This is a genomic window from Salegentibacter tibetensis (assembly GCF_020164485.1).
In the GTDB taxonomy this organism is placed as follows: Bacteria; Bacteroidota; Bacteroidia; order Flavobacteriales; family Flavobacteriaceae; genus Salegentibacter; species Salegentibacter tibetensis.
Genome location: NZ_JAIQZA010000009.1, coordinates 1 through 57,671, shown reverse-complemented (window position 1 = coordinate 57,671; position 57,671 = coordinate 1). Strand labels below are relative to the sequence as shown.

51 protein-coding genes (1 of these 51 running past the window's edge) are annotated in these 57,671 nt (G+C 37.8%); 29 read left to right on the top strand and 22 right to left on the bottom strand.

The features are described 5' to 3' along the window. From LB467_RS06530 to LB467_RS06505, 6 genes are all read right to left on the bottom strand, one after another. A protein-coding gene (locus LB467_RS06530; RefSeq protein WP_224473227.1) for a VCBS repeat-containing protein crosses the window boundary here: on the bottom strand, nt 1-1,761 show its 5' portion. It extends 1,596 nt beyond the left edge of the window; only the first 1,761 of its 3,357 coding nucleotides appear in the window; its start codon is at nt 1,759-1,761; its stop codon lies off the left edge, out of view. 5 nt (nt 1,762-1,766) lie between these two features. After that, nucleotides 1,767-5,078 (bottom strand): VCBS repeat-containing protein, encoded by a 3,312-nt coding sequence (locus tag LB467_RS06525; RefSeq protein WP_224473226.1) that lies wholly within the window; start codon nt 5,076-5,078, stop codon nt 1,767-1,769. Between the two features lie 105 nt (nt 5,079-5,183). Beyond that, a complete protein-coding gene (locus tag LB467_RS06520) occupies nt 5,184-6,842 on the bottom strand; it encodes a RagB/SusD family nutrient uptake outer membrane protein (RefSeq protein WP_224473225.1) in 1,659 nt (552 codons plus the stop codon). A gap of 16 nt (nt 6,843-6,858) precedes the next feature. Then, complete coding sequence (locus tag LB467_RS06515) at nt 6,859-9,984, bottom strand: SusC/RagA family TonB-linked outer membrane protein (RefSeq protein WP_224473224.1); 3,126 nt, start codon at nt 9,982-9,984, stop codon at nt 6,859-6,861. Nucleotides 9,985-10,407: 423 nt separating this feature from the next. Continuing rightward, on the bottom strand, nt 10,408-11,052 hold the full coding sequence (locus LB467_RS06510; protein WP_224473223.1) for a gluconate 2-dehydrogenase subunit 3 family protein: 645 nt from the start codon (nt 11,050-11,052) through the stop codon (nt 10,408-10,410). 10 nt (nt 11,053-11,062) lie between these two features. Further along, nucleotides 11,063-12,766, bottom strand: a complete 1,704-nt coding sequence (locus LB467_RS06505) for a GMC oxidoreductase (RefSeq protein ID WP_224473222.1) — start codon at nt 12,764-12,766, stop codon at nt 11,063-11,065. Between the two features lie 149 nt (nt 12,767-12,915). On the opposite strand from LB467_RS06505, the gene LB467_RS06500 reads away from it, so the two are divergent. From LB467_RS06500 to LB467_RS06460, 9 genes are all read left to right on the top strand, one after another. Continuing rightward, on the top strand, nt 12,916-13,929 hold the full coding sequence (locus LB467_RS06500) for a sugar phosphate isomerase/epimerase family protein (protein ID WP_224473221.1): 1,014 nt from the start codon (nt 12,916-12,918) through the stop codon (nt 13,927-13,929). 18 nt (nt 13,930-13,947) lie between these two features. Further along, a complete protein-coding gene (locus tag LB467_RS06495; RefSeq protein WP_224473220.1) occupies nt 13,948-15,183 on the top strand; it encodes a nucleoside permease in 1,236 nt (411 codons plus the stop codon). A 22-nt stretch (nt 15,184-15,205) separates the two neighbouring features. Next, on the top strand, nt 15,206-16,345 hold the full coding sequence (locus LB467_RS06490) for a Gfo/Idh/MocA family protein (protein WP_224473219.1): 1,140 nt from the start codon (nt 15,206-15,208) through the stop codon (nt 16,343-16,345). A gap of 11 nt (nt 16,346-16,356) precedes the next feature. Continuing rightward, entirely contained in the window at nt 16,357-17,412 is a 1,056-nt protein-coding gene (locus LB467_RS06485; RefSeq protein WP_224473218.1) for a sugar phosphate isomerase/epimerase family protein, read from the top strand. Nucleotides 17,413-17,512: 100 nt separating this feature from the next. Further along, a complete protein-coding gene (locus LB467_RS06480; RefSeq protein WP_224473217.1) occupies nt 17,513-18,280 on the top strand; it encodes a 3-keto-disaccharide hydrolase in 768 nt (255 codons plus the stop codon). Nucleotides 18,281-18,489: 209 nt separating this feature from the next. Then, nucleotides 18,490-19,701 carry a bifunctional alpha/beta hydrolase/OsmC family protein gene (locus LB467_RS06475; protein ID WP_224473216.1) on the top strand — a complete coding sequence of 404 codons (1,212 nt, stop codon included), beginning with the start codon at nt 18,490-18,492 and terminating at the stop codon, nt 19,699-19,701. Between the two features lie 97 nt (nt 19,702-19,798). Further along, complete coding sequence (locus LB467_RS06470) at nt 19,799-20,386, top strand: superoxide dismutase family protein (RefSeq protein ID WP_224473215.1); 588 nt, start codon at nt 19,799-19,801, stop codon at nt 20,384-20,386. A gap of 162 nt (nt 20,387-20,548) precedes the next feature. Continuing rightward, nucleotides 20,549-21,079 (top strand): RNA polymerase sigma factor, encoded by a 531-nt coding sequence (locus tag LB467_RS06465; RefSeq protein ID WP_224473214.1) that lies wholly within the window; start codon nt 20,549-20,551, stop codon nt 21,077-21,079. Next, entirely contained in the window at nt 21,079-21,882 is an 804-nt protein-coding gene (locus LB467_RS06460; protein WP_224473213.1) for an anti-sigma factor, read from the top strand. The genes LB467_RS06465 and LB467_RS06460 overlap by 1 nt, the downstream gene beginning before the upstream one ends. Nucleotides 21,883-22,147: 265 nt before the next feature. Here LB467_RS06460 and LB467_RS06455 read toward each other — a convergent pair whose 3' ends face one another. Genes LB467_RS06455 through LB467_RS19300 form a run of 4 tightly spaced genes read right to left on the bottom strand, consistent with a single transcriptional unit; the run spans nt 22,148 to nt 24,521 of the window. Further along, nucleotides 22,148-22,900 carry a LytR/AlgR family response regulator transcription factor gene (locus LB467_RS06455; protein ID WP_224473212.1) on the bottom strand — a complete coding sequence of 251 codons (753 nt, stop codon included), beginning with the start codon at nt 22,898-22,900 and terminating at the stop codon, nt 22,148-22,150. Beyond that, complete coding sequence (locus LB467_RS06450) at nt 22,900-23,193, bottom strand: 2TM domain-containing protein (RefSeq protein WP_224473211.1); 294 nt, start codon at nt 23,191-23,193, stop codon at nt 22,900-22,902. The genes LB467_RS06455 and LB467_RS06450 overlap by 1 nt, the downstream gene beginning before the upstream one ends. A 2-nt stretch (nt 23,194-23,195) precedes the next feature. Then, nucleotides 23,196-24,182, bottom strand: coding sequence for a 2TM domain-containing protein (locus LB467_RS06445; RefSeq protein ID WP_317196347.1), 987 nt, complete (start codon nt 24,180-24,182; stop codon nt 23,196-23,198). Nucleotides 24,183-24,185: 3 nt separating this feature from the next. After that, nucleotides 24,186-24,521 carry a hypothetical protein gene (locus tag LB467_RS19300; protein WP_317196346.1) on the bottom strand — a complete coding sequence of 112 codons (336 nt, stop codon included), beginning with the start codon at nt 24,519-24,521 and terminating at the stop codon, nt 24,186-24,188. A gap of 289 nt (nt 24,522-24,810) precedes the next feature. Here LB467_RS19300 and LB467_RS06440 point away from each other — a divergent pair, with 289 nt between their 5' ends. Further along, nucleotides 24,811-25,245, top strand: coding sequence for a hemerythrin domain-containing protein (locus LB467_RS06440; RefSeq protein ID WP_224473210.1), 435 nt, complete (start codon nt 24,811-24,813; stop codon nt 25,243-25,245). 97 nt (nt 25,246-25,342) lie between these two features. Here LB467_RS06440 and LB467_RS06435 read toward each other — a convergent pair whose 3' ends face one another. Then, nucleotides 25,343-26,650 carry an NAD(P)/FAD-dependent oxidoreductase gene (locus tag LB467_RS06435; protein WP_224473209.1) on the bottom strand — a complete coding sequence of 436 codons (1,308 nt, stop codon included), beginning with the start codon at nt 26,648-26,650 and terminating at the stop codon, nt 25,343-25,345. Nucleotides 26,651-26,825: 175 nt separating this feature from the next. On the opposite strand from LB467_RS06435, the gene LB467_RS06430 reads away from it, so the two are divergent. Next, a complete protein-coding gene (locus LB467_RS06430; protein WP_224473208.1) occupies nt 26,826-27,320 on the top strand; it encodes an RNA polymerase sigma factor in 495 nt (164 codons plus the stop codon). 6 nt (nt 27,321-27,326) lie between these two features. Beyond that, nucleotides 27,327-27,965: a hypothetical protein gene (locus LB467_RS06425; RefSeq protein WP_224473207.1), complete on the top strand. Its 639-nt coding sequence runs from the start codon at nt 27,327-27,329 to the stop codon at nt 27,963-27,965. Between the two features lie 195 nt (nt 27,966-28,160). Here LB467_RS06425 and lpdA read toward each other — a convergent pair whose 3' ends face one another. The 9 genes from lpdA to LB467_RS06380 all read right to left on the bottom strand — a co-directional run bounded on the left by lpdA (nt 28,161) and on the right by LB467_RS06380 (nt 40,761). Next, nucleotides 28,161-29,567: a dihydrolipoyl dehydrogenase gene (gene lpdA, locus LB467_RS06420; RefSeq protein ID WP_224473206.1), complete on the bottom strand. Its 1,407-nt coding sequence runs from the start codon at nt 29,565-29,567 to the stop codon at nt 28,161-28,163. An 88-nt stretch (nt 29,568-29,655) separates the two neighbouring features. Beyond that, entirely contained in the window at nt 29,656-31,014 is a 1,359-nt protein-coding gene (locus LB467_RS06415; protein WP_224473205.1) for an NAD-dependent succinate-semialdehyde dehydrogenase, read from the bottom strand. Between the two features lie 159 nt (nt 31,015-31,173). Next, nucleotides 31,174-32,424, bottom strand: coding sequence for a C45 family autoproteolytic acyltransferase/hydolase (locus LB467_RS06410; RefSeq protein WP_224473204.1), 1,251 nt, complete (start codon nt 32,422-32,424; stop codon nt 31,174-31,176). A gap of 86 nt (nt 32,425-32,510) precedes the next feature. Beyond that, nucleotides 32,511-34,301, bottom strand: coding sequence for a biotin carboxylase (locus LB467_RS06405; protein ID WP_224473203.1), 1,791 nt, complete (start codon nt 34,299-34,301; stop codon nt 32,511-32,513). 12 nt (nt 34,302-34,313) lie between these two features. Continuing rightward, nucleotides 34,314-37,061 carry an aminotransferase class I/II-fold pyridoxal phosphate-dependent enzyme gene (locus LB467_RS06400; protein ID WP_224473202.1) on the bottom strand — a complete coding sequence of 916 codons (2,748 nt, stop codon included), beginning with the start codon at nt 37,059-37,061 and terminating at the stop codon, nt 34,314-34,316. A gap of 2 nt (nt 37,062-37,063) precedes the next feature. Continuing rightward, a complete protein-coding gene (locus LB467_RS06395; protein WP_224473201.1) occupies nt 37,064-37,480 on the bottom strand; it encodes a VOC family protein in 417 nt (138 codons plus the stop codon). 16 nt (nt 37,481-37,496) lie between these two features. Continuing rightward, a complete protein-coding gene (locus LB467_RS06390; RefSeq protein ID WP_224473200.1) occupies nt 37,497-38,429 on the bottom strand; it encodes a carbon-nitrogen hydrolase family protein in 933 nt (310 codons plus the stop codon). A 168-nt stretch (nt 38,430-38,597) separates the two neighbouring features. Continuing rightward, nucleotides 38,598-39,905, bottom strand: coding sequence for an aspartate aminotransferase family protein (locus tag LB467_RS06385; protein ID WP_224473199.1), 1,308 nt, complete (start codon nt 39,903-39,905; stop codon nt 38,598-38,600). A gap of 397 nt (nt 39,906-40,302) precedes the next feature. Beyond that, on the bottom strand, nt 40,303-40,761 hold the full coding sequence (locus LB467_RS06380; RefSeq protein ID WP_224473198.1) for an Lrp/AsnC family transcriptional regulator: 459 nt from the start codon (nt 40,759-40,761) through the stop codon (nt 40,303-40,305). 158 nt (nt 40,762-40,919) lie between these two features. Between LB467_RS06380 and LB467_RS06375 the strand changes: the two genes are divergently transcribed. The 12 genes from LB467_RS06375 (at nt 40,920) to ribB (ending at nt 52,662) form a co-directional block, all read left to right on the top strand. Then, nucleotides 40,920-42,134 carry an aminotransferase class I/II-fold pyridoxal phosphate-dependent enzyme gene (locus LB467_RS06375; RefSeq protein ID WP_224473197.1) on the top strand — a complete coding sequence of 405 codons (1,215 nt, stop codon included), beginning with the start codon at nt 40,920-40,922 and terminating at the stop codon, nt 42,132-42,134. An 89-nt stretch (nt 42,135-42,223) separates the two neighbouring features. Next, a complete protein-coding gene (locus tag LB467_RS06370) occupies nt 42,224-42,802 on the top strand; it encodes a porin family protein (protein WP_224473196.1) in 579 nt (192 codons plus the stop codon). 137 nt (nt 42,803-42,939) lie between these two features. After that, nucleotides 42,940-44,427 carry a Na+/H+ antiporter NhaC gene (gene nhaC / locus LB467_RS06365; protein ID WP_224473195.1) on the top strand — a complete coding sequence of 496 codons (1,488 nt, stop codon included), beginning with the start codon at nt 42,940-42,942 and terminating at the stop codon, nt 44,425-44,427. A 187-nt stretch (nt 44,428-44,614) separates the two neighbouring features. Next, entirely contained in the window at nt 44,615-45,253 is a 639-nt protein-coding gene (locus LB467_RS06360) for a peroxiredoxin (protein WP_224473194.1), read from the top strand. A 22-nt stretch (nt 45,254-45,275) separates the two neighbouring features. Then, nucleotides 45,276-45,590, top strand: coding sequence for a thioredoxin family protein (locus LB467_RS06355; protein ID WP_224473193.1), 315 nt, complete (start codon nt 45,276-45,278; stop codon nt 45,588-45,590). Continuing rightward, a complete protein-coding gene (locus tag LB467_RS06350) occupies nt 45,571-45,819 on the top strand; it encodes a DUF6952 family protein (RefSeq protein WP_079713624.1) in 249 nt (82 codons plus the stop codon). Before LB467_RS06355 ends, LB467_RS06350 begins: the two co-directional genes overlap by 20 nt. A 130-nt stretch (nt 45,820-45,949) precedes the next feature. Next, a complete protein-coding gene (gene tpx, locus LB467_RS06345; protein ID WP_224473192.1) occupies nt 45,950-46,450 on the top strand; it encodes a thiol peroxidase in 501 nt (166 codons plus the stop codon). Next, nucleotides 46,450-46,818, top strand: a complete 369-nt coding sequence (locus LB467_RS06340) for a diacylglycerol kinase (RefSeq protein WP_224473191.1) — start codon at nt 46,450-46,452, stop codon at nt 46,816-46,818. Before tpx ends, LB467_RS06340 begins: the two co-directional genes overlap by 1 nt. A 188-nt stretch (nt 46,819-47,006) precedes the next feature. Beyond that, nucleotides 47,007-49,376: a DNA translocase FtsK gene (locus LB467_RS06335; RefSeq protein ID WP_224473190.1), complete on the top strand. Its 2,370-nt coding sequence runs from the start codon at nt 47,007-47,009 to the stop codon at nt 49,374-49,376. Nucleotides 49,377-49,391: 15 nt separating this feature from the next. After that, on the top strand, nt 49,392-50,033 hold the full coding sequence (locus LB467_RS06330; protein WP_224473189.1) for a LolA family protein: 642 nt from the start codon (nt 49,392-49,394) through the stop codon (nt 50,031-50,033). Between the two features lie 70 nt (nt 50,034-50,103). Beyond that, entirely contained in the window at nt 50,104-51,483 is a 1,380-nt protein-coding gene (locus tag LB467_RS06325; protein WP_237690405.1) for an LptF/LptG family permease, read from the top strand. Nucleotides 51,484-51,513: 30 nt separating this feature from the next. After that, on the top strand, nt 51,514-52,662 hold the full coding sequence (gene ribB / locus LB467_RS06320) for a 3,4-dihydroxy-2-butanone-4-phosphate synthase (protein ID WP_224473187.1): 1,149 nt from the start codon (nt 51,514-51,516) through the stop codon (nt 52,660-52,662). Here the strand turns inward: ribB and LB467_RS06315 are convergent. Further along, complete coding sequence (locus tag LB467_RS06315; RefSeq protein WP_224473186.1) at nt 52,659-53,291, bottom strand: NAD(P)H-dependent oxidoreductase; 633 nt, start codon at nt 53,289-53,291, stop codon at nt 52,659-52,661. The genes ribB and LB467_RS06315 overlap by 4 nt on opposite strands. 126 nt (nt 53,292-53,417) lie before the next feature. Between LB467_RS06315 and LB467_RS06310 the strand changes: the two genes are divergently transcribed. From LB467_RS06310 to LB467_RS06290, 5 genes are all read left to right on the top strand, one after another. Beyond that, nucleotides 53,418-54,044: a SanA/YdcF family protein gene (locus LB467_RS06310; RefSeq protein ID WP_224473185.1), complete on the top strand. Its 627-nt coding sequence runs from the start codon at nt 53,418-53,420 to the stop codon at nt 54,042-54,044. Nucleotides 54,045-54,106: 62 nt separating this feature from the next. Next, on the top strand, nt 54,107-54,463 hold the full coding sequence (locus tag LB467_RS06305) for a phage holin family protein (protein WP_224473184.1): 357 nt from the start codon (nt 54,107-54,109) through the stop codon (nt 54,461-54,463). A 124-nt stretch (nt 54,464-54,587) separates the two neighbouring features. Next, nucleotides 54,588-55,466, top strand: a complete 879-nt coding sequence (locus LB467_RS06300) for a mechanosensitive ion channel family protein (protein WP_224473183.1) — start codon at nt 54,588-54,590, stop codon at nt 55,464-55,466. Nucleotides 55,467-55,507: 41 nt separating this feature from the next. Then, the gene (locus tag LB467_RS06295) at nt 55,508-55,912 is read left to right on the top strand and encodes a hypothetical protein (RefSeq protein ID WP_224473182.1); all 405 of its coding nucleotides are present in this window, start codon (nt 55,508-55,510) and stop codon (nt 55,910-55,912) included. A gap of 447 nt (nt 55,913-56,359) precedes the next feature. Beyond that, nucleotides 56,360-57,172 carry an HAD family hydrolase gene (locus LB467_RS06290; RefSeq protein ID WP_224473181.1) on the top strand — a complete coding sequence of 271 codons (813 nt, stop codon included), beginning with the start codon at nt 56,360-56,362 and terminating at the stop codon, nt 57,170-57,172. On the opposite strand, the gene LB467_RS06285 is transcribed toward LB467_RS06290, so the two are convergent. Continuing rightward, the gene (locus tag LB467_RS06285) at nt 57,169-57,522 is read right to left on the bottom strand and encodes a VOC family protein (protein ID WP_224473285.1); all 354 of its coding nucleotides are present in this window, start codon (nt 57,520-57,522) and stop codon (nt 57,169-57,171) included. The two genes, LB467_RS06290 and LB467_RS06285, sit on opposite strands and share 4 nt — an antisense overlap. Between the last annotated feature and the right edge of the window lie 149 nt (nt 57,523-57,671).

Below are 57,671 nucleotides of genomic sequence, written 5' to 3'. Positions count from 1 at the left end.
CCTTAAAGAATCTATTTTATTAACTTTTCCCAGACCGATGTTCATCGTATAATCCATGGATGACTGGAAACCTCTTGAGGGATTCTGCTCCTGCATAATAATTTCATCATTATGGTAAAGTCTAATGATACTTCCAATTCCAAAACTATTTTTCTGATTTCCTTTTAGTCTAATTCTCAAATAATTTCTGTCTTTTAGTTTTTCTGTATTATTTCGAAAGATAAAGGATTCCATATTTACGTTATTCACTACAAGATCCAGATCCCCATCGTTATCCAGGTCTCCATAAGCACTGCCATTTGATAAACTTGGAATCCCCAACCCCCACTCTCTCGCTGAATTCTTGAATTTGAGATTCCCCATATTCTGAAAGGCATAATTTGGGAGCGGTGTAACCGGCATCTTATTAATTATGGAGTCTATAGCCTCTTTTTTCCCGGTCAACGCCATTTTCTGAATAATCTCATTCGCAAAAAATTCTACAAAATCAAGATCGGTAAGATCGTGATTGATACCGTTGGTCACATAAATATCGCGATTTCCATCATTATCCATATCGAAGATCAAGCCTGCCCAGCTCCAATCGGTACTTTCCACACCACTGAATTGTGCTATTTCAGAAAAGGTATTATTTCCATTATTTAGCTGAAGCGTATTATGTATATACTGCTGAAAGAAATCTTTACTTTGTTTAAGTTTAAAAACATTATAACTTTCAAATTCCATAACAGATTTTACCCTCTCATCAGTATCGGGTAACATATCGGTTACGAAAATATCACCATAACCATCGTTGTTGATATCTGCTATATCTACTCCCATAGCTGACAGACTTAAGTGCTGAGTCCAGTTCTCAATATCTTCGGTAAAAGTTCCATCCTGATTATTGATATAGAGATAATCCCTTTCATAAAAATCATTGGAAACATAAATATCGGGATACAGGTCATTATTAAAATCACTTATCACTACCCCCAGACCAAATCCGATCAAACTTCCGTAAATATTCGCTTCTTCACTAACATCCACAAATTTACCATCGTCATTGCGTAACAACATATCCCCAACTCCGCGAAAAATTTTTGGAACATTTTCCCAGTCCTGCGCTCTCACTTCTCGCTGTTCAGCATATCCTAAACTGCTCACAGGAATATTACTATTATTTAAAATATATACATCCAAATCGCCGTCCTTATCATAATCGAAGAAGGTAGCGTGAGTACTAAAACCGGTTTCGGCAAGATTATACTCTTCGGCTTTTTCAGTAAATGTAAGATCCCCGTTGTTGATGTAAAGTTCGTTATTATGATTATCCCCCTCCATATTTCCGGCATTGCTAACATATATATCCAATAGCCCGTCGTTATTGATATCTACCATATTAACACCGGTAGACCAGGGTTTATTTCCTTCCACTCCCGCAGATGCCGAAATATCCTCAAACTGAAAATTTCCCTTATTCAGATAGAGTTTATTTGGCTTCATATTGGCTGTTAAATAAATATCGGGCAAACCATCATTATTAATATCGCCAATAGCTACTCCTCCCCCATTATAAAAATTCCGATATTTAAAAATATTGAAATCGGGGCTGTTTTTTACTTCGTTTATAAATTCAATCCCTGTCTCCTCAGATGGCATTAAAGTAAAGAGAGTGTTTTCATTAACCTCTGGTTTTTCATCTGTTTTATCCTCACCTGTACACGAGATAAGCAGTAAAAAAATTAGGCTGAAATATAAAAAATATGATAGGGCTTTCATTATATTTAATTATTAATTTTCAAAATAGTCGGAGTACCGTTATTAAGGGTTACAATTAGATGTAACTCACCATTTATACAGATTTCCTGAATATCCCGGGCAGCCCCGGAAATATCAGGTTTTTCTTTTTTATAAGTTTGGAAGAAACCGTTTTTATCATTAATAAGAACAGTTCCATGGCTGGCGTCTAATCTACCTAATTGAGTGCTAATTTCATAGTTGTTTCCTACTAAAAATAGATCGGGATAACCATCATTATTAAAATCCTGCGTATCAATAGCAAATATTGCGGAAACCTGTGTTTCAAAAGGTAAGATATGCTTTGTAAAGGTATTGTCTCCATTATTTTCAAAATAGCAAGTAGCCAATTCAAAAACCTGTTTCAATTTTGCATTCTTCAATTTTTCCCTGGGTAGAATCTCAGAGAAGTCGGCATCTGCATAATCCTTATAACTGGGGAATTTCTTTTTTAGAAATGGCATTTGGTGGTCAAGTTCGTCCTTAGACGCAAAAGCTGTTTCCTTATTTTCATAAAAATAGCTCAAAACAGGATCTATAGATCCATTTCCATCAAAATCTCCAAGATACAGCTTTAAAGGTTTTTCTAAAGAAGCTTCAAGTCTGGAATTAAGCCCCCAATTTCCTGCTACAATATCTATATCCCCGTCACCATCAAAATCTTCTGCTATTACCGCATTCCACCATCCGTTCGTGTCTTGAAGCCCGCTATCCAGTTTGCTGAGCTTCTTCCCATTATTCAGAAAAATCGTGACAGGCATCCAGTGACCAACCATTATAGCATCCTTAATATTATCATTATTGATGTCTATCCATATAATATCCTGAACATTTCCGACATTCTTAAATTCTTTAGAATATTGATCGGTAACTTCCTTAAAATTACCATTGCCGTCGTTCAAAAATAAATACTGCCGGGGAGTTTTACCGTACTCCCCCGGAACTATATTAGCACTAAAACAAACATCAGGAAAGCCATCTGCATTCAAATCTACCGATGTTATCCTGGAAGCATTAAGATTAATACCTTTAAATTGTTGGTCGTCTAATCTAAATTTCCCATTTTCATTAAGGTATAATCGAGGTTGTAAAGGTTTTCCTTTTGTAAATTCATTACCCCCGCTTACTACTATTAAATCCAAATCCATATCACCATCCACATCCATAAATATTTGATCGGTATCTTCTGAAATGGCGTCTTCTGAAAATACTATTTGCTCAGATTTCTCAAAACTGCCATCAACATTTTGCAACCACAAATTCAGGCCCTGTGTTTTTCCTCCACCTATTACCAGGTCATCTAAACCGTCTTTATTGATATCGGCTACTGCGGCACGTGGACTTTGATTACTATAACCAAATGGGATTAGAGGTTCTCGATTAAATTCCAGCGTAGATTGCTCGACATGTTTGTAATCTATCAAAGAATCCCTTCTCGTAAATATAGAATTGCTTTCAGCTTCATTAACTATAAGGGAAGTGGCATCCTCAATATTAAATTTAATACTTCTATTAGCTTCAATTTTGTACCTGGTTTCAGTCAAAAATCCCGGCCAGATAACTTTTACTGAATCAATTAAAGATTGATTAGCAAGACCAAAATGCAAACCAGGCGCCAGGGAAGAAAGATATCCCCTGCTTAAATAATGTTCCTGCTGTTGAAGTTTATCTCCATAATAAAGTGAAACTTTTGCACCAATACCAAATTTGTTAGAGTTATCGCCATCCAGGTGAACCTTGAGATAATTGTTTTTTATTAATTTTTCTGAATTATTTCTAAAAATACCCACGCTTGCATCAGCATTATTTACGACTAAATCCAGGTCGCCGTCATTATCAAGATCTGCATACACAACCCCATGGCTAAAGGTAGGTTCTGCATTGAGCCACTCCTCTTTTCGATTTACAAAAGTATTATCACCCTGATTTTGAAATATGTAATTGGATAATTTCTTTTTGGGCAGCTCTTTAATAAGATCCTCATAATTTTCAAATATTCCCTGACTCAACTGTTTCTGAATTTTTTCATTTGAAATGTATCTGATAAAATCCATATCGTTGGTAGCACCTTTGATACCATTGGTAATAAAGATATCTTTGTGAGTATCATTATCAAAATCGGCCAAAAGAACTCCCCAGGACCATTCTGTAGCAGCAATCCCGCTTAAATATGCAGTTTCCGAAAAATTTAGATTCCCTGTATTGATGTGTAAGGTATTCTGCATGTATTGTGGTGAAAAGCCTTGCTTCAAATAGTTAGCATAAGTTTGGAATGGATATTCCTGTCCAGAAGTTTTGTAGGTATTCAAATCCTCGGGAAGCATATCCAGAGATATGATATCTGCAAGGCCATCATTATTAATATCAGCGATGTCGTTTCCCATGGAAAAATGGGTAGTATGACCCATTTTTTCAGGTTTATCTGAAATTAACTCTTTAAAACTTCCATTTTTCTGATTAATATATAAATAATCATTTTCAAAGAAATCATTCCCTACATATATATCAGGATACAAATCATTATTAAGGTCCCCCACGGCTACGCCCAAGCCGTACCCAATCACTCCCTGAAAGATTCCAGATTCAGAAGAGACATCTGTAAAAAATCCATCATCGTTTCTGAACAGCCGGTCTCCAGATTTTGGATCGAAACTTTGCCTTTTTTCCCCTCTTCCGTAATTTCTGTTAGGATGTACTGAATGGTTTAATAAGAACATATCAAGATCTCCATCCTGATCGTAATCCAGGAAAACAGCGTGAGTAGAAAAACCTGAGAAATCGAGACCATATTTTGCAGACTGCTCATCGAAAATGGGAATTCCATCTTCATCCGGACCCTGATTCACATAAAGCAGGTTATGCCCATCCATATCCATGAAACTACTTACTTTACAAATGTATAGGTCCAGTAAACCATCTCCGTTAATATCTACATTACTAACTCCTGTAGTCCATCCGCCGGAGTTATCAATCCCGGATGCCGAAGTGATATCTTCAAATTTAAAATCACCTGTATTCAAAAAAAGCTTATCCTCCTTCTCATTGGAGGTGAAATACAAATCTATAAGGCCATCCTGATTATAATCCCCTGCTGCCACTCCTCCACCATTATAATAGTACAGATAATTAAAGATGTTTAGATTTGAATTTGAATCAAGCTCATTTGAAAAATAAATATTAGAATATGAAGCCTCTATTTTTTCAAAAAGACGCTCTTCTTTTTTACAGGCCTGAAAAAACAGGATGGTAAGGAAAAAAATTAAGAATAGTCTTCTGGTTTTTACCATGGAATTCTTCAACTATATTTCGAGGCAATCTATTATAATTTATAATTAAAATAAAATATTTTATAAAAAAAAGAGAGGGCGAATATGCCCTCTCTTTTAAAATTTTAAAACTTTAAATTAATACCCAGGATTCTGAGTAAGATTAGGGTTCAAGATCAATTGATTTGCTGGAATTGGAAACAAGTTTTTTGTTTCATCCCCAACTGCGCTAGGAGCTTTTAAAGACCAATCCCTGGTATATTCTCCAAACCTAATCATATCATTTCTTCTCCAGAATTCCATATACAATTCCCTTCCTCTTTCTTCAAGAAAATCACTTTCTGTTACACTACTAAGAGGTTGAGCTTTTCTAAGAACCCTTAACTCATTAACCATTGCTGTAGGATCTCCACCAGATCTCATTATTGCTTCAGCTTTCATCAGATAGGCATCTGAATACCTGAAGAAAATTTCATGCTCTGTAAATGCCCCATAACGAGGATTATATTTAATGGTACGAATACCAGTAGTCTCACTATTATTAATAAGGCTTTTTTCGCCAGAACCATTGGTAAATTCTCTTTTAAAAGTTAAGGGATTTCCACCTCTATCATTTAAAGCAGTTCCATCATAGTCATATTGTTGGTCAATAAGAAAACCAAAACCAACACTGGAACCATCTGCAAATCCATCATCATTATTATCAGTAGAACCTTCAAATGAGCCGGCAGGTAAACCCGATGGAGGAACATAACCTCTACGCTCTTCCTGATCATCTAGAAGCACTCCTTCTGCGGTTCCCCTGTTCATATTAGGATTTCCTTCAAACATATCATAAAATTCGGCAAGGGTAGAAAAACCATTCCATCCACCACCCGTTTGATCTGGAGCCTGATTATAGTGGAGCCCATTCCAGATTCTATTTCCAACTGCAGTAGGGATAAACCATATGGTTTCCCTGTCCAAATCTCTTCTAAAAATATCGAAGTAACCTTCTTCAAGGCCATATCCCGCTGTTGTAATTTCATCTACAAGACTTACCACCTGGTTCATATCTGTAGAATTAGGTTCAGTTCCCAGATAAATATGTTTATTTAAAAGAATTTTTGCCAATAGATATTTAGCGGCTTCTTTCCCAGGTCGCGCATTTGCTGCACCTGAATCCCCCATACCGGTACCCGGACCAATTGCTGGCAATCCTGCTATAGCTGCATTTAAATCGGAAACAATTTGATCTACTGCCTCTTGCCCCTTAAGCACCACAGGATCTTCAAAAAGTGGTGCCTGGGGATCCCTTACAGGAACCTGTCCAAAATTATCCAGGATAACCCACATTCCAAGGGCTCTCAGAAAATAAGCATTTGCTTGCTGTTCCGGCGTACTGTTTGTTAATTCAGAAAGAACCTGAGCTCCCTGAAAATGCAATGTATTCCATTGATTCCAGACATTTAAAATAAAATTATGCTCTGCCGTCCAGGAATGTTGATGTAATTGTCTCCATATTCCATTATCCCCCCAGTCTGATCCCCTTGTAGGTACCAGTTGTTCATCTGTAGTCACTTCACTTAGGGCATATAAATTAGCCTGGTCACCTATATAACCACGTAAACTATTATAAGCATTGTCTAGAAATGATTCCGGATCACTCACCCCCTGAAAACCGGTTTCGTCAGCATCCTTTATAATAGAATCCGTTCCTTCAATTTCCAAATCACTGCAAGACACGATGGTATTTCCCAGCAATACTGTTAACAGTAATAGGTTTATCAATCGTTTTGTTATTCTAATCTTTTTCATTGTCTATTTTATTTAATTAAAAACTAGCGTTAAGTCCAAAAGATATAGTTCTTGGTCTTGGATACGATGCATAATCTATTCCTGCAGTAGGAATAGAAGAAGCATTAAGAGATCCAGTATCAGCTGAAATTTCAGGATCTAAACCACTATAACCTGTGATTAAGAAAAGATTCTGACCAATCAAACTAAGTCGTAAAGATTTCACCAGGTTATCCCCATCTAACGGAAGGTTATATCCTATTGAAGTTGAAGTTAATCTTACAAAATCCGCTCTTTCCAGGAACCTCGTGGAAACTGCAACAGTAGAAGCGGCATTTTCATTAGTAGTTAAAACATCTTCTGTTACGTTCTTACCTATAAGTAAGGCACTTTTTGTAAAAAAGGCATTATTTGTTGCATTATACACATAGAAATCGAATTGCCCGTTAAAGTAGGCCGCAAAATCAAAAGCTTTATAACGGGCACTCAATGAGAGACCCCCATTCCAGTCTGGAATCGCATCTTTACCTACAAAGAATTTATCAGCATCAGGATCGCCCACGCCATTTCCATCAAAATCAAAGTATGTAGGGTTCCCGTCGTCATCAAAACCAGTAAATTCAGCCATATAAAATGAAAATAGCGGCTGGCCTGCCTGTAATTGCTGGGCAAAGGCATTGGTAAGTCCATTTCCCCGTATTGCCCCTGTAGGGATAACGAAAGGAGTATCCTGCACTTCGTTATGATTATATGCTATATTAAAGCTTGCTGAAAAACTATAATCTTGCTCATTTATAAAATCATAATCCAGAGAAAATTCTACACCCTGGTTTACAACTTTACCATCCAGTAAGTTACTAAAAACCACCTCTCCATTACTTGGAGCAGCAGTTTGCCTTGCCAATAAAAGATCATTGGTAGTTTTACGATAAAGGTTAAAAGAGCCAGATAAACGGTTAGCATTAAATCCAAAATCGACACCCAAGTTTAAATCTGTAGTTTCCTCCCATTTAAGATCCGCATTTGGATCTCCAACAATTAAAGAACCAGGAGCCGGTAACACATTAAGATCATTACTTATTCCACCACCTGCAGCTCTTTCGCGCTGCACGAAACGCCCGTAACCCAAGCCTTCCTGGCTACCAACAATACCTGCACCTAAACGTAACTTAAGCAAGGATACATTACCTCCAATAAAATCTTCTTTATGTATTTGCCATGCCACTGCCCCTGATGGGAAATATCCATACCGGTTATTTTCACCAAATGTTGAAGAACCATCGGCTCTAAATGTTCCTGTAAACAGGTACTTTTCTGCTAAGGTGTAATTAGCCCGCATAAAATATGATTGCAATTCGTCAAAATTGTCAAAGACATTATTCACAACAAAAGCTGGAACAGGTCGTTCGAAATTTGAAGGTAATTCGCCAGAAGAAAATTCTGGGAAAATTGTATTGAGATAAGTCCCATCTGCACCATATCCAAATACAGCAAAATCATCAACTACGGCAGTAACATTACCATAAGCATCTCTAAGCTGACCTGCCATGGCATTAAGATTTGTAGTATTGAATCCTGCACCTTCAGAACCAAATCCATCACGCTGAAATTTTTGATAGGAATAACCAGCTACCACATCAAGTACCGAGTTATCAAACTCTTTTAGATAAGTAAGGGTAGCCTCTAAAAGACTGTTTTCCTGATTAAATGTACTATAATTACCTCTACCTATTCCCGTAACCCCGTTAAGTCCTATAACATCAGAACTAAAAACAGATGTGGTTTCGGTATCCTGTTTATCGTAACCTACAGTTACCTTTCCTTTAAGCTCGGATGTAATAGCATATTCTGCGGATAGGTTTGCTAAAAATCTATCTGATTCTGATAATCCCTCAAAATTATTCAATAAACTCACAGGGTTTAATACGTTACCTCCAGGGTTAAATAATGGGTCTATAGGAGCCGTTGGATTTTGTGTGATAGACGCACCAATTAAATCTCCAGTAGAACCAGCTGCTCCAGAAATTGGGGCTCTTTCTTCATCCACGGTAGAAAGAGACAACTGTGCACTCAAGGTTAATTTATCATCAAAAAGACGCTGAGAGGCATTAAGACGGCCTGATAATCGTTCTAATGAAGTATTTTCTACTATACCTTTTTGATCAGTATATCCTAAAGAAGCTCTCACGCTACCCGTATTGTAACTTTTAGAATAACTAAGATCGTTTGTGTTAGAAACTACAGTTCGGGTATAAAAATCTTGAAAATCTGAGTCAGCTCCAAAATCTAATTCATCGGGATTATTACCCACACTTGTTAGAGCATTTAAGTAAGTTTCGCGGTCTAAAAGATCATATTCACTTGCCGGAGATGCTATACTCACGGTACTATTAAACTCAAACGTACCTTTTCTTCCTCTACCTCCTTTTGTTTGAATAATCACCACACCGTTAGCTCCTCTGGAACCATAAATAGCGGTAGCTGAAGCATCTTTCAAAATAGAAATACTTTCAATATCATTAGGGTTAAGAAAGTTTAACGGGTTTTTTTGTCCTGAACCTCCAATCCCCGAAACATTCGTTTGGGGAGCAGAACCACTGGTTAATGGAACTCCATCAACAACGAACAAAGGATTGTTACCCGAACGAATCGAATTAGATCCTCTTATCCTTACATTTATACCAGCTCCAGGCTCTCCGGAGGTTTGCGAAATTTGCACCCCGGCAGTTTTACCCTGAATAAGTTCCTCAGGAGAGGAAATAACTCCTTTATTAAAATCCTCGGAAGTTACGGAAGAAACTGAACCAGTTGCATCCTGTACCGTAGTAGTTCCATACCCAATAAGAATCACTTCCTCCAATTCAGCAGCATCACCCGCTAAATTAACATCAATAACAGAACGTCCATTCACACCGATTTCCTGGGTTTCATAACCCACAAAACTAAAAATTAATACGCCATCTGCTGGCACATCATCAAGGGAATAATTTCCGTCAAAATCTGTTGTGGTTCCTGTAGATGTTCCTTTTATGGAAACAGTGGCACCCGGCAAGGGCCCACTTTCATCGGTAACGGTTCCGGAAACTGTCTGTTGTGCATGCACCATGCTAAAACACAGAAAAGCGATAGCAAACAAAAGGCTCCTGAAAGTAATTTTTTTCATAAGAATTAGTTTTAATTGAGAGATTCTAAATTAAGTATTAAATTAATTATAAATTTATGTAAATAAATGTCAACAAAAAAGGTATATCAAAATAAAAATAACGAAAACGATTTCGTCTAACCCTGCAACAATAAGCTGAATTCAAAAAATAGTCTTTCTAAAATCCAAATCCTTTTCACACATTTCTAATTGTACTTTTGCAAGTTAATCTTTAAGACATTCAATGATTTTAATGTTCGATTTGTATTTATTCGTTTCAAAGAATTTCAACAATTTAGTAAGCATTAGTATACAGTAAATTATTGCGAACCCCAAACCGGTTTTTGCAAGTAAACTACTCACGGCGCCAAAAAATTAAAAAACTCACAGTTTAGTTTGAAAACCGTGAGCTTTTTTTTATCTGATATATTATGTACAAGTAATTTAAAGCGACATCGCTTTGCCTCCACCGAGTTCATCAATAGGTGCACATGGGATATATTCACCCGGAATTGGATCGTACCACATTACATTTTCACCAATTTCTTCGCTGGCTTTATATGCCCAGATACCCATATCACGTACTTCTTGTAAATAAGCCAATGAACCGGCATCTGCATCTAAAGTTATTTTTTGATCCCTGTCCTGAGGGTCCTGGGTTTCTGTAAGACGCATAGCCATTTCATCTCTTTCTGCCGGAGATGCTTTTAGATATTTCGCTACAATTTGCTCATATTCTTCTGCACTGCCTTCGCCTTCTTCTTTATCGAATTCATTCTTAAAAGCCCTGGAAAAAGCATCTGCCGAACTTCTGAAATTTTCCTGTCTATCTTCATGTGCCACTTCCTGCATATAGGAATCTATAAATTCAGCAATATTTAGGTCTTCTGCTCCCGGAGTGTCGGTTTTAGGAAGAATAACTTCTAGAATTTGCTTTAAAGCAAAACCATTAGAAGCGCTTAAAAATGTAGGTTCCCAGTTATAAGAAGGATCATTCTTACAGCTTTGCAAGAGGTTTAAAGTAGCTGGACCTACAATAATAGCCCCGGCTCCAAGTCCTATGTTTCTTAATGCTTGTCTTCTATTCATAATCCTTTTATTAAGCGTTAGATTTTTTAAAGTTTTTAGAGGCATGCTCTGCTGCCCTCGCGGTCATAGCCATATAGGTTAAAGATGGGTTCTGGCAACCTGCAGAGGTCATAAAAGCACCATCTGTTACATACACATTTGGAACAGCGTGCACCTGGTTATTACCATTTAATACCGATGTCTTTGCGTCTCTTCCCATTCGGGCAGTTCCCATTTCGTGAATTCCAAGCCCGGGAGCACCAATGTCATCATAACCTTGCACATCTTTAAAGCCTCCTTTTTCAAGCATTTCTACGGCTTGTTCTACCATATCCTTTCTCATTATAAGTTCATTTTCTTTGAACTCTGCATCAAAAGTTATGGTTGGCAAGCCCCATTCATCAGTCTTATTATAATCAAGGGTCATTTTGTTTTCATGATACGGTAAAGTCTCACCAAAGCCCATTAGCCCCATGGTCCAGCCTCCAGGCTTAACAATGGCCTCTTTTAATTCTTTTCCGTAAGATGCTTCAGCAATACTTTCGCTCCAGTCTCCACGACCTGCACCACCCTGGTAACCATAACCTCTGGTAAAACCAAGGTTATCACTTCCGTTTATATTTCTAAAACGAGGTAGATAGATTCCGTTCGGCTTTCTTCCTTTGTAATACTGATCTTCAAAACCATCATATTTTCCGGATGCTCCGGCTTTAAAATGGTGATCCATTACATTATGTCCCAATTCACCACTATCGTTACCCATACCATCTTCAAATCTATCAGATTTGGATTGCATCAGGATACTTGTAGAGGCAATTGCAGAAGCACAAAGGAAAATCACATTGGCTTTAAATTCTATTTCTTCTTTAGTTTCTGTATCTATAACTTTTACGCCTGTTGCCAGTTTGGTTTCAGGATCGTAAATAACCTGATTTACTACAGAATTTGGTCTTAAAGTCATATTACCTGTTCGCTCTGCAGCCGGTAAGGTAGACGAGTTACTGCTAAAGTAAGCTCCGTAAGGACAACCTCTAATGCATCGGTTTCTAAACTGGCAATTAGAACGTCCTTCAAATTCTTTATCACCCGTTAAGTGGGCAACTCTTCCTGCAGTTAATACACGACCGTCTGTAAAGTTTTCAGCCATACTTTTTTTAAGATGGTCTTCTACACAATTCAGCGGCATTTGCGGAAGAAATTTACCATCGGGTAATTGGCTTAAACCAAGATTCTCTCCACTAACTCCAATATAAGATTCAACATAATCATACCAGGGAGCAATATCTTTATATCTAATTGGCCAATCTACGCCGTGACCGTCATTTTTATTGGCTGCAAAGTCTAAATCACTCAGGCGGTAACTGTGACGTCCCCACATAATAGATCTACCCCCAACGTGGTAACCACGCATCCAGTCAAATCTTTTAGTTTCATTGTAGGGATGTTTAACATCGTCTACAAACCAATGTGCACTCGCTTTATTGGTAGTATAACCGGTACGGGATTGCTTTTGTTGGCGCTTTTCTTCTTCCCGGGTTAACTGGCCTTTATATTTATAATCCCATGGATCATCGTTCATGGTAGGATAATCTTCTATATGTTTTACCATACGTCCACGTTCAAGAACCAGGGTTTTAAATCCTTTTTCACTAAGCTCTTTTGCGGCCCAACCACCGCTAATTCCTGTACCTACGACTATTGCATCGTAAGTGTCGTTTTCATAATAATTGCTCACTGTCTTGTAGTTAATTAATAATTTAGTTAATCGAATCGCTCCAAATATATAAATTTAAGGTTATAATTTTGCTTCTTTAAAAAAAAGTATACTTTTAAGATCCAAAAATATCAGTAAAATCACATACTACTAACTCTTAATTTTATTCTATGAAAATTACACCAACTAAAGTTTCATCCCTTTTACTTATCCTTTTTTTATCGTTCGGAATTTATTCCTGCAAAGACCAAAAATCAGAAAATAAAAACTCAGAAATCTCTCAAATTCAGGCCGGGGAAAATGCTGAACCATTTTTTAAACTTTCCCTGGCACAATGGTCTCTTAACAAACCTATTTATGCCGGGGAGTTAGATCCTATGGATTTTGCTGAAACAGCAAGCGAAATGGGTTTTGAAGGTATTGAATATGTTAGTGGTTTTTACGGCCAGCAAATCAAGGAAGCCGAAAACCCTGAAAAAGCGATGCAAAAGGTTTTGGATACTCTAAAAGCTAAGAGTGAAGAATTCAATGTAGAAAATGTTTTGATTATGGTAGACGGGGAAGGCGAATTGGCCAGCCCTAACCAGGCAGAACGTAAAAAAGCAGTTGAAAATCATAAAAAATGGGTAGATGCTGCTAATTTTCTTGGGGCTCACTCTATTCGTGTAAACCTTTTTGGAAGTGAAGAGTCCGAGGAATGGAAAGCTTCAGCTACAAAAGGTTTAAAAGCTCTTAGTGAATATGCTGCAGAAAAAAATGTAAATGTTTTAGTTGAAAATCACGGCTATCTTTCTTCTGATGCAGCATTACTTGTAGATGTAATTGAAGAAGTAAATATGGAAAACTGCGGTACACTGCCCGATTTTGGTAATTTTTGCCTTAAAAGAGAAGATGGCGAACGCTGGGAAGCAAAGTGTGTTGAGGAGTATCCAAAATACCAGGGGATAGAAGAAATGATGCCTCATGCGAAAGCAGTTAGCGCCAAATCTTATAATTTTAATGAAGAAGGCGAAGAAACTACGCTTGATTATGAAAGGATTTTGAAAATTGTACAGGATGCCGGTTACACCGGATTTGTAGGTGTAGAATATGAAGGTGAAAATTTATCTCCCGAAGAAGGCATTGAAGCGACCAGAGAACTTTTAATAGAAGTTGGCAGCAAGTTAAACAGCACCAGTAACTAAGAAAAGCTACAGTAGATAATGAAAAGTTTAACCAGATTTCAACTATCAACCATGATGTTCCTCGAATTCTTTATTTGGGGAGGATGGTTTGTAACTTTAGGAACATTTTTAGGTCAGAATTTAAGTGCCACCGGGGCCCAAACCGGAATGGCCTTTTCTACACAATCCTGGGGAGCCATTATAGCTCCCTTTATTATTGGCCTAATTGCAGACCGCTTTTTTAATGCCGAACGCATTTTAGGAATTCTTCATCTTATAGGCGCGATTTTGCTTTATATGATGTTTCAATCGGAAGATTTTACCAATTTCTATCCCTTCGTTCTCGGATATATGATTCTTTACATGCCAACTTTGGCTTTGGTAAATTCTATTTCTTTTTACCAGATGACAGATCCTTCCAAACAATTTTCCAGCATCAGAGTTTTTGGAACCATTGGCTGGATTGTTTCAGGAGTAGTAATTAGCCTGGTCTTTGGCTGGGATTCTGCAATGGCAAGGGAAGAAGGAATGCTTAGGTATACCTTTTTAATGGCTGCGGTTGCCTCTGCAATATTGGGATTATTTAGTTTCACTTTACCTAAAACCCCACCAAGCAGCAAAGGTGAAAAAGTAACTTTATCTGATATTTTAGGACTTGAAGCTTTAGCTCTTTTAAAAGGTAGAAACTTTTTAATGTTCTTTATTTCATCGGTATTAATATGTATCCCTCTGGCTTTTTATTACCAGAATGCCAACCCGTTTCTTTCTGAAGTAGGGATGGAAGATCCTACTTTTATGATGTCTATCGGCCAGATCTCAGAGGCATTATTTCTGTTATTACTGCCTTTCTTTTTTAAGAAATTCGGCTTTAAAATTACTTTACTGGCCGGTATGCTTGCCTGGGTACTGCGTTATTTACTTTTCGCCTACGGTAATGCAGGAGAACTGGTCTATATGCTAATTATAGGAATTGCACTTCACGGAATTTGCTACGACTTTTTCTTCGTTTCCGGACAGATCTATACCGACTCTAAGGCCGGACCAAAAATTAAAAGTGCGGCACAGGGTTTAATTACCCTGGCAACCTACGGAGTAGGGATGTTGATTGGTTTCTGGGTAGCAGGACAAATTAGCGATCTCTATTTAAACGCAGATGGCACCCACGACTGGGAACAGATTTGGATAGTTCCGGCAGGTTTTGCCTTTGTAGTGATGATAATATTTGCTATTTTCTTCAAAAATGAAGATATCGCGAAAAAAGATATTGAAATATAACCAAGCAAAAAATAAATAAATTATGAGTAAAAAAATAAAATTAGGAGTATTAGGCGGAGGTGGAGATTCCCTTATCGGAATTCTACACCGGGTTGCCTCTTCTATGTTTGATAAATTTGAATTTGTAGGCGGGGTTTTTAATCCTGACCTGGAAGAGAGCAAAAAATTTGCTCAGGAACTGGGAATTGGAATCGATAGGGTTTATAAAGATCTGGACCATTTAATTGCAGAAGAGGCAAAACTACCGGAGGAAGAGCGTATTAGAGTAGTTTCAATTCTTACACCAAACTTTTTGCATTTCCCAATGGCCAAGCAGCTTTTGGAAAACGGTTATCACGTAATTTGTGAAAAACCAATGACCACTACTTATGAAGAAGCAAAAATACTTGAAGACACCCTCAATAAATCTAAAACCGTTTTTGCGGTAACTTACACTTACACAGGTTATCCAATGATTCGCCAAATGAAAGAAATGATCGCCGCTGGCGAGATTGGTGAAATTCAAAAGATAGACGTCCAATATTATCAGGGATGGATAAATTCAATTATTCACGATAAAGATGAAAGGAACAGTATCTGGCGTCTTGATCCTGAAAAAGGAGGCATCAGTTGCTGTATTGGTGATATTGGCACCCACGCTTTTAATATGATCGAGTATGTTTCAGGTCTCGAGGTAAAAGAACTTTTAGCCGACTTAAATTATGTGTATTCAGATAATAAAATGGATGTAGACGGTACGGTGCTACTGCGTTTTTCAGAATTCGTAAAAGGTGTGCTTAGATCAAGCCAGATCGCTACGGGAGAAGAAAATAATTTTGCCGTAAAGATTTACGGAAAAAAAGCCGGCTTAAAATGGGAGCAGGAAAATCCAAATTACCTCTACAAACTGGAAGACGGGCAACCGCTTAAAGTTTTAAAACCAGGGAACGAATATAACTCTGCGCTTGCATTAGATGGCAGCAAATTGCCTCCGGGACACCCAGAAGGCATTTTTGATTCTATGGGTAATATTTACAAAGGAGTTGCCAGGGCGATTAACGAAGAAAAATATAATCCGGCAGAATTTCCTACAATGAAAGATGGGAAACGCGGAATGAACTTTATAGAAAAAGTAGTAGATTCTCATGCCAAAGGAAATGTTTGGGTGAAATTAGATGCATAAAATTTAATAAAATGAAAACAGTAAAAGGACCTGCGGTTTATTTAGCACAATTTATGGATACCAAAGAGCCATTCAATAGTTTGGATGGTTTGTGCGAATGGGCTGCAGATTTAGGATATAAAGGAATTCAGATTCCTACCTGGGAATCGGCTTTAATCGATTTGAAAAAGGCTGGAGAAAGCAAAGATTATTGCGAAGAAATTAAGGGAAGAGTAGAGTCTTACGGGCTGGAAGTCACTGAGCTTTGCACCCATTTACAGGGGCAACTTGTTGCGGTACATTCGGCTTACGATACCATGTTCGATAATTTTGCCCCAGATGAGGTTAAAGGCAATCCAAAAGCCAGAACCGAATGGGCCGTGGAGCAAATGAAAAGCGCAGCCCGCGCCAGCAGGCATTTTGATTTGGATGTTCACGGAACGTTTAGTGGATCTTTGCTTTGGCATACGGCCCATCCCTGGCCACAAAGACCGCAAGGCCTTGTAGAAATGGGATTCAAGGAACTTGCAAAACGCTGGATGCCAATTTTAAATGAATTTGATGAACAGGGTGTAGATGTTTGCTACGAAGTTCACCCGGGAGAAGATCTCCACGATGGGGTGACTTTTGAACGTTTCCTTGAAGCAACCAATAATCACAAACGAGTAAATCTTTTATATGATCCCAGCCATTTTGTGCTGCAGCAATTAGATTATATTTCGTACATAGATCATTACCACGAATTCATAAAAATGTTCCACGTAAAAGATGCTGAATTTAACCCTACCGGAAAAAAAGGCTCTTTTGGTGGTTATGGCGACTGGATAGATCGTGCAGGAAGATATAGGCATCCCGGAGATGGTCAGGTAGATTTCAAAACCATCTTTTCTAAATTAACCGAATATGGCTGCAATGTCTGGGCAGTTCTTGAATGGGAATGCTGCATCAAATCACCAGATCAGGGTGCTCGTGAGGGAGCTCCGTTTATTAAAAGCCATATTATTGAAGCTACCCAAAAGAAATTCGACGATTTTGCTGGTAGCGATATAGATGAGCAAAAATTAAAACGAATCTTAGGAATTAACTAAACATAAAGATGAAACCAGCATGATGCTGGACGCATAAATAACAGGGAAATTATTATAAGCCTGTGATAAATCCCCTATATTGGGTTAAAATGATAAATAAATGAAGAAAAATACTTTAATATTAGTAGCGGCTGCGATTATAGCCACTGCCTGTAAATCTGATAAAAAAGAACAAGAGGCAAAAGAGGCTTATGAATCTGATGCGGCTAATGATACTACCGCAATGGCCAGCAACGATGACAATTGGGACAAACTATTTAACGGTAAGAACCTTGAAGGCTGGAAAGCTTTTAACGCCGATTCCATTTCAGACCAGTGGCAGGTTAAAGACGGCGTAATTGCTTTTACTCCTTCTGAAGGAGAACGCGAAGGTTCTGAAAACCTTATTTCAGAAAAAACCTACACCAATTTTGAACTTTCTGTAGAATGGAAAATTTCAGAAGGAGGAAACAGCGGGATCATGTGGGGAGTTCAGGAAAGTGAAGAGTTTTCTGAACCTTATTTAACCGGACCTGAAATTCAAATTTTAGACAATAAATTGCATCCAGATGCAAAAAATGGTGAAATAAGACAGGCCGGTGCTCTTTACGATATGATGCCGCCAAGTGAGGACAAAACCAGGAACGCGGGAGAATGGAATGAAACCGTAATTAGAATTAATCACGCAACCAATAAAGGTTCAGTGCGACTAAATGGTACTTTAATCAATGAATTTCCCGTTCACGGGGAAGAATGGAGTAAATTAGTAGAAAACTCAAAGTTTAAAGACTGGGAGGATTTCGGTAAAAACCGTAAAGGCCATATTGCCCTGCAGGATCATAGTGATAAAGTATGGTTTAGAAATATTAAAATAAAGGAATTGGATTAAAACCAATCTCCCATTTTTTTAAAAGCTGATTGGAAATCAAAAGAAAAATTCTTTGATTTTTGATCAGCTTTTTTGTTTGTTATTTACACCAAACATTTTTGTAAATTGAAATTAACTGCTCTGGCAATTTCACAGGGTATTTAAAATCAAAATGTTTCAAAATAAAAGCCGAATATTTCAAATATCTACTCAGTCTAAAAAACTTGTAAATGAAAACCGAAAAAGTAAACTTTAAGAATAAAAGTGGTGATGACTTATCAGGTTACCTGGAGCTCCCCTTTAACCAGGATCCTCATAACTTTGTGCTTTTCGCGCATTGTTTTACCTGCAATAAAAATTTTTTTGCCGCCAAAAACATCAGCCGCACCCTGGCTCAAAACGGCTATGGAGTTTTACGTTTCGATTTTACCGGATTGGGAGAAAGCGAGGGAGAGTTTTCAGAAAGTAATTTTTCGGGAAATATCCAGGATCTTTTGGCTGCGGCAACTTATTTGAAAAAAGAATTTAAAGCTCCAAGCTTATTAATAGGCCATTCGCTAGGTGGAGCTGCAGTTCTATTTGCAGCAAAAGAGTTGAAATCGGTTAAAGCGGTTACAACTATAGCAGCGCCTTCTACCACGGCCCACGTTCAGCATTTAATAGAGAATAATATAAAAGAGATCGAGAAAAATGGGGAAGCTCAGGTTAATATTGGCGGCCGGTCTTTTAAGATCAAAAAGCAATTTCTGGACGATATCGCCAAACATGAATTAAAACCATATCTCGCCGATCTTAAAAAGTCCCTCCTCATTATGCACTCGCCGCAAGATAATATTGTAAGCATTAAAAATGCTGAAGAACTTTATATTGCTGCCAGACATCCTAAGAGTTTTATTTCTCTGGATGGGGCAGAACATTTACTTGCAGCCAAAGGTGACGCTTCTTACGCCGGTAATGTAATTGCTACGTGGGCTGCACGATATTTGGAAATTCCGAAGAAAGAAATTCCGGAATCTAATGCAGATGTAGTAGCAGGATTAGAAAAAGAAGATGCTTTTACTACAAATATGAAAGCCGGAAATCATACTTTCCTGGCCGATGAACCCATAAGCGCAGGCGGAAAAGACTACGGCCCTACTCCCTATCAGTTCTTATCATCTGGCCTGGCTTCCTGTACTTCTATGACGCTTCAAATGTATGCCAAACGCAAAAAATGGCCACTGGAAAATGTTGAAACACATGTTTATTATTCCCGGGAACATCACGAGGATTGTGAAAATTGCGAAGAAAAAACTTCAAAAATAGATACTTTTAGAAGGGAGATTAAACTGTTTGGAGACCTGGATGAAAAACAAAAACAAAGGTTACTGGAAATAGCCGACCGATGCCCGGTACACAAAAGTTTAGCTTCAGAAACAAAAATAAAAACCAAACTAATTTGAAATAAAACGGGCTTTGTTAACCTATCCTTAAATCTTTGGTTAGGCTTTAAGATAGGCTTAATTTAGTTGTATTCAATCTAAAACCAATCAATAGATTATGAAACGAATAAGTTTATCATTAGTATTTTGCGCCTCTTTATTAATAATAGGTTGTAAAAACGACAAGAAAGAAGACGATGCTGAAAACGCTGCCGAAACAGAAATGAATTCTGAAATGGAAGCTCAGCAAGAAGTTAAAGAAATTACTGTTCCTCTGGAGCCTAAAAGCGGAAGCGAACTGGGTGGCGAAGTAAGCTTCACCGAAGAAGATGGTGAAGTTACTATGGAAGCTACCATTACTGGTTTAGCTGAAGGTAAACATGCTATTCACATTCACCAGAAAGCAGATTGCTCTGCCGAAGACGGAACTTCTGCCGGTGGCCACTGGAATCCCACCAACGAAAAACACGGAAAATGGGGTGATGCTGAAGGTTACCACAAAGGAGATATAGGAAACTTTGAAGTTGATGCCAATGGAGTAGGAACTGTTAGTATGACAACGGATGAATGGTGTATAGGATGTGATGACGATAATAAAAACATCGTAGGAAAAGCGATTATAGTACACGACGGGGTAGACGATTTCACCTCACAACCGTCAGGAGCTGCTGGCACCAGAGTTGGATGTGGAGTAATAAAAATGTAAACTCTTTCAGATAAATTTTAATAAAAAGCGGCAAATTGCTGCTTTTTATTTTTTTCAAATAGTACTTTTCTATACATTTACCCACTAAGCGAGATTTATTTTTTTTACTAAATACCTAGGGGCCTTCCCCGGGGTAGATCACATACCAACCAACTATTTTTTATGCAACAGGACGCCCTAATTTTAGAACTTCAAAATGGTAACGAAAGAGCTTTTGAACGTATTTACCATTTGTATTCAGAAAGTACTTATGGAATTATTTACAGTATAATTAGAGATGAAACTATTGCTGAAGAAGTACTTCAAGACGTATTTTTAAAGATCTGGGATAAAGCACCCAGTTACAGTTCAGATAAAGGGCGTTTTTTTACCTGGGTTCTTAATATTGCGCGTAACGCAGCCATAGATAAAATAAGGTCTAAAGATTTTAAAAACGATCTACAAAACCTTAAGACAGATAATTTCGTAGATATACTAGAAGCTAAAACTAATTTCTCTGAAGCTGTAGATTCTATCGGGCTTAAAAAGTATATTGACGCTTTAAAGCCGGTATGTAAAAAATTGATAGATTACCTATTTTTCAAAGGCTACACGCAAAAAGAAACTTCAGAAGAATTAGATATGCCTTTGGGGACTGTTAAAACCCGAAATAGAGCTTGTATTGATAATTTAAGAAAAATGGTAATTAAATAATGGATATTCAAAAGTATATATCGTCTGGAATTCTCGAATTGTATGTTTATGGTGCGCTTTCCGAAAAAGAAAGTCGCGAGGTTAGTCGTGTACTAAAAGAATATCCTGAAGTTAAAGCCGAGGTTGAAGAAATTGAAAAAGCTTTACTCACATTATCGTCTGCGGCGGCTCCAAATAATGCTGAACATTTAATCGCTTCTATAAAGAAAAAATTAACTAAATCGCCAACCGCTACTGAGCCAACAGAGACTCCGGTAAGAAAGATAAACTGGACTACCTATTCAGGTTGGGCGGCAAGTTTATTATTACTTATAGGCCTTTTCGTTTTCTTTAACCGAACCAATGATTTAAGGGAAGAATTAAGTGCTGAACGAGCCAGAAATGCCCAAATGGAAGAACAAATTGCCAATGCGCGTGAAGATGCTGAAAACGCTGAAGAACTGCTTGCGGTAATTAGAGATAAAGACGTACAACGAGTACCTTTAAAAGGGCAAAACGTAGCTCCCGAAGCCTATGCTTCGGTTTACTGGAACACTCAGGAAAATACCGCTTATATAGACGCTAAAGACCTACCCGAACCTCCACGCGGAAAAGTTTACCAGGTTTGGTCACTTACCATGCAGCCACTTACGCCAACGAGCATAGGATTACTGGATGATTTTGAAGCAGACGATAATAAGGTTTTCAGTCTTAAAAACCCTAACCAGTCAGAAGCTTTCGGAATTACTTTAGAACCTGAAGGTGGTAGTGAAGCTCCAACAATGGAACAATTATACGTTCTGGGTACAGTAGCCGCACTTTAAAATATCTTTTAAAAGGCTATCAAATTTTATTTGATAAAATTTAGAAAACGCTAGTTTTTAAGTACTCTATATCTCAAATATTGACAAAAACAATGAAGGCTCACCATACATCTATATGGCAAACCTTCACCTAACCAACCAAAAAAATCCAAAAAACCAGGGGCTAACTAAAACAAAATTGTGTTTTTAGACTCCTAACTCTCTATAAATATTTACGAAGAAAAAAGCGTGAAGGTTTTAATATCTTCAATTTTAACATTTAAGCCTAAGAAATCCAGGTTTTAAAATCCCTAACCCTTTCACGACTTACAATGAGTTGAAAATCCTTAAAAGTATTTAATTTGACTTCTAACCGGCTATTGGTGTAACTGATAATATCTTCAATACAATCAATGTTCAAAATCGATTTTCGGTTAATTCTGAAGAATTTTTCAGGATCCAACTCCTTTTCTAAGTTTTCAAGTGAAATATCTACCAGATAATTTCTCCCGGTAGTTGTAGTGAGATAAGAAGCCTTATTTTCAGAATAAAAACAGCAAATTTCATTGGCAGCGATGATCTTTAGATGTTGTCCCACCCGGATTGTAAAACGTGATTTGTAATCTGGTTTGCTTCCGGTTTCCAGAATCTTTCTAAAAGCATTAAAATCTATTTGAGGTGAATTTTTATGATAATTTTCTTTGAATTTATTCACCGCATTCCCCAATTCTTCTTCATCTATTGGCTTCAGAAGGTAATCTACACTATTCAGTTTAAAAGCTTTTAGTGCATATTCATCATAGGCTGTGGTGAAAATAACCGCGCTGCTAATTTTTACTTGCTCAAAAATTTCCAAAGAAATACCGTCACTAAGTTGAATATCAAGAAAAACGAGATCAGGCTCGGGATTTTCCTTAAACCAGGTAACACCTTCATTTACTGAATGCAACAGAGTATTCACTTCTAATTCCAGCTTTTTAAGCATTCTTTGTAAACGCCGGGCAGCCGGTTTTTCGTCTTCAACAATTACAATTTCCATTAGTCCCAGCGCTGTTTTTCTTCTTTCTCCATATACTCCTGAATCTTGCGTTCTTCCCAACGCTTATCGAACATAGGATTCAATCTAAAGGCTTTTAAAGCATCAAAGGCCAAACCGATTCCCCAGCCACCTACAACCCATAAAAACCAGGGATATGCCCATTGATTGCTGTAGTAATTAATTCCGGCCAGGAATAAGTTCACTAAAATATAGGAGAATAAATGATTGTAGAATTCTCGCAGTTCTTTAACCCGCTCCCGGGCCTTTAAATATTTGTCTTCTGAAGTTTCCATGATTAGTCGATTTTATCTTTTTGCATTAGTTCTTTTATTTTTCGCTCTTCCCAATTCTTACCCAGTAAAAGGTTATAATTAAATACCGATAGACCGTGAAAGAACACGCCTACACCCCACCCAATTGCCGGAAAAACGGCCCATATAAATCCGCTGTAGGTTAGATAATTGAATAAGCCGAGTACAGGAATAACAAATAAGTAAGAAGTTAAATTCCCATAGAATTCCCGCTCTGCTTTTACTTGCTTTTTTGCCCTTAAATAAGCGTCCTGTTCGACATATACCGGTTTTTGATTTTCCATTTTTACTATTTTAGTTAATAGCGGTAGTTTTACACTAAATACATTATGAGAGTTATCGATTTCTACTTTTCTATCTGTAAGCAATTGATAGCGTTGCTGAATATTAGAAAGCCCAACACCACTCCCCCGCTTTAGAATTTCCTTTGGCTGAAGATTATTTTTCACCACCAATTTTCGATCTTCTTCTACAATACTTATCTCCAAAGGATTTTCAGAATTCACCGTATTGTGTTTTATGGTATTTTCCAACAGCAGCTGAAGCGAAAGCGGCACAACCTTGGCTTTCGGATTTTTTAATACTGAAGGAAAATTAAAAACAATGGCATCCTCAAAGCGCATTTTCAACAAATCCATATAGGTTGTAGCGAATTTTAATTCTTCTTCAATATCTACCAATTCCTTATTTTTCTGTTCTAAAACATAGCGGTAAACCTTAGAAAGCGCGCTTGTAAACTTCTGAGCCTGGTCTGGATTTTCGTCGATCAAAGCACTTAAAACATTTAAACTATTGAATAAGAAATGCGGATCTAACTGATTTTTAAGCGCATCGAATTTAGCCGAAGCCGTACCAGCGATTATCTTTTGTTCTTTTACCTCCTTTTCCTGTAGAGCCTTGTAGGAATAAATAAGATGAAAAAACAAAGAAATAATAGCTGTAAATAGCAGCGGAAAAAGATAAAAAACCATCTTTTAGTTAGCAATAAACCCCTGAAACGGGATTCCTTCGTAAACCACGTAATGCATTAAACGGCAGAAGAAATATCCGATTAACGTTAGCGTAACAGAACCAAAGGTCCCCAAAAGCACCTTTCTTAAATTGGCGCTTTCCCAGGTTATTTTAGCCTCGAACCACCAGAAGTAACTTCCATTTATTAGCGTGAGAATAAAACTATAGGAAAAATAGAGGAGCCATGTTTCTAATTCCCGGAATTCTTCAAACTCAAATCCGCTGAAAAGAATTTCCAGGCTAATGATTAATGCAGTGATCGCAAGACTAATTTTTAATATTTTCAGAAAGAATTTCATCTGTTTATAATTTTAACCCAAAGTGAAAATTAAACACGAACTTATAATCATTCCCCTGTTTTTTGCATTTTTTGGATCCAGCATCATGCTGGTTTCATCGATTTTCATTTACAAGGCTAAGATGCGAGAAAGTCGTTTTCTTTTCTAATTAAAAATCCTGAATTGTAGAAAAAACAATCTGAACCGTTATTTTCCTTTAGAACCGATTTAAACTATAAGGAAAACTTCAGTTTAAATTTTCCTTAACATATAAATCAATAATTTCGATACTTAACCAATAGCCTAAATTATGAATATTTTTGAAGCATTACGCCAGGAACACGAAATACAGCGCCACCTTGTAGCCAGATTGGTAGAAACCCACGGCGATACAGAAGAAAGAAAAAAGATTTTTGAGCAGTTAAAACACGAATTAAAAATTCACGCTGATGCTGAAGAAAGGCATTTTTATATTCCGTTGATAAAAAAGGACTTTACCCAGGAAAAAGCCAGGCACAGTGTGGCCGAACATCACGAAATGGATGAACTTATTGAGCAATTAGAGGTTACAGAAATGGACACTTCTAACTGGCTAAAAATCGCCAAAGAGCTTAAGCATAAGGTAATTCATCATTTAGATGAAGAGGAGCAGGAAGTTTTTCAAATGGCCGGAAAAGCCCTAACCGACAACCAAAAGACAAGCCTTGCTGAAGATTACAACAAGGAAATCAGGAAAATGAGGTAATCCCAGGAGCTCTATCGCTTCGAAGCCTCGAGAAAAGATGATAATTTCAATGCGAAAATGCAGTTAAGCGAAATTCACTTAACTGCATTTTTAATTTTTATATCTCTTCTTTATCAACCTTCATTTGATTTTCATAACCTTTAAAAGGCCTGATTATTAGCCGGGCGGCCTTATCATAATTCCAGTAATTATAAAGCCAGTTAAAGAAAGTCACCAATCGGTTTCTAAAACCAATAAGGAACCAAAGATGTACAAACATCCAGATAAACCAGGCAAAAAACCCACTAAAAGAGCCCTGGTCTAAATCTACTACGGCGCGGTTCCTCCCTACCGTGGCCATTGTTCCTTTATCTTTGTAATTAAAAGCTTCCAGTTTTTTACCTTCAAGAATATTCATAATATTTTTGGCCAAATGTTTTCCTTGCTGAATCGCCGGTTGGGCAACCATTGGATGTCCTTTTGGATAATCTTCTGTTTGCATTAAGGCAATATCTCCAATAGCAAAAATATTCTCGTAACCTGAAATTTGATTAAATGCGTTCACTTCATACCTATTGGCTTTCTCCACCATTGCTGCAGCATTTAAGCCTTTTACAGGCGCACCCGTTACTCCTGCAGCCCAGATAAAGGTTTCGGTTTTTAAGGAAAGATCTGTATTGGTGGTAACCAAATGCCCGTCATATTCCTGTACCATAGTATTTAAATGAACTTTCACCCCAAGTTCTTCAAGAAATTCGTGGGCTTTTCTAGAAGCTTTTTCGCTCATTGGCGGCAAAACCCGGTCCAGGCCTTCCAGAAGATGAATATTCATCTCACTAGGATTAATATCAGGATAATCATTGGGAACAATATGGTTTTTCAATTCAGCAATAGCACCACTAAGTTCAACTCCGGTGGGCCCTGCTCCTACCAAAACAAAGTTCAGCAAAGCTTTTCTTAGTTCAGGATCATCGGTAATTACGGCCTGTTCTAAATTTTCCAATATTAAACTTCGAATATTCAATGCCTGCGGAACAGTTTTCATCCACATGCCGTTTTTCTCAATACTTTTATTTCCGAAGAAATTAGTTTTGGAACCGGTAGCGATTACAAGGTAATCATAGATCAAATCACCAATAGTAGTTTCAATAAAACTCTTTTCGGTATTTATAGATTTTACCTCTGCCATCCTGAAAATACATTTTTTACTATTGCGCGTTATTTTACGCATAGGATAAGCAATAGAATCTGGCTCTAGTCCAGAGGTAGAAACCTGGTAAAGCAATGGCTGAAAAGTGTGATAATTGTGACGATCCAAAATCACGGTTTGCACATCTTCGCCCATTAGTTTACGTACCAGTGCCATTCCAGCAAAGCCGCCACCAATAATAACGACCCTCGGTAAATTTGTTCTTGGAATATTCATAAAGCTTGGTTTTACTCACCAGGTGAGATTTAATATACTCCCTGTTAAGAGTAGTATACTCAAATTTAAGTTTTCTCCTTCTATAGCTAAAAAAATAAGGCTGCATTAACTATACTTTATACTTTTTTGTAACATTGTAAGCACTTAGGCTACATATATGTGCTAACCAACTATTGTGGATAAGGAATTAGAACATCAGTTTGTAACGAACCTGGAAAAATACCAGAATATTGCGCATAAAATTTGTCGTATTTATACTAACGATCAGGATTCGCACAACGATCTGTTTCAGGAAATTACCATACAGCTCTGGAAAGCATATCCCAAGTTTAGGGGCGAAGCTAAATTTAGTACCTGGATGTACCGGGTAGCTCTTAATACCGCGATCACTTTATACCGAAAGAAAAAAAGAAGTATAAGAACACAGGATTTTGATACTGTTGATTTCAAAATTAAAGCGGAAGAATATGACGATGAGACGGAACAGCAATTAAAAGTAATGTATTCTGCAATTCAGGAATTAAACGATATTGAAAAAGCACTCGTTTTTCTTTATCTCGAAGATAAGAACTACAGAGATATTTCTGAAACCCTTGGTATTACTGAAGTAAATGCAAGAGTGAAGATGAACAGGGTAAAAACAAAGTTAAAAAACATTTTAAATCCGTAGCGAATAATGGATGGATTGAATTTATTAAAAAAAGACTGGAAAAAACGGGAAAGCGACATCCCCCAACTTTCCTACGACCAAATATACAAGATGCTTTGGAAGCGATCATCTTCCATAGTAAAATGGATTTTTGTGATTAGTATTCTTGAATTTTTATTCTGGGCACTTCTTACAATTTTTATGGCCGATATTGATTATTGGACAGAGATGGAGCGTATTAATCTAAAAGAATTTACGGTAACAGTTTATGTGATAAATTATGCCGTCACCTTTTTCTTTATTTATTGCTTTTATAAGAATTATAGAAAAATATCTTCTACAGATAATGTGGCAGGTTTAATGAAAAACATTCTACGAACCAGAAAGACCGTCAAATATTATATAGGCTATATTTTGTTATCTACGGCCTTAATTACACTTATTTACACTTATTTTATGATGGATTACCACGCCACTAACACGGTCGTGGAAGACATGGAGAAGTACAGTTTCACCTCAATTCAATGGATAAAGTTTGCCGGAATAATAATAGGCGGTTTAGCTGTTTTCCTCGGCTTATTATGGTTATTCTACAAAGTACTTTATGGTATTTTGCTACGCCGATTGAATAAAAATTACAAGGAATTAAAGAAATTAGAAGTTTAGAAAAACCATCAATGTGTATAAGTTGAGCTTACATTCTTCATGTTAGATGCTGAATCAAGTTCAGCATGACGGTCCTTACTAGGGGAAAGTTAATAATATTATCGCCAGTTTAAACTTCAGACTATAAAATAGAAATGGCTGTTTGAAATTAGTATCAAACAGCCATTTTTATGTAAATCGTAATCTAAGTTTTAACTACACGTGAAGTGCACGATTATCGGTTGCGGCCAGGGCAGCTTCCTTAACGGCTTCAGCATAAGTTGGGTGAGCGTGACTCATTCTGGCTATATCTTCGGCAGAAGCTCTGTACTCCATTGCAGTTACAGCTTCGGCAATAAGATCGGCAGTACGAGCACCGATCATATGCACACCTAAAACCTCATCTGTTTTTTCATCGGCAAGGATTTTTACAAATCCGTCTGTATCTCCACTCGCTCTTGCACGACCAAGCGCTCGCATTGGGAATTTTCCTTCTTTATATTTCACACCATCTTCCTTAAGTTCTTCTTCGGTTTTACCTACTGCAGCAACTTCTGGCCAGGTATAAACAACACCAGGGATTAAGTTGTAATCGATATGCGGTTTTTGTCCAGCGATAGTTTCAGCAACAAAAGTTCCTTCTTCTTCAGCTTTATGGGCCAGCATCGCGCCACGAACAACATCACCAATTGCATAGATATTGTCTACGTTGGTTTGTAGATGTTCGTTAACCTCGATCATTCCTTTATCGGTAACCTTAACTCCGGCAGCATCGGCATTTAATCCGTCAGTAAAAGGTTTACGCCCTACCGAAACCAGGCAGTAATCCCCTTTAAACTCTACTTCCTTGTCTTTCTTATCATCAGCTTTGATGATTATCTCATCACCTTTGCGCTCTACAGATTTAACTTTGGTAGAAGTATGGAATTTAACGCCCTGTTTCTTAAGCACTTTTTGAAGTTCTTTAGAAAGTGCGCTATCCATAGTTGGGATAATTCTATCCATAAATTCTACTACAGTAACCTCAGCGCCCAAACGACGATAAACCTGACCTAGTTCCAGGCCAATAACTCCACCACCAATCACAATCATGTGTTTTGGTATTTCCTTTAGCTTTAAAGCTTCAGTAGAAGTGATCACCCTTTCTTTATCAAGCTCGATAAATGGAAGGTTGGAAGGTTTAGAACCTGTAGCGATAATAGTTTTCGCTGCTTCGATGGTTTCGGTTTCGCCATCGTTCTTTTCAATATTGATGTGGGTTTTATCTTTAAAAGAGCCTACACCTTCGAAAACATCAATTTTATTTTTATCCATCAGGAACTTCACCCCGTCGCAAGTTTGACTTACCACCGAAGCTTTACGTTCCATCATTTTTTCAAGGTTGACCTTTACCTCTCCCGGAATATCAATTCCGTGCTCTTCAAAATGCTTTACAGCATCGTGATAATGATGTGAAGAATCCAATAAAGCTTTACTTGGAATACAACCTACATTTAGGCAGGTTCCTCCCAAAGTTGAATATTTCTCTATGATAGCAGTTTTCATTCCCAGTTGAGCGCAGCGTATAGCGGCCACATATCCTCCGGGGCCAGAACCTATAACTGCAACATCATATTTACTCATAATTTTATCTTTTAGGTTGATTTTTTTACAAATTAAACACAAAAGTACAACTATTCGCGGCAATGACCAATGCACATAAAACTATGATCTAAGCTTTAACATAAACAGTTTTCTTATTAACGAATTCCATCATTCCTTCCCTGGCTAACTCACGCCCGTAACCGGATCTCTTTGTTCCTCCAAAAGGAAGTCGGGGATCAGATTTTACCAACTCGTTTACGAAGAAAGCCCCATCACTCACTCTTCCGGCCATTTCCATAGCCTTTTGGATATCTTTTGTAAAAACCGTAATTCCCAGTCCAAATTTTGATTTTTCTGAAAGTTCAAATGCTTCCTCTATATTTTTTACTTTAATCATTGCTGCAAGCGGGCCAAAAGTCTCTTCATCAAAAGCGGGCATTCCCGGTTTTACATTTCCGAGAATGGTAGGCTGGTGGAAACAATTTTCTTGTTCACCTCCCAGCAATAACTCGGCTCCTTTTTCCACAGATCTTTTTACCTGACTTTGAAGTTGATCTGCCAGGTCTTTTCTGGCCAGCGGACCTACCTGGGTGGCATCCTGCATAGTATCGCCTGTTTTTAATTCGCTTACTGCAGCCTTGAATTTAGAAACAAATTCATCATAGATTCCTTCTAACAAAATAAAACGTTTGGCTGCGATACAGCTTTGTCCGCAGTTTAACATCCTGGCAGTTACCGCTGTTTTAACGGCGCGATCTATATTTGCATCTTCCCAAACAATAAAGGAATTATTACCGCCTAACTCAAGTAGGCTCTTTTTTATATACTTTCCGGCAAGTTCTGCCACCGCAGACCCTGCAGCTTCACTTCCCGTTAAGGTAACCGCCTGTACTGCCTCGTGGGCAATGATCATTTCTGTTTGGTCGTGGTGTACAATTAAATTCTGAAAAACGCCCTTTGGATATCCAGCTTTTGTAAATATCTCTTCAATTTTTAAAGCACAGCCAAAAACATTAGGTGCGTGTTTTAAAATTCCGGTATTCCCAGCAGTAAGTGTTGGTGCGGCGAACCTAAAAACCTGCCAGAATGGAAAATTCCATGGCATAATAGCGAATACACTTCCTATGGGATCGTGCCTAACATAGCTATGGGTAGCATCGGTTTTTATCTCTTCAGGAGCGAGAAATTCTGAAGCATTTTCAGCATAATAATCACAAACCCAGGCGCATTTATTAACCTCAGCTCTCGATTCAGGAATTGGTTTCCCCATTTCCTGAGTAATCATTTGGGCATACTCTTCAACATTATCCCTTAATATCTGTGCGACTTTTTTTAAAAGCCCGGTTCTTGAAGAAAGAGGTGTCTTGCTCCAATCCTTAAAAGCCTCTCCAGATAGGTCTAAAACCTTTTTAGTTTCTTCCGTGGTTTGGGCAGTATACTTCCCAACCTGCTCCCTATTATAAGGGTTTGTGCTATAAAATTCCATTGTGTTTTATTTTTTAATGACTATTGAATTAGGACTGACACTAATTAAAAATGAAAATAAGGAACTAACTAAAAAAACCTGGTGTTATAAATAATAGCAAAATCCATTATTTAAAACACCAGGTTCTATAGAAATATTTGTACAATCAAGAAATAGAAATTAACTCCTCCAGGAATCAACATATCCTGTTCCCATTTTACTCCAGAAACCGGCAACTGCCTGCCAGGAGACTTCTCCATTATTAATTATTTTGCTTCTTAATTTTTCAAGCTCCTTGACGTTTGTTGATGGGTGAGCCTGAGTCATGGCATTTACCATAATTTCGGTAACAGTTTCCTGCCAATCTACATTCTCGGCGTATTGCTCTTCAAATGGATCTTCTACCGTTTGAGCCACTTCTACAGCTGGCTGGTTCCACCATTCAGTTGCAATCTCGGTTGGTTCGTAATTTATGAGCTTATAAACCTCCTGAAAGTTTTCGAAACTTTGTTGTACCGAAGTTTCAGGCCAGCGAAGTTCTACTTTTCCTTCTAATGGTCGGTATACAGAGGTAAATAAAGTTCCAAAACCTTCCTTGAATTTAGTGTTATAAAGTGGCGCCTTAAGAAAAGCATCGGCTACCTGGGCGGAATCCACTTTTTTCGCCGATAACATTTTATTCAGAAAAGACGAACGTTCCATCGTTTTATTAAATGCGGCGTTTTCCGGCCAGTCTATTGTTCCCTGGTGATTGGTAGTAAACGAGGCATCGGTAACCACTGGTGCTTTATCCGGTGCCAGTTGTACGGTTTTGAATTTTCCTGTTTTGTCCACAACGGTTACATTGTAAGACATATGCGAAGGAATCCTAATTAAAGCTGCTACAGCTTCATCAACTTCACTACAAAATTCTAAAACATAACGTAAGATAAACGGAATACCGAAACCTACCCCTACCTCTTTTCGGCCTCCGAAAGTAAGCGAAATGGCCAGTCCGTCTTCATTCATTCCATCTACAACTCCAATAAGGCAATCGCTGGTTGCGATCACTTTTTTATCATTCCAGGAGGTCAGCAATTGCGTTCCTTCCATTAAATCTGGATGGAAATCGTAATTTCTAACCAGTTGAATATCCTCTCCCGTAGTAACCGCCTGTGAACAGCCACTTATGTATGCAGGAGGCTGAAAGCCTGTTAAGAATCGTGCTGCTACCTTATCTCCTTTTGCAAGTTTGCATAGGCGCTGATAAGTAGGCCACATCTCTGGCATATACTTTTTAAGTGCCTCCTGCGAGGTTTTAAGATCTGGATAGTTAGCCGATCCTTTTGAATTAAGCCAGCTTTTATAAGCCGACCAATGGGTATTATATAGTTTCTGCCATTTGGAACCCGGTTTTCCGGGTTCAGAAATAGCATTAAAATGTAACTGCATAGATATGGGTTTTAAATAATTACTTATACTTTTAAAGTTTGGCAAAGTAGTTTTAATTCCTTTTGAACCTTCAAAATATCAGCATATTATTTAGTTAAAGTTCCGGATAATTTTGGCTTCTTCTTATCTTCTACCATTTCCGAGGCATACTGCCCCCTAATAGCCTTAATCCAGTGTTTAGCCCTGTTGTTAAGCTGAAAATCATCAGTCATCATACGGCCGCGACTAACAAGGATTCCCATATCTGCTCCTTCATAAAGGTATTCCCCTTTTCTGCTAATTCGTAAGAAAAAGGCTTCATTTTCATTTTCAACTGCCCTACGGTGCGTATCCATTCTATCAAACTGAATATGGCCCGTATCATACATTCTATAAATACCAGATTTTGGTGCATGTGTAATATATTCTATGGTATCTTCAGTATGTTTTACAATTAATTGGCTCCATCCGTCAATATTTTCCTGGCGGGCCCAACGATCGTTGATAGCCTCTATATCAAGGTCATAATCAATATCCATCCATTCCAGAATATGAAAAACGAATAATGGTGCATCTGCAAGAGCAAAAACAGCATGGTTTGTTATCGAACTTGCTCCCGTAACCCGTGGGTTTAATTCCCCTAAATAGATCTCTCCATTGTCCTGGTCTATTAAGAAATCAAGTTCAAAATATCCTTTATAACCTTCTTCCCGTAACTGATTTCCAAATAACTGGGTATATTCTATCGCTTTATCCCTTAACTCTGGAGTAAAGGCGTTGGGATAGATCTCATTGCCACACCATCCACCTTCGTAAGGAGTAAGTTCTTTAAAACCTACCAGTTCTGTCATTAAGGGAGCTACAATCGTTCCGTGTCTGGTTACACAGGCTTCTATAGCAGAACCTCTGCAACGAATACGCTTCATTACTTTAACTTCCTCCTCTTTTTCGATCTCTTCAGCGTGTTTTTGATATTCTTCTTCATTTGAAATAAAGAAAGTAGTATGACCAGAGTCACCAAAAGGGGTTTGTATAACCAGCTCGTTTCCAAGGTGCTTTGAAACCTCTCTCAAATGTTCAAAATTATCTACTTTGGTAAGTACGTAAGGTACGCAAGCCACCCCTGCTTTTTCTGCAATACGGTTGGTGTTTACTTTGTTATCCAAAAAAGTTCGCATTTCAGCTTTTGGAAACATAATTTCCAGCCCGAGTTTTTCTGCAAGCTCTTCGGTTTTCTCATTAAACATAAGGAACATTGCTTTACCGGATCTTCCGTCTATAGATCTCGTTTTCAGGTAATCCTGAACTTCCGGATGTTGCAACAGGTAATTATTTATATCCTCTATACCTTCAAAATCATCGTGTGGTATCTCGGTTTTAGGAGAAAAAACATTGGGATGAAGGCCGTCAAAACATTCGATATGGCAAATGAATTTAAATCCTTTAATCCACTCATCAGCGCCTAAAAGATTGAAGTTTGTTGCACTTATAAAATAAAGTGGCTCTTCATTTTTATGAAAAGATCTTCTAATATCTGAAACTCCATCCAGCGCATTCTTACTTTTATATTGTCTGGGGGCATTCGCAGCTAATTTTTTGTTTTTCGCCAGCGTACCTCCAACTTTCTTTTTACTTTGACTAGCTTTTTTCTTTCCAACACCGGAAGCTGTAGTAGCTTTTTTCTTTTTATTAGCTGAAGAAGCAGGAGCTTTTCCCTGCTGCGCGGTAGAATCTGAAGGCACAGATTTCTTCCCTTTTAAAGACTTTTCTTCTGTAACCTTTAATTTGCTATCTTTTTTAGCACTGCGTTCCGGGGATACCGGTTCTTTTTTTGGTGTAGTTTTCTTTTTATTTGTTGCTCCTTTTTTATTGGAGGCTTTTGGTTTCTTAGATTCCATAATTTTAATTTTTTAAGTTAGTGATCTTTTTTTCGCATTACTTCCCATGGAGCCCATAGAACTCACTGTTTTTTGACGATTAAGCACATTATCTTTAAAAATTCTTAGACCGAGATCTGCCCGGTAGCCGTGAATTTCAGATACATCTAATGCAGTAAGAAATCTTATAATCTCCTTACTTACCACCTGCCCGGGCACAAGCACGGGAAATCCTGGCGGATAAGGGATTATAAAGGATGAAGCTACAAGAATTCTGTTTTCTTCCATAGCGGGCAAACATTCCAGGAGCGGCATATATTCGTAATTTTCTTCGTTGTAAGCGAGAAAAAATGCCTCTCTTATATTTCCTCCCGGAACTCCGGGAACTGCCTGAAAGGAATGGTGGAAATAACTAAAATCGGGCAATGGAGGGAAATCTTCGGTTAAAGATTTAATGCGGTCCCTGCGGTTGTTACCCTCTTTCTGGCTAAGAGTCTTAAATTCCTGATCCAGCTCATCGGCTATCTTTAATAATGCATTGGTTAAATAGGTTACACTTCCCCGGGTGGTTCCAATATTCGTCATAAACAAAACCGTATTCCTGGAGGTTTTATTGATCTGAATATTAAATTTATCCATAAGGTACCTGTTCTTAAAGGTATCACCGTCTACTCCAGTTCTACCTATATGTAAGGTGATTTTGGTGGGGTCTAAAACAAATTCATCCTGCTCCCAGGCGGTTTCCATCCTGTTCCAGCCTTCTTTGGGATTATAATATTCCTTTATACCCGATTTACGGTGCTGCTTCGGGATAAAATTACCTATGGTTAATACGTCAAAATATTTCTTTAATTTGGGATGATCGTTGACCTTAGCCCTTAGGACCATAGCCAATTCAATACTTTTTTCTACCAGCTCATAACCTTCAAATTGCACCTGTCTTCTCCCAACATCAAGGGAAGCCAGCATCTGGTAATTAGGAGAAGTTGAAGTATGCGTCATATAGGCTTCCATAAAAGTATTCTCGCTTTTTTTACGGAAATCCTCATCCCAAACATGTATCATAGAACCCTGTCTGAAACTACTTAAGGTCTTATGGGTACTTTGGGTAGAATATACCCTTATTCGCACCTCATCTGGATTTGGCAGGCTCGGAATTTCATTCTTTTTAAGGCCTTTAATATGCGCGTTATATTCTTCCCTGTAGCTATCGCTTTGATATTTATCACATAATTTTTGAGCAACGAACATTCCGGTACGTTGCTTATAATTATACGTAAAACCGGCAAATGCAAACCAGGCTTCATCCCATAAAAATATCATATCTGGTTTTATGGCCAGAACTTCCTGCATTACTTTTTCTACATTATAAACTAAACCGTCAAAAGTGCAATTGGTTAACAACAGCATTTTAACAAGTTTTAATCTTCCTGCCTTTTTTAATTGAAGTAATTTTTCTTTTATCTGCTCTAGCGGCACCGCGCCATACATAGAATATTCTTCTATGGGATAAGAATCGAGGTAAACCGGGTAAGCTCCTGCCAACACGAGTCCGTAATGATGCGATTTATGGCAATCTCTATCTATTAATATAACATCCCCCGGTTTTACCAATGCCTGCACTACAATCTTGTTGGCGGTAGAGGTACCGTTGGTTACAAAAAACGTATTTCTTGAGCCGTAGGCTTCACTGGCCTTTTGCTGCGCTTTTTTAAGCGAACCGGTTGGTTGTAATAGACTATCTAATCCACCGGTGGTAGAAGATGTTTCTGCCAGAAACATATTACGGCCGTAAAAATTTCCGAAATCGTTAATCCATCTTGATTTAAATACCGAATTACCCCGGGAAATTGGCATGGCATGAAATATCCCGGTAGGCTTTTTACTGTAATCTTTTAAAGCTGAAAAAAATGGAGTTTCATAACGCTCGCTTATTCCTCTAATAACGGTAAGGTGTAACTCCTGCAAATCTTCAGTTCGATAAAAAATCCTTCTGAAGGTTTTTAAGGTGCTATCCTTTAAATTACTTAGAGCCGTATCGGTTACATAATAGGTATCCAGTTCTGGCCTGAATTTTTTTACCATGGTTCCTAAAATTGGTCCTAACTCCGTAGGCGAATTAGAACCATAATTCAGTTTCAATATATTCTGAATAAAAGGTTTTATTGCAGGAGTGATCTTTTTTGAATGATAGCGAGGAGCATAACGAATTACAACCGCCTGAATATTAAAATTAAACTGAAGGGCGATTAAAGCATCTTCAAAAGAACGCTGTACTACAATCCCATAAGCAAACTGCTCGTTAGAAAGTCGCATTTCTTTAAGATCATGCCGAAGTTTATTTTCCTCTGCCTGAGAAATATCTTCTACAAACATGACTTCAAAATAATTTTTCCTGGCTACTTCGGTATACTCTCCTTTATCAGTAAGATCTGCTCCCGGATCTTCATCTTCTAAAAAATCTGGATTGCTTCTATACCTATCACTTACTAAGTTTTTTGTGATCTCTGCAATTTTATGGGATAAAGCGGTATGTTCCTGTCTTTCTAACATTTCCCTTAAAGAATCAATACAGGATAAACCTGGAAATGCAAAGAAGCATTCTACCCCCTCAAGATCCTTTAAAAGTTGCCTAAGATTTTTTTTACGCGCCTTTTCATCTTCTGATCCACGAGGAGTAGAATGAAGTTTCGTAGACTCACTTTTTAAAGTATTCCAGGATTCTACTCTAAGTTGAGCGATATTATAATAATGTGCACTGTCTATTTTTTTCTCTGGCATAATTAATCTTTTGAGTGTAAGGCGAGTTTGTTTCCTTCAGAATCAATAAAAATGGCAAAATGTCCGGACTCCGGATTAATCAGGGTTTTGGTCATCACAATTCTTCCTCCGGCTGCTTCAACTCTATTTAAAATACGGTTTAGGTCTTTACCTGCATTGAGATAAAGCAGGGGACCTATTATACCGGGTATAGAATTTGGTCCCGTAACAATCGCCCCTCCAATACCCTTTTCTGCAGGAAAAAATGCCATTGCATAATTCCCGTCAAATTGGGTTTCCATATCAATCTTAAAAATGCGGTTATAAAAATCTACTGCTTGTTGGAAATTAATTGCAGGAATTTCAAACCAGCTTATAAAGTCCTTTACAGGTTGTTCTTCCTGTTTTTCCTTTTTATTCTTTTGTGTTGTTCCTCCCATAGTTCTGTTTTTTTAATTATCCTCCAAATCCTTTATATCCTGTAGGATTAGCCGGTGGTTCATATTCATGTTCTTTCATTTTCAATTCAGCAAGGTTATCCAACCTCGTAGGCTTAATAAGTGGCCCGAGTGAATTGAGATAAGGCAATTGAGCCCCCTGTTGATAAATATTAAATTGACCGATATGATCTCTAAAACTTTTTAAAGGCTGGCCCAAACGTAAAACTCCGAGTTCCCTACTTCTTCTCACACGACTGATGTTGAGTTCCAGCGGAAAAATTTCTTCATTTCCTTCGGCTTGATAGATCACACGACCATCGGGCCCACAAACCAAAGATCTTCCATTTCCTCCCGATTCAAGCCCGTTTACATCAAAGAAGTAACACTGATTTACCGCGGCCATAGCCCTCACAATAGACAATTCAATATCCCTGTCTATAGTTCCTGTCATAGTTGGATGCAAAATAACTTCTGCTCCCATCACCGCGAGAGTACGCACTGTTTCAGGAAACCACATATCGTAACAAACAGATAGTCCGAATTTTGCAACTCCCGGCACATCAAAAACGCAAAATTCTGAACCCGGTGTCACTCCTACTTCATAAGGATAAAAGGGAAACATTTTTCTATAACGCGTAACGATCTCTCCCTGAGGATTAATCACTGTAGCGGTATTATAAATTTTACCTTGGCTTTTTTCGAAGATGGAACCCGGTAACAGCCAAATACCATGTTTCTTAGCCGCGGCCTGCATCTCTTTTTCGAACTCTCCCGGTATTTCCTGGGCATTATGGGTTAAAGGACCGTAGCCACATAACTCACTAAAAACTACCATGTCTACCCAGGGGTAAAGACTCATGGTAATATCAAGTTTCAGCTTCATCATTTCCACATTGGAAGCGACTGCGGAAACCTTCATCTGTATTCCTGCTATTGCAAATGGATTCATAATATTTTTTATTTCTTATTATCCGTAGAAAATATTTTCCCGGATTCTGTAATCAATTCCTTTTATATGTTTAGAAAAACATCGTTTCATAGTAATTAATTCACCACAAAACTGAACGTAACTCTTCATTGAAATTCCTTTTAAAGAACTTCAACCTAATTTTAAAACTTAAGTATGTTTTCTTATTTGATTTTCCAGAATATCCAGAGCTTTATTTAATTGTTCATCGGTAATTACGAGTGGACACAGTATTCTTAAAACATTTTTAAAGGTACCGGCGCTTATAAGAATTAAACCTTCCCGGGCACAGCCTTTTACGATGTTAGCGCAGAGTTCTGTATGCGGGTTACCAGGATCATTATCTTTTATAAATTCTATTCCTATCATCGCACCTAATCCTCTTACGTCCCCTATTTCAGGACATTCTTTCCTAAACTTTTCCATCCGGTCTGTGATGAGTTTACCTATATAAATTGCTCTCTCGTTAAGGTTTTCATCTTTCATTAACTGGATAGTAGCCAAAGCAGCAGCACAACAAACAGGACTACCTATATAGGTGCCACCAATAGTGCCTGATTCCGCCGCATCCATAATTTCAGCCCTTCCAAGTACTGCAGCAATAGGAAGCCCTGAACCCATAGATTTTGCATAAGTACTAATATCAGGTTGTACTCCGTAATGTTGCCAGCTGGCCCAATGCCCCGTGCGGCAAAAACCGCTTTGAATCTCATCAAAAACTAACAAAACACCATGTTCGTCACAAAAGGAGCGCAGTCCTTCCAGGTATTTTTGAGGAATTGGATTAAAACCTCCTTCTCCCTGAATTGGCTCGACAATTATAGCTGCAACGCTATTTATATCAACCATACTATGTGCACTTCCCCTAAGTCTTTTTAGTTCTGTTTCCACAAATTCCTCCATACTTTGCGTACCGTGATATTTGTAAAAGTTCGGAAAAGGAATTCGGTAAACTTCCGGAGCAAAAGGCCCTGAAGAAAATTTGTAGTTTACCTTACTGGTTAGGCTCATACCCATAAGAGTACGCCCGTGATATGCTTCTGTAAAACAAATTACCGCTGGTCTTTTTGTGGCCTGGCGTGCAATTTTAATGGCATTTTCTACGGCTTCTGCCCCGGTGCTAATCAGCATCGCTTTTGTTTTCTCCCCGTGTGGAAGTATTTCAGCAAGTTCTTCACAGAGTTTAATGTACGGTTCATAAGTAACTACATTAAAACTGGTATGAAGATACTTTTCTGCCTGTTCCTGAATAGCCTTCACCACAGGTTCGGGACAATGGCCTGCATTTACAACGCCAATTCCGCCGGCAAAGTCTATAAGTTCATTTCCGTCTACATCTGTTATTATTGCTCCTTTTGCCTCTCTAACGGTGGCTGTATTAAAAACACCAACTCCGTTGGCGACAATGTTTTTTCTCCTGTCAAGGAGCTGCTGAGATTTTGTTTGCTCTTCAGTCATAAATATTTGGTTGTTCAATTGAATGGTTAATCTAAATAATGCAAATACGCAGTGAGGAGATAAGTAAGTAGGCCCCAACCACTTTTGCTGCTGGTTAATATACAATTTTATTTTCTTATTTAGAACTGCTTTCTTACTGTAAACCAATCAGAAACCTTGCTAGCATCTTATTTAAGGTGAGATTTTTTGTTTAATATTTATTAAAAAAGATGAATCAAAATATTTTTTATTCCATTAGTATTCAATAATTTATCACTATTTCAAGCTAAAGCTAAAATGCCAGTTTTATTTAAAAATGAAGTCCATTTTGAAGTCCCAAAAAAATAAAAAATTAATTTTATAGATATTTGATTGTGTTATAATTAGAATATGGTATCAATCTAAAACTCCCTGTTATTTATAGCGGAACGGCTGTGGTACTTTTCACAGGGCTAATAATAAAAGTGCTTTGAGTGCTCCCTATATGATCTAAGTTGGTGAGTTTGGTAACCATAAATTCGCGATAGGCTTCCATATCTTTTACCAGGACCTTTAAGATATAATCGTATTCACCACTTACGTGATAACATTCAAGAACTTCAGAAAGCTTTGCGGCTTCAGCTTCAAATTTGGTTAAGTAAGACCGGGAATGTTGAATGAGTTTAATCTGGCAAAAAACCATAAAACTTTTTTCCACTTTATCGGGGGAAACCAAAGCTACATATTTCGAAATAACCCCTTCTCGTTCAAGGCGCTTAATTCTTTCAAAAACAGCAGTTACGGAAAGCTGCAGTTTATTAGAGATCTCCTTGTTGGTCATTTTGCTGTCCTCCTGAAGATGTTTTAAAATCTGAAGGTTTTTTTGATCTAATTTCATAATGAAAATTTTTCTATGCTGAATTTTAAATTTAAGCATTTAATGATTCTAAATCTATTAAATACGATTTATATAGATTTATTTACTGAATTTATAATTTACTGTTGATTTTTATTCAGCTATACCTTTATTTTGGATAAACGACTAATTAAATAATAATGAAATACAAACCCGCAGATAATATTCAGGACCTTCAATATTTTGGCGAATTTGGAGGCGTTAATCCTTCAATATCCGATTCCTCTACTTATACATTTCTTTCAGCGAAAACCATGTTCGATACTTTTGAAGGAAATTCAGAAGGTTGCTACCTTTATTCCAGGCATTCTTCCCCTTCAAATTTATATTTGGGCGAAGCCCTTGCAGCGATGGAAGGTACCGAAACAGCAAACGTAGCTGCCAGCGGAATGGGCGCTATCACCTCTACCCTACTTCAGTTATGCCAGGCCGGCGATCATATCGTTTCCAGCCGCACAGTTTACGGCGGAACCTACGCATTTATGAAGAATTTTATTCCGAAGTTCAACATTCAAACTTCTTTTGTAGATATTACTAATCTTGAAAGTGTTGAAGCTGCGATTACCAAAGACACTAAAGTACTTTATTGCGAGACGGTAAGTAATCCCCTGCTGGAAGTGGCCGATATTGAAGCTTTGGCTAAAACCGCAAAAAAACACCAGCTAACTTTTGTGGTAGACAATACATTTTCCCCACTTTCTATTAGTCCGAAGGAATTAGGAGCCGATGTTGTAATTCATAGTTTAACCAAATTCATCAATGGCAGCAGCGATACCGTTGGTGGCGTTACCTGCGGAAGCCAGGATTTCATCAATGCGCTTCGCAGCGTTAACGATGGCGCCAATATGCTGCTGGGACCTACGATGGACAGTATGCGGGCGGCTTCGGTTTTAAAGAATTTAAGAACCCTTCATATAAGAATTAAACAGCACAGCCATAACGCGATGTTTTTAGCTGAAAAATTTCAGGAAGACGGCTTGAGAACGGTTTATCCCGGATTAAAAAATCATCCCGGCCACGAAACCTTTAAGAAGAGGATGAATGAAGATTACGGTTTTGGTGGTTTGTTGACCGTAGATGTAGGCAGTCTTGATAAAGCCAATGCATTAATGGAATTGATGCAGGAGAAAAACCTGGGCTACCTGGCGGTAAGTCTGGGCTTCTATAAAACACTCTTTAGCGCTCCCGGAAGCTCTACTTCTTCTGAAATTCCCATTGAAGAGCAGGAAGAAATGGGACTAAGCAATGGCTTGATCCGTTTTTCTATCGGTTTGGACAACGATATAAAACGGACTTATAAAATGATGAAATCCTGTATGAAGGAAGTCGGGATTTTAAACAAGGAGATGGTTTAAAAAAAAAGAATGTCCGAAATATAAAATCGTTATAGAGCGAAGATATTTTCGGACTTTTACTTTTTTGTATATTCACAAAAAATATAATTTTGAAAAAACTACTACTCTCTATATTTATTACATTTTTCAGCCTCAGCGCTTTTTCCCAAATTCAAAATGAAGTTCGGCTGTATTACGGATTTACTAACAGCGATTTATTGAGAAGCGAAAACCTTGATGGTGCCGGGAGTGTTGAAATTGAAAACTCTTACGAATTTGGGTTTCGATATTTGCTTGAGGTAACCGATAATCTAGCCCTGGAAACCGGGCTCAATTACTGGCGAGGGGATGTAATGCTTACTTCAGCGCCTATGCCTGAACAAACCACCCGCTCGGAAGAGTTACAAACCACTTCTATTCCTATTTTTGCCAATTATACTTTCTTAGATTATTTCTTTGTAAATGGAGGCCCGGTGATGGATTTTCAAGCTTCAGAAAGTGAATCTATAGATCCCCAGGCCGGTATTGGGGTTGGTTTTGGGTTAGGTGCCCAATATTCATATAATAATTTTAATTTTTATGTAAACCCAAATTTCAGGAGATATGCGGTAATTCCGTTTGAAGAGAAAAATTTCCATCAGAAACTTACCACATTTGGGGTGCAATTGGGGGTTGGTTACAGATTTTAATCAATTTATAGTTTTCTAGAAAACTTGCTCATTTTCGTGTAAAATCGTAAAATTACAGGCGAAAATAAAAATCTGATTAAAATAAATTCAACCGAAAACCTTTTTAGAAGGATTTTCTATATATACTTCAAGCCTGAATGGAAAACCAAAACCCGTCCCAAACTGAACAAATTCCAACGAATAAAGAACTTGGTATTTGGCCTGCATTAATTCCTGTTTTTGCGCTAATTGCCATGCTGGCCTTTAATGTTTTTGTTTTTGGAGATGACTCTTTAAGTGGTTCCAATCAGTTTGTATTATTACTTGGTGGCGCTGTTGCTGCTATTGTAGGGTATTTCCATAATGTGGAGTACGACAAAATGATTGATGAAGTAGCCGGAAACATTCAAAGTACGGCCGGGGCTATTCTCATTTTGTTAATGGTTGGTGCTTTGGCAGGAACCTGGCTTATTTCTGGCATAATCCCCACAATGATCTACTACGGATTACAAATTTTAAATCCTACAATTTTCCTGGCAGCCTGCGTTATTATTTGTGCGGTAATTTCGGTAGCAACCGGAAGTAGCTGGACAACTTCAGCAACTGTGGGTATTGCATTGATAGGAATTGCCGAAGCTTTAGGAATTTCAGTAGGGATGACGGCCGGCGCCATACTTTCAGGAGCTTATTTTGGGGATAAATTATCTCCTTTAAGCGATACCACCAACCTTGCACCCGCTATGGCAGGGACCGACCTTTTTACTCATATTCGGTATATGACGCTTACAACGGTTCCTACAATTACCATAACGCTTATTATTTTCGTGATCATCGGACTTAATTTAGATACTTCAGGGACTACAGATACTTCAGCTATTCTTGCCTCTATAGAAAATTCTTTCAGAATTACGCCCTGGTTGTTCCTGGTGCCAATTATTGTGATCGTCTTAATTATTAAAAAAACGTCTCCCTTAATCGCTTTACTGCTGGGTACGCTCTTAGGAGCAGCTGCAGCTTTGATCTTTCAACCGGGAATTGTAGCGCAAATTGCAGGAACCAGCAATCTCGATTTTATTAGCGGTTACCGTGGCGTGATGCAGGCCATTACAGTGGACACTGCTGTGGAAACCGATAGCGAGAATTTAAATGATCTATTTTCTTCTGGAGGAATGGCCGGAATGTTGGGCACGATCTGGTTAATTATTTGCGCCATGGTTTTTGGTGGAATTATGGAGGCCATTGGTGCTTTAGCTAAAATTAGTAAAGCTTTATTAAATCTGTTTCATACCACTTTTGGCTTGTTTGCCAGTACAGTTTTTAGCTGTTTGGCTTTAAACGCAACCGCTTCAGACCAGTATTTAGCCATTGTGGTTCCCGGAAAAATGTTTGCAAAAGCTTATCGCGACAAGGGTCTCGCGCCCGAAAATTTGAGTCGTACCCTGGAAGATTCGGGAACGGTGACTTCGGTATTAGTTCCCTGGAATACTTGCGGGGCATATCATAGTGGTGTATTAGGTGTTCCTACCCTTAGCTACGCCGGTTATGCTTTCTTCAACTATTTGAGTCCTTTTATGACCTTGCTTTTTGCTGCTTTAGGCATAAAAATCAAAGAATTAAGTCGGTCTTCAAAAGCTCAAACGGCATAAAAATTCAACATTGGCAAGGCATACAATTGTCAAATAAGGGATTTCTATTTGTTTTGGAGTGAGTTATAATCAAAAACTATCATTGCATAGTATTTTAAAATTTCAATAACTTTTATCATCGGGATCTTTCCCTAAATTTGCAAACGAATTACAATTAAAGTTAAACAGATAAAAAAACAGAATTAATATGTCATTAGTAGGAAAAAAATTCCCGAATTTAAGTGTAAATGCAATGGATGAAATGGGTGATACCTTTCAACTAAATATTTTGGAAGAAGCTCAGAAGAACAAGAAAAAAGTACTGTTATTCTGGTACCCAAAAGATTTCACCTTTGTTTGCCCCACAGAATTACACGCTTTCCAAAAAGCAGCAGAAGAATTTGAAAAAAGAAATGTAATGGTTGTTGGAGCTTCTTGCGACACTCCAGAAGTACATTTCGCCTGGTTAAGTACTCCAAAAGATAACGGAGGAATTGAAGGAATTAAATACCCAATTCTTGCAGATTCCAACAGAAACCTAAGCTCCCGTCTTGGAATTTTAGACATTACCGGAGAATCTTATGATGAAGAAACCGGAGATGTTACTTTAGAAGGAGACAACGTAACTTACCGTGCAACTTACCTTATTGATGAAGATGGAAAAATCTTCCACGAAGGGGTAAATGATATGCCACTAGGTAGAAACGTAGCTGAATTCTTAAGACTTGTAGATGCTTACACTCACGTACAGGAAAAAGGTGAGGTTTGTCCTGCAAACTGGGAAGAAGGTAAAGATGCAATGAACGCCGATAGAGACGGAGTTGCTTCTTACCTAAGCTTAAACTAAGAAAAAAGGGAAAGAGATTGTTATGATAAAAGAATTAGAACATGATAATTTAAACGAGATAGTTTCAGAAAACGAAACCGTTGTGGTACAGTATATGGCCGGATGGTGTGGTAACTGCCGATTAATGAAGCCTAAATTCAAAAAATTGGCTTCAGAAAATGAGAACGCTACGTTCTTGTTGGTAGATGCCGAGAAATATCCAGAATCCAGAAAACTGGCTAAGGTAGATAATCTACCAACTTTTGCCACTTTCAAAAACGGAAGTCTCGTTAACCAGGTACAAACTAACAAATTTGAACCTCTAAAAGACCTAGTAAATGAAGTTACCAGTAATTAAACATTTAGCACGCGAGAACGAAGTTCAAAAACTGGAACATACCATAGAAGTACTCGAAAGCTACACTGAACACCGTTCAGTAAAAGACGAGGAAATGGATGTGATAGGCGAATTGATTTCGAACTTATGCGGTGCTGTAGAAGTTAAGCATTCAATTGATGGAGGAACTCCAGAAAAAGATGCCTGCAACAACTTTATGCAAAAAGTAGTTGGTTCTATAGACCGATAGAAATCGCGGTTTGAATATTATCTATAAAGGGCTGTCTTACATTAAGGCAGTCCTTTGTTTTTATGATAATTTTAGTAAATCCCTAAAAGAGATGTTCTAAATTTAGCAATCCAATATAATAGTAACATCCATGTCGCAGATAACATTAAAAGGTGAAAAAATTAACACCTATGGCAGCCTTCCTGAAAAAGGAGAGAGAGCACCACATTTTGCACTCATCAAATCAGATCTTAGTACCGCAACTTTGAACGATTTTAAAGGAAAACGCGTGATCCTTAATATTTTTCCAAGCATAGACACCGGTGTTTGTGCAACTTCAGTAAGAAAATTCAACGAACGTGCTACTGAACTTGATAACACGGTTGTACTTTGTATTTCCCGTGATTTACCATTTGCACAAAAACGTTTCGTAAACGATGAAGGTTTGAAAAACGTCACCAACCTTTCGGATTTTAAAGATAGAAATTTCGGAAAAGATTACGGCCTGGAAATTATGGATGGTGCTTTTGAGGCATTACTTTCCCGGGTAGTTATTGTGTTAGATGAAAACGGAAACGTTGTTCACAGCCAACAAGTCTCTGAGATAGATGACGAACCAGATTATCTTGCCGCACTAAAAACCCTTTTATAATGCAGGAAAGTTTCCTCGTCAAAAGAATTAAAGGAAGCGGCTATGCCATTAAAGGTGCCTGGTTATTATTAAAACACGAGCAGAGCATCCAGGTTCAATTTATCCTTGCCATAATTATGTGTATTGCCGGGTATTTCTTTGAAATCACGAGAACAGAATGGATGTTTCAGTTTTTAGCGATAGGCCTTATAATGACTGCCGAAGGTTTAAATTCAGGGCTGGAAGCGATGGCAGATTTTGTACACCCAGATTTTCATAATAAGATTGGACATATTAAAGATATTGCCGCCGGCGCAGTATTCATTGCAGCATTAACCGCTATTATTATTGGTGCGTTTATTTACTTCCCTTATATTTTTTTAAAATAATATATAGCATAGCTTTCAGAAACTAAGGCTTTTAAATGTTGATTGTTTTTCCGGTTTATTTCTCAAAAAATAAATGCTTAGATTTGAACGTTTAAGCATACGAAAAAGCGCCCGCTAAACTGAAATCAAATTTCTTTATATTAGAAGGGGCTAATTTGTATTTTTGCTCAAAATCCTACTTATCATTTATGGCCAAAAAGAAAACCAGGACTAAAACAAGCACCGGGAAAAAGTCTACAAAATTTTCCTTTAAACTTAACCGGCAACAAAAGGTAGTTTTAGGTAGTTTTTTAATGTTATTCGGCCTGGCTTTAAGCGTTGCGTTTATCTCTTTTTTATTCAACTGGCAGGCAGATCAAAGTACGCTTGGAGAGTTCTCAAACCGTGAAATAGAAACCAAAAACTGGTTGAGTAAATTTGGCGCTTCTGTAAGCGACTTTTTTATGTATAAAGGTTTTGGCCTTGCCGCTTTTATCTTTTCAATTTTAGTAAGCTATAGCGGATTTCACCTTTTTCTTGGCGTAAAATCTACCAAACTCAGGGAATCCTGGTTTTGGGGAATTTTAATGATGCTTTGGCTGGCTATTTTCTTCGGATTTTTTGCTGCTGAAAATCCTCTTTTAGGCGGAAGAATTGGCTATGAAATGAACGATTTTCTTCATGACTATTTAGGTTTCTTCGGAACAATATTATTGATGTTTTTCCTGTTTATTGCCTATTTAACCTTAAGACTAAAGCTAACCCCCGAATTAATTGGAGGTTTTCTAAAGTCTAAAAAAGACAGCCTCAATAAAGAATTTCAATCAAATAAGGAAGAATTTTCAGCTACAGAGGAAGAAACCGAATGGAAAGAAAAATCAATCCCAAAAACTGAAAAACCCGCGGAAAAATCTTCAGCAGAAATAAAACTGGATACCACCCCTCCAAAGGAAGAATCCCCCGCCCCTGCTCCAAAACCAAAACCGGCTGAGCCCGAAGAGGTAGAAATGGAAGTAGAAACTGCGCAAGAAGAAGAGCTGGATGAAAATAAGATCAGCAATAAGATCGTTAAGGATTTTGGTGAATTTGACCCTACTTTAGAACTAAGCAACTATAAATTCCCAACCCTGGAGTTGCTTCAGGAATATGGCGGCGGCATTACGGTAGACCAGGAAGAACTCGAAGGGCATAAAAACCGTATTGTAGATACGCTAAAAAACTATAAAATTGAGATCGCGCAAATAAAGGCTACGGTTGGCCCAACGGTAACGCTATACGAAATTGTACCAGAAGCCGGGATAAGGATTTCTAAAATCAAAAATCTGGAAGACGATATTGCGCTCTCCCTTTCTGCTTTGGGAATTCGTATCATCGCGCCAATTCCGGGGAAAGGAACGATCGGTATTGAGGTCCCCAATAAAAATGCGACAATTGTTTCTATGCGTTCGGTAATTGCTTCACCAAAATTCCAGAATGCAGAAATGGAATTACCAATGGCGCTTGGGAAAACCATTTCTAACGAAACTTTTGTGGTAGACCTGGCAAAAATGCCTCATATGCTAATGGCCGGAGCAACAGGACAGGGTAAATCGGTTGGGTTAAATGCTATTTTAACCTCGCTACTTTACAGCAAGCATCCTGCAGAAGTAAAATTTGTGTTGGTAGATCCTAAAAAAGTAGAACTCACGCTTTTCAACAAAATTGAAAGACATTACCTCGCCAAACTTCCGGATTCCGGCGATGCGATTATCACAGATAATACCAAAGTAATAAACACATTAAATTCTCTATGTATTGAAATGGATGATCGTTATGAACTGCTTAAAAACGCAATGGTTCGTAACATCAAAGAATACAACGTTAAGTTTAAAGCAAGAAAATTAAATCCTGAAGACGGCCACAAGTTCCTTCCATACATCGTATTGGTAGTAGATGAATTTGCCGATTTAATAATGACCGCGGGGAAAGAAGTTGAAACACCAATTGCCCGTTTGGCTCAGCTGGCCCGTGCGATTGGAATTCATTTAATAATCGCTACACAAAGACCTTCGGTAAACGTAATTACCGGAATTATAAAAGCCAACTTCCCCGCCAGGATTGCTTTTAGGGTGACTTCAAAAATAGATTCCAGGACCATTTTAGATGGCCAGGGAGCCGATCAGCTTATTGGGCGTGGTGATATGCTTTTCACCCAGGGGAATGAATTAAGGCGTTTACAATGTGCTTTTGTAGATACTCCGGAAGTTGATAAAATAACCGAATTCATTGGCTCGCAAAAGGCTTACCCGGAGGCGCACCAACTTCCTGCTTATGAAGCAGATGAGAGTGGCACAGGTGTTGATATAGATGTAAGCGAAAGAGACAAACTCTTTAGGGAAGCTGCCGAAGTGATCGTTACTGCTCAACAAGGCTCGGCTTCTTTGCTGCAACGTAAACTAAAATTAGGTTACAATCGCGCCGGCAGGATTATAGATCAATTAGAAGCTGCCGGAATAGTTGGACCTTTTGAAGGCAGTAAAGCACGACAGGTTTTAGTAACCGATCTTGCAGCCTTAGATCAATTATTAAATGAAGAATAACACCTAATGACTAAGATGAAAAATTTAATTTTTATTACGCTCGCTATTTTCACCATAAGTTTGCAAGCGCAGAATTCCACAAAAGCAGAGAGCCTTCTAAACGAAGTATCTTCTAAGGTTAAAGGCTATGACAATATGGTGATAGATTTTAAATACACCTTACAAAACAATGCGGCCAACGTAAACCAGGAAACCCGTGGTGATGTAAGCATTAAGGGTGAAAAATATGTACTGAATCTCATGGGGACAACCCAAATGTTTGATGGAGAGAAAATTTATACCATAATTCCGGAAGATGAAGAGATTAATATTTCTACTTATATTGAAGAGGAAGATAATAATATCACTCCATCTAAAATGTTTACTTTTTATGAAGAAGGATATAATTACGAAATGGATGTTGCTCAGAATTTAAATGGACGCAAAATTCAGTATGTAAAATTAACCCCAAAAGACAGCAATGCCGAGGTTAAGAATATACTATTGGGTATAGATAGCCAAACCAAACATATTTATAACCTTATCCAAACCCAGGATAACGATACGAAAATTACTATTACCGTAAAAAGCTTTAAAACTGACCAGGAGCTGGCACAAAACCTTTTTATTTTTGAAGAAGCCCGTTACGAAGATTTTTATATCAACAGATTAGACTAAATTGAAAATATTAGACCGGTACATACTCACCAGTTACCTAAAAACGTTTTTTACAGTTTTTATCATTCTTATGTTCATCTTTGTACTCCAAACCATTTGGTTGTACATTGGTGAACTGGCAGGAAAAGATTTGGATACCGAAATAATTTTCAAATTCCTCCTCTATTTTTCTCCCAAACTGGTGCCACTGGTTTTACCGCTTACCATTTTACTTACTTCCATAATGACTTTTGGTAATTTTGCCGAAAATTATGAGTTTGCAGCAATGAAATCTTCCGGGATTTCACTACAAAGAGCTATGCGCAGCTTAACTTTCTTCATCTTATTAGTTAGCGTTACCGCATTCTTTTTTGCTAATAATGTAATTCCTGCCGCTGAATATAAATCGATAAATCTTCGGAAAAATATTGCGAAATTAAAACCTGCGATGGCTATTACCGAAGGCGTTTTTAACGATTTGGGAACCATAAATATTAAAGTTGAAGACAAAAGTGGGGATAACGGCCAATATCTAACCGATGTTATAATCCATAAAAAAACAGCCCGTAGCGGAAACTTTACCGTAATGAAGGCCAAAGAAGGCGAATTAATGGGTAGTACAGATTCAGATGTACTTTCCCTCATTCTAAAAGACGGTAATTATTACGACGAAATTCAACCATCAGATTATTCTAAAAGAAGAAATAAACCCTTTGCCAAGAGTTATTTCGAGGAATATACCATAAACCTCGATCTTTCAGATTTCAACAATGTAGATCTGGAAGATGAAAGTTACAGTAACACTCAGGGAATGCTTAATATTTCTGAACTCCGTCAGAGTATAGATTCATTTTCTACCTCCCATAATGAAAAGAAAAGAGCCTTAACCGAAAATATGTACCAACGTACAGATTTTGACAAAATAGAGGTGAATTTAAATCCTGCAGATTCTATAAAGGAAATTAAAAATACCATCCTGGAAGAATATGACACCTACCAGGCCATCCAGATAGTGAGTCTATCATTAGGTTCTGTAAACGGTGCACTTTCACATCTTAATATTAAAAGATCTGAGTTAAAAAACTCTACCAAGCAACTCAATAAATTTGAGATAGCCTTACACGAAAAATATGTTCTCGCTGCAGCCTGTATTGTCTTATTCTTTGTAGGCGCACCCTTAGGCGCTATTATTAGAAAAGGAGGAATGGGTTTACCTATGGTAGTTGCGATCCTACTGTTTCTAACCTATCACTTTATCGGCATATTTGCTAAAAACAGTGCAGAAGACGGCAGTATCAGCCCCTTTATGGCTACCTGGCTTTCCACACTTATCATGCTCCCATTAGGAATTTATCTTACTTACAGGGCTACTACAGACCAGGGTCTTTTTGCTTTTGATAATATTACCGAACCTATACGGAAAGGGCTTAAAAAAGCTGGTATTATTAAGCCGAAAAGAAAAATAGATTAAATATCTTTGCAGCCCAAAATAACACACAACATGGCTCAGGAAACCACTATCAAAAATACCCTTAAACTTCACAGCATTCAGGAAGCGATAGATGACATTCGTGAAGGAAAGGTAATTATCGTGGTAGATGATGAAGACAGAGAAAATGAAGGAGATTTTGTTGCAGCCGCAGAAAAGGTGACTCCGGAAATGATCAACTTTATGGCTACTCACGGCCGCGGACTCATTTGCGCACCAATAACCGAAGAACGTTGTAAAAATCTGAAACTGGAGATGATGGTAAGCAACAATACCGATCCTATGGAAACCGGTTTTACCATCTCTGTAGATTTGCGAGGTAAAGGTGTTACTACGGGAATTTCAGCTTCAGACAGAGCCAAAACAATTCAGTCGCTTATAGATCATGAAACCAAACCCATAGATCTTAACCGTCCCGGACATATTTTTCCGCTTAAAGCCAAAGAAGGTGGCGTATTAAGAAGAACGGGGCATACCGAAGCTGCTATAGATTTTGCAAGGCTTGCCGGTTTCGAGCCAGCAGGAGTTATCGTGGAAATCATGAACGAAGATGGAACTATGGCGAGGCTTCCGCAACTAATGGAAGTTGCACAAAAATTTGATCTTAAAATAGTTTCTATAGAAGCTCTCGTGGCTTATAGAATGCAGCACGATTCTTTGATCGAGAAAAAAGAAGATTTTGATCTTGAAACTCGATTCGGAAAATTTAGATTAAGAGCTTACCGCCAAACTACAAATAATCAGGTTCATCTGGCACTTACTAAAGGAAGCTGGAAAAGCGAGGAAGAAATTTTGGTTCGTGTAAACTCTACTTTGGTTAATAATGACATTCTTGGAACGCTTACCAATGATGCCGACAAGAAACTGGACAATATGTTCAGGGCCATTAACGATGAAGGTCGTGGTGCTATTGTTTTTATTAATCCTGCCAGACAATCTTTAAATCTATTGCCACGACTGGCTGAGCTAAAAGAACGCCAGAAAAAAGGCGAAGTTAAAGCTCCGCCAATTAATATGGATAATAAAGATTTTGGAATTGGTGCCCAGATTCTACACGACCTGGAAATTCATAAAATCAAATTACTTTCTAACACCCAACAAACAAAACGTGTTGGAATGATTGGCTACGGACTGGAAATTACCCGCTACGTAAATTATTAATTCACTTCAATAATTACATCATCCAGGGGTCTTCGCACCTTTTTAAATTCAGAAAACATATCGTCTTCTGCGCGATAACCTACCGGCAAAGCCAGTACCGACTTTAAATTATGAGCATCTAAATTCAGCAGTTCATCGTATTTGTTGGGCTCAAAACCTTCCATAGGGCAGGCATCTATTTCTTCGGTAGCACAAACAGTTAAAAGTGTTCCTAAAGTTAAGTAAGCCTGATTTAGGGCCCAGGCATGAACTTCCTCTTCTGCTTTAGATTCAAAACTATCTACCAAAGACTTTTTAAAAGGATCTAGAATTTCATCTGGAGTTTCCCGTATATGTTTTACCCTTTTAAAATACTGTTCAATAAAATGTTTATCAACTTTCTTTTCAATGCAAATCACTAAAACATGGGAAGCAGTATTTAACTGCTGCTGCTCCCAGGAAGCAGTTTTTAACTGCTCTTGAAGCTGTTTATTACGCACAACAACCATTTTTAAAGGTTGCAAACCGTAGGATGTGGCGGTAAGGTTAAAAGCTTCCTTAAGAATATTTATTTTCTCTGAAGAAAGTATTTTATTGGGGTCGAACTTTTTAGTGGCATAACGCCATTGTAAAGCTTTAATATTGCTCATTTTTTCAATTCTTCTTTAAGACCATCAAAGGTAAACAATCAGGTTTAATGCTTAAAGCATCCCCCATAAATTATACATATAGGTAAACTATTATTCTTTATCTTCGTGATATAATTGGCGTAGCCTATGATGAAGCTTCTTAAAAAACTAATCTTTGCTTTTGCACTTTTCGTTATCTTAAGCATCCTCATCATATTTGGGTTAGAAGCTTATATCCAAAAAGAAACCTCTCATCTTATTTATTCTGAAATCACAGAAGTTCCTTCTGCTCAAACAGGTATAATTCTGGGAGCGAGCGTACATGCAGATGGGAAATTATCGCCTATTCTCGAGGATCGGGTAGAGACTGCCTATCAGCTTTACAAACAAAACAAAATTGAAAATTTCCTGATAAGTGGGGATCACAGAACAGATGATTACGACGAAGTTAATGCCATAAAAAATCACCTGCTAAAGAAAGATGTACCTCTCGATGATATGATATTAGACCACTCTGGTTTTGATACTTACGATAGTATGTTTCGCGCTAAAGCCGTTTTTGAAATTGAAGACGCAATTGTGATCACGCAAAAATTCCATTTACCCAGAAGTCTTTATATTGCCAGAAATCTGGACGCCAAATACAAGGGTTTTGAAGCTGCACCTGTAGCCTATACCTCTTCTGAAACAATTAAACGCCGGGAACAACTGGCTAATTTTAAAGCCATTTGGGAAATTCTCACTAAACAGCAACCAACTACAATGGAAAACTGAATTCATCAAATCTTTAAACAAAATTCTTTATCTTTAGGTATACTAACCTAAAAACCAAGAATATGCTTCAGTGGGTAGTGCATATTGTTATTGATGCCCTGGTATTGCTTGCCGCGGCCAACATAATGCCAAAAGTAGAACTTAAAGGTTTCAAAACAGCTATTATCGTAGCACTTATTATTGGAGTGCTTAGTTTCCTATTAAGTTGGGTTCTCACCCTATTACTAAATGTTGCAACCTTCGGAATTTTTTATTTCCTGGGATTAGGATTTATTACCCGGGTGATAGCCTACGCCATTATTATTGAAATAGCCGACCAGTTTAGCGATGATTTTAAAACGGAAGGCTTTCTTCCCTCCCTATGGCTGGCCGTATTTATAGCGATTGTAGGTGGAATTGTAGATGCTATACTTTTTTAGATAAACAAACTTTAAAAACAATAAGGTTTCTAATAAGATATTTGCCAGGGAAGCCATAAACGAAATATTATAGACATTTGAGCAGCGGCAATGGTTGAAGAATTCAATCCTTAAACTAAGTAATTTGGAAAACGCAAGTGATTTGTACAATAATATAGTTCAATATCTTAGATTGAATTATCTTAATCTTGGGCTAACCTTCTTATTTTTAGTTGCCGGGTTTTTTATAGCCAATTTTATTAAGCGTAGAATAAGGTTACGCTTAATAAAAAGATCACCCAACCATATCACTGCTACTTTTATATCACAAATTACAGGTTTCACCCTAAAATCAATTATAGTATTAATAACACTCTATTTATTGGGACTTGATGCTTTTACCAATAAAGTGTTAGCAGGTGCAGGTCTCTTAACTTTTGTTATTGGGTTTGCTTTAAAAGACATTGGAGAAAATTTTCTGGCAGGAATTATTCTCGCTTTTAAAAGCCCTTTTAGATTAGATGATTTAATTGAAATAAATAATATTGAAGGTTTTGTAAAGGATATCAATATTCGCGAAACACTCATTAAAACGCCAGATGGAAAAGATGTTTTTCTACCTAATTCCATAATCCTTAAAAACCCCTTGTTTAATTATACTATTGATGGCTTTTTACGTTACGAATTTACCGTTGGGATTGCTTATGAGAATAATCCCACAGATGCTATAAAGATTATACTTGAAACTGTAAATAATGTGGAAGGAGTTTTAAAAGGGGATAAAAAGCCTTCTATTAGCATAAGGGAGCTGGCTACAAATACCATAAACATTAATGTGCAGTTTTGGGTTGATACTTTTAAGACTTCCAGGCGATCTGTCCACCATAGCATCCGGTCGCAGATTATGAACAATGTTATTGCAGCATTAATTGCAAAGGGTTTTAGTTTACCAGCTTCTATAGTTGAATTAAAAAACTATGACCCACCAAATACCCTAAACCTTAAAATAAACGAAAACGAATAGTTTAATTGAGACAATTCAGTATAATAATTTAATTAGAAAACATGAAATCTATTAAAATACTATCGATCACTATAATCCTGGCGGTGATGACTTCCTGTTCTGAAACAATAAAGTTTCCGGTATCTAAAATTGTACCTGCCGCAGATATTTCTGCAGAAGTGAAAGAACAGGGCGACCCCAATTATTTGGTTACAATAGAAGCAAACAATCTTGCATCCCCCGAAAGGCTGGAACCACCCAAAAAGCTTTATGTTATTTGGGCTGTTTCAGAATCGGGGGTGGTTAGGAATGTAGGGCACTTTAACCAGGAGAATGCCGAAAAATCAACCTACAAGGCTTCGTTCCCATACAAACCAATAGAGGTATTTATTACCGCAGAAAACGAAGAAGGAAATTGCCTGCCAACAGGTACAGAAATTACCAGGGCAACGCTAATAAAAGACTAAAAAACAAGGACAAAAGTTTTTTGAGCAGGAGCCATTGAATAAACAGAGAATCAATCGCCTGCTTAAATTAATATAAAAAGAACCTTTCACATAAGGCGCGAAACCTTAAAATACTGAAAACCATTCAGGTTCTAAGTTTCGGTTTTTTATTTCTTCGGCCAAATCAATCCATAAATCCGCTAAAGGGAAGTGCAGCCACAAAAAAACGATAATCTTTCTGGTTATCCCAAAATACTGCCCTATAAGTCATTCCATGCAATCTCATCCTAGCACTTTTGCTGGAGTAGTCGTGGCCTTTTTTATAATTCCCCGGTTTCAGGGTGAAAATAGAAATTGGACTGATCAAACACATAGATCATAAAAATTTATACAGCTAAAAGCACATTTGATGCTTTCTTAACTTCTCCCGGTTTCTATTCTTTTATATTTGCCGCTTAAATTTGCGCTATGATAAAATTGATCGTTACCGATATGGATGGAACTTTGTTGAACGACCAACACGAGATCCACCCCGATTTCTGGGAAATAGAAGAATTACTAAACAACAAGGGGGTAATGTTCTCTGTTGCCAGTGGCCGTCAGTTTTATAACCTGGAAAGCAAATTTGACAAAATTAAAGACAGGATGCTGTTTTTTGCTGAAAATGGCACTCACGTAGTTCATAAAGGAAAAGATCTTTACGTAAATCCATTAGACAAGACAGCTGCATTAGATTTTGTAAGGAAAGGCCGGGAACTTCCCGAAACTCATTTGGTGCTCTGCGGAAAGAATTCGGCATATATAGAGAGTAAAGACGATAGTTTCTTCAACGAGATCAATAAGTTCTACAAACGGATAGAAAAAGTAGAGGATCTTACTGAGGTAGACGATACTATTTTAAAAGTCACTTTTTGCAACTTTAATGGTGTTGAAGAGCATACTTACCCGCATTTTAAAGAATTTGCTTCTGATTACAAAGTAGCCATTGCGGCCAATGTTTTTATAGATATTACATCAATAACCGCAAATAAAGGAAATGCCATTAGCGGAATCCAGAAAGAGTTAAATATCTCCCCGGAGGAAACCCTGGTTTTTGGAGATTACCTCAACGACCTGGAGATGATGCAGAACGCGAAATACAGCTACGCGATGAAAAACGCGCATCCTGAAATTATTAACGCAAGTAAATTTATAACCACTTTTAGCAATAATGAGAACGGAGTTCTAAAAACCATCGAAGAACTCGGCCTGCTTAAAGAAGAATATGCTATAAAAAGCTAAACTGTACTGTCATTGACTTCAATCCAGTAACCATCGGGATCCTGAAAATATATTTGCCTGATCCCGTCGGGACGATTGGTTATAGTATTTTTTTCTCCCTTCCAGTTTTCAAAAGGAATATTTTTGGTTCTCAGAAATCCCATAAATTCTGATAAATCATCGGTATTAAAAGCCGAGTGCACGCCCTTATTCTTTTCTACCACTTCTTCACTTTCAACCAGATGCAACTGCACCTTATTGTTTAGCTGAAACCATTTTATATGGTCTCCAAGTCCGCCATTCGAGATTTGCTCCAGCCCCAGGACATTTCCGTAGAAATTCACCGAAGTCTTTAAATCCTTCACCCTAATCGTATCGTGATCTTTTCTGAACTAAACCACTCTGCACTCAAAGTGCAGAGGTTTTTTTACTAGGGACTGAAAGTCCCCAAGCTATTCCAATATGAAATTGGAGTTATCACTCGAATCTCGACGATGGTGCTCCAAATATTCATTAACCA

What these genes read in the sequence shown, in the direction of transcription:
- tpx (WP_224473192.1), top strand. Translation starts at nt 45,950, where the DNA reads ATGTCGCAGATAACATTAAAAGGTGAAAAAATTAACACCTATGGCAGC.
- LB467_RS06495 (WP_224473220.1), top strand. Translation starts at nt 13,948, where the DNA reads ATGAAAAGTTTAACCAGATTTCAACTATCAACCATGATGTTCCTCGAA.
- LB467_RS06305 (WP_224473184.1), top strand. Translation starts at nt 54,107, where the DNA reads ATGCTTCAGTGGGTAGTGCATATTGTTATTGATGCCCTGGTATTGCTT.
- LB467_RS06290 (WP_224473181.1), top strand. Translation starts at nt 56,360, where the DNA reads ATGATAAAATTGATCGTTACCGATATGGATGGAACTTTGTTGAACGAC.
- LB467_RS06380 (WP_224473198.1), bottom strand. Translation starts at nt 40,761, where the DNA reads ATGAAATTAGATCAAAAAAACCTTCAGATTTTAAAACATCTTCAGGAG.
- LB467_RS06405 (WP_224473203.1), bottom strand. Translation starts at nt 34,301, where the DNA reads ATGGAATCTAAGAAACCAAAAGCCTCCAATAAAAAAGGAGCAACAAAT.
- LB467_RS06410 (WP_224473204.1), bottom strand. Translation starts at nt 32,424, where the DNA reads ATGCAGTTACATTTTAATGCTATTTCTGAACCCGGAAAACCGGGTTCC.
- LB467_RS06450 (WP_224473211.1), bottom strand. Translation starts at nt 23,193, where the DNA reads ATGGAAACTTCAGAAGACAAATATTTAAAGGCCCGGGAGCGGGTTAAA.
- LB467_RS06435 (WP_224473209.1), bottom strand. Translation starts at nt 26,650, where the DNA reads ATGAATATTCCAAGAACAAATTTACCGAGGGTCGTTATTATTGGTGGC.
- nhaC (WP_224473195.1), top strand. Translation starts at nt 42,940, where the DNA reads ATGGAAAACCAAAACCCGTCCCAAACTGAACAAATTCCAACGAATAAA.
- LB467_RS06460 (WP_224473213.1), top strand. Translation starts at nt 21,079, where the DNA reads ATGGATATTCAAAAGTATATATCGTCTGGAATTCTCGAATTGTATGTT.
- ribB (WP_224473187.1), top strand. Translation starts at nt 51,514, where the DNA reads ATGGCTCAGGAAACCACTATCAAAAATACCCTTAAACTTCACAGCATT.
- LB467_RS06510 (WP_224473223.1), bottom strand. Translation starts at nt 11,052, where the DNA reads ATGAATAGAAGACAAGCATTAAGAAACATAGGACTTGGAGCCGGGGCT.
- LB467_RS06470 (WP_224473215.1), top strand. Translation starts at nt 19,799, where the DNA reads ATGAAACGAATAAGTTTATCATTAGTATTTTGCGCCTCTTTATTAATA.
- LB467_RS06385 (WP_224473199.1), bottom strand. Translation starts at nt 39,905, where the DNA reads ATGACTGAAGAGCAAACAAAATCTCAGCAGCTCCTTGACAGGAGAAAA.
- LB467_RS06415 (WP_224473205.1), bottom strand. Translation starts at nt 31,014, where the DNA reads ATGGAATTTTATAGCACAAACCCTTATAATAGGGAGCAGGTTGGGAAG.
- LB467_RS06425 (WP_224473207.1), top strand. Translation starts at nt 27,327, where the DNA reads ATGGATGGATTGAATTTATTAAAAAAAGACTGGAAAAAACGGGAAAGC.
- LB467_RS06515 (WP_224473224.1), bottom strand. Translation starts at nt 9,984, where the DNA reads ATGAAAAAAATTACTTTCAGGAGCCTTTTGTTTGCTATCGCTTTTCTG.
- LB467_RS06355 (WP_224473193.1), top strand. Translation starts at nt 45,276, where the DNA reads ATGATAAAAGAATTAGAACATGATAATTTAAACGAGATAGTTTCAGAA.
- LB467_RS06330 (WP_224473189.1), top strand. Translation starts at nt 49,392, where the DNA reads ATGAAAAATTTAATTTTTATTACGCTCGCTATTTTCACCATAAGTTTG.
- LB467_RS06360 (WP_224473194.1), top strand. Translation starts at nt 44,615, where the DNA reads ATGTCATTAGTAGGAAAAAAATTCCCGAATTTAAGTGTAAATGCAATG.
- LB467_RS06500 (WP_224473221.1), top strand. Translation starts at nt 12,916, where the DNA reads ATGAAAATTACACCAACTAAAGTTTCATCCCTTTTACTTATCCTTTTT.
- LB467_RS06390 (WP_224473200.1), bottom strand. Translation starts at nt 38,429, where the DNA reads ATGAATCCATTTGCAATAGCAGGAATACAGATGAAGGTTTCCGCAGTC.
- LB467_RS06315 (WP_224473186.1), bottom strand. Translation starts at nt 53,291, where the DNA reads ATGAGCAATATTAAAGCTTTACAATGGCGTTATGCCACTAAAAAGTTC.
- LB467_RS06335 (WP_224473190.1), top strand. Translation starts at nt 47,007, where the DNA reads ATGGCCAAAAAGAAAACCAGGACTAAAACAAGCACCGGGAAAAAGTCT.
- LB467_RS06475 (WP_224473216.1), top strand. Translation starts at nt 18,490, where the DNA reads ATGAAAACCGAAAAAGTAAACTTTAAGAATAAAAGTGGTGATGACTTA.
- LB467_RS06350 (WP_079713624.1), top strand. Translation starts at nt 45,571, where the DNA reads ATGAAGTTACCAGTAATTAAACATTTAGCACGCGAGAACGAAGTTCAA.
- LB467_RS06325 (WP_237690405.1), top strand. Translation starts at nt 50,104, where the DNA reads ATGTTCATCTTTGTACTCCAAACCATTTGGTTGTACATTGGTGAACTG.
- LB467_RS06445 (WP_317196347.1), bottom strand. Translation starts at nt 24,182, where the DNA reads ATGGTTTTTTATCTTTTTCCGCTGCTATTTACAGCTATTATTTCTTTG.
- LB467_RS06520 (WP_224473225.1), bottom strand. Translation starts at nt 6,842, where the DNA reads ATGAAAAAGATTAGAATAACAAAACGATTGATAAACCTATTACTGTTA.
- LB467_RS06490 (WP_224473219.1), top strand. Translation starts at nt 15,206, where the DNA reads ATGAGTAAAAAAATAAAATTAGGAGTATTAGGCGGAGGTGGAGATTCC.
- LB467_RS06480 (WP_224473217.1), top strand. Translation starts at nt 17,513, where the DNA reads ATGAAGAAAAATACTTTAATATTAGTAGCGGCTGCGATTATAGCCACT.
- LB467_RS06295 (WP_224473182.1), top strand. Translation starts at nt 55,508, where the DNA reads ATGAAATCTATTAAAATACTATCGATCACTATAATCCTGGCGGTGATG.
- LB467_RS06395 (WP_224473201.1), bottom strand. Translation starts at nt 37,480, where the DNA reads ATGGGAGGAACAACACAAAAGAATAAAAAGGAAAAACAGGAAGAACAA.
- LB467_RS06465 (WP_224473214.1), top strand. Translation starts at nt 20,549, where the DNA reads ATGCAACAGGACGCCCTAATTTTAGAACTTCAAAATGGTAACGAAAGA.
- LB467_RS06310 (WP_224473185.1), top strand. Translation starts at nt 53,418, where the DNA reads ATGATGAAGCTTCTTAAAAAACTAATCTTTGCTTTTGCACTTTTCGTT.
- LB467_RS06485 (WP_224473218.1), top strand. Translation starts at nt 16,357, where the DNA reads ATGAAAACAGTAAAAGGACCTGCGGTTTATTTAGCACAATTTATGGAT.
- LB467_RS06340 (WP_224473191.1), top strand. Translation starts at nt 46,450, where the DNA reads ATGCAGGAAAGTTTCCTCGTCAAAAGAATTAAAGGAAGCGGCTATGCC.
- LB467_RS06400 (WP_224473202.1), bottom strand. Translation starts at nt 37,061, where the DNA reads ATGCCAGAGAAAAAAATAGACAGTGCACATTATTATAATATCGCTCAA.
- lpdA (WP_224473206.1), bottom strand. Translation starts at nt 29,567, where the DNA reads ATGAGTAAATATGATGTTGCAGTTATAGGTTCTGGCCCCGGAGGATAT.
- LB467_RS06440 (WP_224473210.1), top strand. Translation starts at nt 24,811, where the DNA reads ATGAATATTTTTGAAGCATTACGCCAGGAACACGAAATACAGCGCCAC.
- LB467_RS19300 (WP_317196346.1), bottom strand. Translation starts at nt 24,521, where the DNA reads ATGAAATTCTTTCTGAAAATATTAAAAATTAGTCTTGCGATCACTGCA.
- LB467_RS06455 (WP_224473212.1), bottom strand. Translation starts at nt 22,900, where the DNA reads ATGGAAATTGTAATTGTTGAAGACGAAAAACCGGCTGCCCGGCGTTTA.
- LB467_RS06375 (WP_224473197.1), top strand. Translation starts at nt 40,920, where the DNA reads ATGAAATACAAACCCGCAGATAATATTCAGGACCTTCAATATTTTGGC.